At 47.9% G+C, this 57,671-nt stretch carries 52 protein-coding genes and 1 riboswitch (2 of these 53 cut by a window edge); of the genes, 26 read left to right on the top strand and 26 right to left on the bottom strand.

Going from position 1 to position 57,671, the window contains the following annotated elements; all coding sequences use genetic code 11:
- On the bottom strand, positions 1–170 hold the 5' portion of the coding sequence (locus tag OL444_RS19990; protein ID WP_264730296.1) for a hypothetical protein. Its footprint begins 94 nt before the window's first position; the window shows 170 of its 264 coding nt (coding positions 1–170); the start codon lies at positions 168–170; its stop codon lies beyond the left edge, outside the window.
- 622 nt (positions 171–792) lie between these two features.
- On the bottom strand, positions 793–1,329 hold the full coding sequence (locus tag OL444_RS19985; RefSeq protein ID WP_264730297.1) for a hypothetical protein: 537 nt from the start codon (positions 1,327–1,329) through the stop codon (positions 793–795).
- Between the two features lie 101 nt (positions 1,330–1,430).
- Here OL444_RS19985 and OL444_RS19980 point away from each other — a divergent pair, with 101 nt between their 5' ends.
- Positions 1,431–1,937, top strand: a complete 507-nt coding sequence (locus tag OL444_RS19980) for a 3'-5' exonuclease family protein (RefSeq protein WP_264730299.1) — start codon at positions 1,431–1,433, stop codon at positions 1,935–1,937.
- Positions 1,938–2,041: 104 nt separating this feature from the next.
- On the opposite strand, the gene OL444_RS19975 is transcribed toward OL444_RS19980, so the two are convergent.
- The 3 genes from OL444_RS19975 to OL444_RS19965 all read right to left on the bottom strand — a co-directional run bounded on the left by OL444_RS19975 (position 2,042) and on the right by OL444_RS19965 (position 5,344).
- A complete protein-coding gene (locus OL444_RS19975; RefSeq protein ID WP_264730300.1) occupies positions 2,042–3,019 on the bottom strand; it encodes a hypothetical protein in 978 nt (325 codons plus the stop codon).
- Positions 3,020–3,248: 229 nt separating this feature from the next.
- Positions 3,249–4,202: a hypothetical protein gene (locus tag OL444_RS19970; RefSeq protein WP_264730301.1), complete on the bottom strand. Its 954-nt coding sequence runs from the start codon at positions 4,200–4,202 to the stop codon at positions 3,249–3,251.
- Between the two features lie 209 nt (positions 4,203–4,411).
- On the bottom strand, positions 4,412–5,344 hold the full coding sequence (locus OL444_RS19965; RefSeq protein ID WP_264730303.1) for a hypothetical protein: 933 nt from the start codon (positions 5,342–5,344) through the stop codon (positions 4,412–4,414).
- A gap of 215 nt (positions 5,345–5,559) precedes the next feature.
- Here OL444_RS19965 and OL444_RS19960 point away from each other — a divergent pair, with 215 nt between their 5' ends.
- Positions 5,560–6,123 carry a methyltransferase family protein gene (locus OL444_RS19960; RefSeq protein WP_264730305.1) on the top strand — a complete coding sequence of 188 codons (564 nt, stop codon included), beginning with the start codon at positions 5,560–5,562 and terminating at the stop codon, positions 6,121–6,123.
- Between the two features lie 620 nt (positions 6,124–6,743).
- Here the strand turns inward: OL444_RS19960 and OL444_RS19955 are convergent.
- Positions 6,744–7,256: a hypothetical protein gene (locus OL444_RS19955; protein WP_264730307.1), complete on the bottom strand. Its 513-nt coding sequence runs from the start codon at positions 7,254–7,256 to the stop codon at positions 6,744–6,746.
- Positions 7,257–7,379: 123 nt separating this feature from the next.
- On the opposite strand from OL444_RS19955, the gene OL444_RS19950 reads away from it, so the two are divergent.
- On the top strand, positions 7,380–7,760 hold the full coding sequence (locus OL444_RS19950) for a hypothetical protein (protein WP_264730309.1): 381 nt from the start codon (positions 7,380–7,382) through the stop codon (positions 7,758–7,760).
- Positions 7,761–7,832: 72 nt separating this feature from the next.
- On the opposite strand, the gene OL444_RS19945 is transcribed toward OL444_RS19950, so the two are convergent.
- From OL444_RS19945 to OL444_RS19935, 3 genes are all read right to left on the bottom strand, one after another.
- Positions 7,833–8,474: a VIT1/CCC1 transporter family protein gene (locus OL444_RS19945; protein WP_264730311.1), complete on the bottom strand. Its 642-nt coding sequence runs from the start codon at positions 8,472–8,474 to the stop codon at positions 7,833–7,835.
- A 7-nt stretch (positions 8,475–8,481) separates the two neighbouring features.
- Positions 8,482–9,720: an ornithine--oxo-acid transaminase gene (gene rocD, locus OL444_RS19940; RefSeq protein ID WP_264730313.1), complete on the bottom strand. Its 1,239-nt coding sequence runs from the start codon at positions 9,718–9,720 to the stop codon at positions 8,482–8,484.
- Positions 9,721–9,867: 147 nt separating this feature from the next.
- The gene (locus OL444_RS19935) at positions 9,868–10,125 is read right to left on the bottom strand and encodes an acyl-CoA-binding protein (protein WP_264730315.1); all 258 of its coding nucleotides are present in this window, start codon (positions 10,123–10,125) and stop codon (positions 9,868–9,870) included.
- 258 nt (positions 10,126–10,383) lie between these two features.
- Here OL444_RS19935 and lepA point away from each other — a divergent pair, with 258 nt between their 5' ends.
- Positions 10,384–12,177, top strand: coding sequence for a translation elongation factor 4 (lepA, locus tag OL444_RS19930; RefSeq protein ID WP_264730317.1), 1,794 nt, complete (start codon positions 10,384–10,386; stop codon positions 12,175–12,177).
- Between the two features lie 75 nt (positions 12,178–12,252).
- Here the strand turns inward: lepA and OL444_RS19925 are convergent, their stop codons facing one another.
- Positions 12,253–14,547: a multicopper oxidase domain-containing protein gene (locus OL444_RS19925; protein WP_264730319.1), complete on the bottom strand. Its 2,295-nt coding sequence runs from the start codon at positions 14,545–14,547 to the stop codon at positions 12,253–12,255.
- A gap of 218 nt (positions 14,548–14,765) precedes the next feature.
- Between OL444_RS19925 and OL444_RS19920 the strand changes: the two genes are divergently transcribed.
- Positions 14,766–17,204 (top strand): AsmA family protein, encoded by a 2,439-nt coding sequence (locus OL444_RS19920; RefSeq protein WP_264730320.1) that lies wholly within the window; start codon positions 14,766–14,768, stop codon positions 17,202–17,204.
- Positions 17,205–17,267: 63 nt separating this feature from the next.
- Here OL444_RS19920 and OL444_RS19915 read toward each other — a convergent pair whose 3' ends face one another.
- Positions 17,268–18,572 carry an O-acetylhomoserine aminocarboxypropyltransferase/cysteine synthase family protein gene (locus OL444_RS19915; RefSeq protein ID WP_264730322.1) on the bottom strand — a complete coding sequence of 435 codons (1,305 nt, stop codon included), beginning with the start codon at positions 18,570–18,572 and terminating at the stop codon, positions 17,268–17,270.
- Positions 18,573–18,724: 152 nt separating this feature from the next.
- Between OL444_RS19915 and OL444_RS19910 the strand changes: the two genes are divergently transcribed.
- The 6 genes from OL444_RS19910 (at position 18,725) to OL444_RS19885 (ending at position 23,825) form a co-directional block, all read left to right on the top strand.
- Positions 18,725–18,928 carry a hypothetical protein gene (locus tag OL444_RS19910; protein WP_264730324.1) on the top strand — a complete coding sequence of 68 codons (204 nt, stop codon included), beginning with the start codon at positions 18,725–18,727 and terminating at the stop codon, positions 18,926–18,928.
- Between the two features lie 14 nt (positions 18,929–18,942).
- A complete protein-coding gene (locus OL444_RS19905; protein ID WP_264730326.1) occupies positions 18,943–19,704 on the top strand; it encodes a nucleotidyltransferase domain-containing protein in 762 nt (253 codons plus the stop codon).
- Positions 19,694–20,770, top strand: a complete 1,077-nt coding sequence (locus OL444_RS19900) for a DNA polymerase beta superfamily protein (protein WP_264730328.1) — start codon at positions 19,694–19,696, stop codon at positions 20,768–20,770. The genes OL444_RS19905 and OL444_RS19900 overlap by 11 nt, the downstream gene beginning before the upstream one ends.
- On the top strand, positions 20,754–22,112 hold the full coding sequence (locus OL444_RS19895) for an AAA family ATPase (RefSeq protein WP_264730330.1): 1,359 nt from the start codon (positions 20,754–20,756) through the stop codon (positions 22,110–22,112). Before OL444_RS19900 ends, OL444_RS19895 begins: the two co-directional genes overlap by 17 nt.
- Positions 22,113–22,259: 147 nt before the next feature.
- Entirely contained in the window at positions 22,260–22,817 is a 558-nt protein-coding gene (locus OL444_RS19890) for a GNAT family N-acetyltransferase (protein ID WP_264730333.1), read from the top strand.
- A gap of 54 nt (positions 22,818–22,871) precedes the next feature.
- Positions 22,872–23,825, top strand: coding sequence for an NADP-dependent oxidoreductase (locus OL444_RS19885; RefSeq protein WP_264730336.1), 954 nt, complete (start codon positions 22,872–22,874; stop codon positions 23,823–23,825).
- 84 nt (positions 23,826–23,909) lie between these two features.
- Here OL444_RS19885 and manA read toward each other — a convergent pair whose 3' ends face one another.
- Positions 23,910–25,112 carry a mannose-6-phosphate isomerase, class I gene (gene manA, locus OL444_RS19880; protein WP_264730338.1) on the bottom strand — a complete coding sequence of 401 codons (1,203 nt, stop codon included), beginning with the start codon at positions 25,110–25,112 and terminating at the stop codon, positions 23,910–23,912.
- Between the two features lie 153 nt (positions 25,113–25,265).
- On the opposite strand from manA, the gene OL444_RS19875 reads away from it, so the two are divergent.
- Positions 25,266–25,616 carry a YraN family protein gene (locus tag OL444_RS19875; RefSeq protein WP_264730340.1) on the top strand — a complete coding sequence of 117 codons (351 nt, stop codon included), beginning with the start codon at positions 25,266–25,268 and terminating at the stop codon, positions 25,614–25,616.
- Positions 25,617–26,093: 477 nt separating this feature from the next.
- Here OL444_RS19875 and purB read toward each other — a convergent pair whose 3' ends face one another.
- Complete coding sequence (gene purB / locus OL444_RS19870) at positions 26,094–27,437, bottom strand: adenylosuccinate lyase (protein WP_264730341.1); 1,344 nt, start codon at positions 27,435–27,437, stop codon at positions 26,094–26,096.
- Positions 27,438–27,578: 141 nt separating this feature from the next.
- Between purB and OL444_RS19865 the strand changes: the two genes are divergently transcribed.
- Both OL444_RS19865 and OL444_RS19860 read left to right on the top strand, forming a co-directional pair.
- Entirely contained in the window at positions 27,579–28,343 is a 765-nt protein-coding gene (locus OL444_RS19865; RefSeq protein ID WP_264730343.1) for a menaquinone biosynthetic enzyme MqnA/MqnD family protein, read from the top strand.
- 325 nt (positions 28,344–28,668) lie between these two features.
- On the top strand, positions 28,669–29,328 hold the full coding sequence (locus OL444_RS19860; protein WP_264730345.1) for an NADPH-dependent F420 reductase: 660 nt from the start codon (positions 28,669–28,671) through the stop codon (positions 29,326–29,328).
- A 159-nt stretch (positions 29,329–29,487) separates the two neighbouring features.
- On the opposite strand, the gene OL444_RS19855 is transcribed toward OL444_RS19860, so the two are convergent.
- Positions 29,488–29,673, bottom strand: coding sequence for a hypothetical protein (locus OL444_RS19855; protein WP_264730347.1), 186 nt, complete (start codon positions 29,671–29,673; stop codon positions 29,488–29,490).
- Between the two features lie 74 nt (positions 29,674–29,747).
- The gene (locus OL444_RS19850) at positions 29,748–31,382 is read right to left on the bottom strand and encodes a M1 family metallopeptidase (RefSeq protein WP_264730348.1); all 1,635 of its coding nucleotides are present in this window, start codon (positions 31,380–31,382) and stop codon (positions 29,748–29,750) included.
- Between the two features lie 45 nt (positions 31,383–31,427).
- Between OL444_RS19850 and OL444_RS19845 the strand changes: the two genes are divergently transcribed.
- Positions 31,428–33,068 (top strand): ABC transporter substrate-binding protein, encoded by a 1,641-nt coding sequence (locus OL444_RS19845; protein ID WP_264730351.1) that lies wholly within the window; start codon positions 31,428–31,430, stop codon positions 33,066–33,068.
- Between the two features lie 117 nt (positions 33,069–33,185).
- On the top strand, positions 33,186–33,965 hold the full coding sequence (locus tag OL444_RS19840) for an acyl-CoA desaturase (protein ID WP_264730353.1): 780 nt from the start codon (positions 33,186–33,188) through the stop codon (positions 33,963–33,965).
- Between the two features lie 369 nt (positions 33,966–34,334).
- On the opposite strand, the gene OL444_RS19835 is transcribed toward OL444_RS19840, so the two are convergent.
- The 4 genes from OL444_RS19835 to OL444_RS19820 are packed head-to-tail and all read right to left on the bottom strand — an operon-like array spanning position 34,335 to position 37,892.
- Positions 34,335–34,919, bottom strand: coding sequence for an HAD-IB family hydrolase (locus OL444_RS19835; protein ID WP_264730354.1), 585 nt, complete (start codon positions 34,917–34,919; stop codon positions 34,335–34,337).
- Positions 34,916–35,647: an SDR family oxidoreductase gene (locus tag OL444_RS19830; RefSeq protein ID WP_264730356.1), complete on the bottom strand. Its 732-nt coding sequence runs from the start codon at positions 35,645–35,647 to the stop codon at positions 34,916–34,918. Before OL444_RS19830 ends, OL444_RS19835 begins: the two co-directional genes overlap by 4 nt.
- A gap of 26 nt (positions 35,648–35,673) precedes the next feature.
- Positions 35,674–37,005 (bottom strand): FAD-binding oxidoreductase, encoded by a 1,332-nt coding sequence (locus OL444_RS19825; RefSeq protein ID WP_264730358.1) that lies wholly within the window; start codon positions 37,003–37,005, stop codon positions 35,674–35,676.
- Entirely contained in the window at positions 37,005–37,892 is an 888-nt protein-coding gene (locus tag OL444_RS19820) for a decaprenyl-phosphate phosphoribosyltransferase (RefSeq protein WP_264730359.1), read from the bottom strand. Before OL444_RS19820 ends, OL444_RS19825 begins: the two co-directional genes overlap by 1 nt.
- 204 nt (positions 37,893–38,096) lie before the next feature.
- On the opposite strand from OL444_RS19820, the gene OL444_RS19815 reads away from it, so the two are divergent.
- The 5 genes from OL444_RS19815 (at position 38,097) to OL444_RS19795 (ending at position 45,076) form a co-directional block, all read left to right on the top strand.
- Positions 38,097–39,725 (top strand): hypothetical protein, encoded by a 1,629-nt coding sequence (locus OL444_RS19815; protein WP_264730361.1) that lies wholly within the window; start codon positions 38,097–38,099, stop codon positions 39,723–39,725.
- 361 nt (positions 39,726–40,086) lie between these two features.
- Complete coding sequence (locus tag OL444_RS19810; protein WP_264730363.1) at positions 40,087–40,719, top strand: CGNR zinc finger domain-containing protein; 633 nt, start codon at positions 40,087–40,089, stop codon at positions 40,717–40,719.
- A 25-nt stretch (positions 40,720–40,744) separates the two neighbouring features.
- A complete protein-coding gene (locus OL444_RS19805; protein WP_264730365.1) occupies positions 40,745–41,653 on the top strand; it encodes an EamA family transporter in 909 nt (302 codons plus the stop codon).
- Between the two features lie 33 nt (positions 41,654–41,686).
- The gene (locus OL444_RS19800; protein ID WP_264730367.1) at positions 41,687–42,652 is read left to right on the top strand and encodes a Gfo/Idh/MocA family protein; all 966 of its coding nucleotides are present in this window, start codon (positions 41,687–41,689) and stop codon (positions 42,650–42,652) included.
- A 249-nt stretch (positions 42,653–42,901) separates the two neighbouring features.
- Complete coding sequence (locus OL444_RS19795; RefSeq protein ID WP_264730368.1) at positions 42,902–45,076, top strand: bifunctional alpha,alpha-trehalose-phosphate synthase (UDP-forming)/trehalose-phosphatase; 2,175 nt, start codon at positions 42,902–42,904, stop codon at positions 45,074–45,076.
- A 75-nt stretch (positions 45,077–45,151) separates the two neighbouring features.
- Here the strand turns inward: OL444_RS19795 and OL444_RS19790 are convergent, their stop codons facing one another.
- Positions 45,152–46,933: a glycoside hydrolase family 15 protein gene (locus OL444_RS19790; RefSeq protein WP_264730370.1), complete on the bottom strand. Its 1,782-nt coding sequence runs from the start codon at positions 46,931–46,933 to the stop codon at positions 45,152–45,154.
- Positions 46,934–47,106: 173 nt separating this feature from the next.
- Here OL444_RS19790 and glk point away from each other — a divergent pair, with 173 nt between their 5' ends.
- Together glk and OL444_RS19780 are read left to right on the top strand one after the other, a co-directional pair.
- Positions 47,107–48,162, top strand: coding sequence for a glucokinase (gene glk / locus OL444_RS19785; protein WP_264730371.1), 1,056 nt, complete (start codon positions 47,107–47,109; stop codon positions 48,160–48,162).
- A 15-nt stretch (positions 48,163–48,177) separates the two neighbouring features.
- A riboswitch (Fluoride riboswitch) is annotated at positions 48,178–48,249 on the top strand.
- A gap of 44 nt (positions 48,250–48,293) precedes the next feature.
- Positions 48,294–49,589, top strand: a complete 1,296-nt coding sequence (locus OL444_RS19780; protein ID WP_264730373.1) for a voltage-gated chloride channel family protein — start codon at positions 48,294–48,296, stop codon at positions 49,587–49,589.
- 21 nt (positions 49,590–49,610) lie between these two features.
- Here the strand turns inward: OL444_RS19780 and OL444_RS19775 are convergent, their stop codons facing one another.
- The 6 genes from OL444_RS19775 to OL444_RS19750 all read right to left on the bottom strand — a co-directional run bounded on the left by OL444_RS19775 (position 49,611) and on the right by OL444_RS19750 (position 54,919).
- Complete coding sequence (locus OL444_RS19775) at positions 49,611–50,396, bottom strand: MBL fold metallo-hydrolase (protein ID WP_264730375.1); 786 nt, start codon at positions 50,394–50,396, stop codon at positions 49,611–49,613.
- A 71-nt stretch (positions 50,397–50,467) separates the two neighbouring features.
- Positions 50,468–51,265: a helix-turn-helix domain-containing protein gene (locus OL444_RS19770; protein WP_264730377.1), complete on the bottom strand. Its 798-nt coding sequence runs from the start codon at positions 51,263–51,265 to the stop codon at positions 50,468–50,470.
- 172 nt (positions 51,266–51,437) lie between these two features.
- Positions 51,438–52,556, bottom strand: a complete 1,119-nt coding sequence (locus tag OL444_RS19765) for an agmatine deiminase family protein (protein ID WP_264730379.1) — start codon at positions 52,554–52,556, stop codon at positions 51,438–51,440.
- A gap of 89 nt (positions 52,557–52,645) precedes the next feature.
- A complete protein-coding gene (locus OL444_RS19760) occupies positions 52,646–53,506 on the bottom strand; it encodes an AraC family transcriptional regulator (RefSeq protein WP_264730381.1) in 861 nt (286 codons plus the stop codon).
- Positions 53,507–53,583: 77 nt separating this feature from the next.
- Positions 53,584–54,444, bottom strand: a complete 861-nt coding sequence (locus OL444_RS19755) for a nucleotidyltransferase domain-containing protein (RefSeq protein WP_264730384.1) — start codon at positions 54,442–54,444, stop codon at positions 53,584–53,586.
- Between the two features lie 34 nt (positions 54,445–54,478).
- Positions 54,479–54,919, bottom strand: a complete 441-nt coding sequence (locus tag OL444_RS19750) for an Lrp/AsnC family transcriptional regulator (RefSeq protein ID WP_264730386.1) — start codon at positions 54,917–54,919, stop codon at positions 54,479–54,481.
- A gap of 142 nt (positions 54,920–55,061) precedes the next feature.
- On the opposite strand from OL444_RS19750, the gene OL444_RS19745 reads away from it, so the two are divergent.
- The 3 genes from OL444_RS19745 to OL444_RS19735 form a co-directional block, all read left to right on the top strand.
- Complete coding sequence (locus OL444_RS19745; RefSeq protein WP_264730388.1) at positions 55,062–55,949, top strand: alpha/beta fold hydrolase; 888 nt, start codon at positions 55,062–55,064, stop codon at positions 55,947–55,949.
- A gap of 612 nt (positions 55,950–56,561) precedes the next feature.
- Positions 56,562–57,152 (top strand): hypothetical protein, encoded by a 591-nt coding sequence (locus OL444_RS19740; protein ID WP_264730390.1) that lies wholly within the window; start codon positions 56,562–56,564, stop codon positions 57,150–57,152.
- 336 nt (positions 57,153–57,488) lie between these two features.
- A protein-coding gene (locus OL444_RS19735) for a hypothetical protein (protein WP_264730391.1) crosses the window boundary here: on the top strand, positions 57,489–57,671 show its 5' portion. 21 nt of this gene lie beyond the right edge of the window; 183 of the gene's 204 nt are visible here — the first part of the coding sequence; the start codon lies at positions 57,489–57,491; its stop codon lies beyond the right edge, outside the window.

The following is a 57,671-nucleotide window of genomic DNA, read 5'->3' as shown; positions in this document are numbered from 1 at the left end:
TTTTTCTGAGACTCTGTCAGGTCGCAATGGGTGGTGGTGGAAGATGCTCCCATATCAATACCATTGGTTTTGGAAGTCAGTGTACACTCGTAACAGCCGGTTTCTTCTTTGTCTTTTTTGCAGGAGAATGCCAGGGTTGCCAGTGCTGCTAAAACAATAATTCTTTTCATCTTTGATCGTTTATTTTTAAGTAATAATGGATACATAAGGGCAAACGAGGGCCTGCACCAGCATGTGGCGAAAATTGTTTCATTGTATAGCATCCGGTGCGGCAGGGCAGCAGCAAACAGCTACCTATGCAGGTAAATCAGGAACATTCATGACTGCGGGACTCAGCTTCCGGTATAGAATGATAACAGTATGGCTACAGTTGTAGTACGACAAATCCTTTTATATGGGTGTTGAACAGGATGTAGGTATACTATCTGGTGTTACAGGTTTGTGCTCATTTATGCGTTGGTTAAAGTGTTCTGACAGCACAAAGATATAGTAGGATATATATTAGGTAAAATAATATTCAACCATGGTAATTTAAAAGGAGTGAGCTGGAATACTTCACCAGTACGTATCTCCGATGAATAAAGGAGATGCGGTGTTTGTTAATTTTATGTGGGGGAATGAATAACCAGATAATTTTTGTAACTTAATTGCTCATCAAAGAAAAGGAGGTATTCATGCTATCTACAGAAAGTACATGGACACCATCGGTTAATATCGCTTAACCGGGTCGCTCCGTTAAAAATATCTGTTGACGTTTCAAACGTCTGAACCACCGGTATACCGGTGGTTTTTTTATGGCTTCCGCCAGTGGCTCTTCAGCAGTTGCTGATATTTATAGGCTTCTTCCGAGAGAATTTTTTCGGGGTCCAGTGCATCGTCTTCAAAGCGGTTGTGTCCTGTCGTGATATAATCAATCAACTGGTTGTGGCGGAAGTAATACCGGCCCTGAAAGGTTTGTTCTGTTTTGTAATAATCAGGCGCTTTCTTTTTTTCGTCGTACCGGTAAGTATTAAATTCTTCATACACAAAGATGAGTACATCATCTTTGAAATAATATTCCAGGATACTGATACCCGTGGAGATGCCCATGTACCGGGCTATTTTTTGCAGACTATTATTTTTAAACCAACCCGTAAGACTCGCGCCACCATCTGTTATTTCAGTGGTGAATTTTTCTGCATCCAGGGTAATATGCCGGAGCGCAGTATCGGTATTGATTTGCTGGAAGATCTTTCTGATCCGGATAATCTCCTGTTGTTTGGCCTGGCTGCTGGCAAAGCCGCTACACCCCAGTAAGACGGCAACAATAAAAAAAGTAGGCAGTTTCATTATATTGCAACGGTAAAATCAGATAGTAAAGTAAGCAAATTATTTCAATGCTTATCTTGCCCTTCCTTACGTTAATACCTGCATAACAAATGGCTTACATAATGGTGGACGTCGAGAGTGATGGCCCTATACCTGGCGATTATTCTATGATTTCTTTTGGCGCAATACTGGTAAATGAACAGTTAGACCAAACCTTTTACGGACAACTCAAACCAATATCAGATCGCTTTATTCCGGAAGCACTGGCCGTTTCCCGCCATTCCCGCGAGGCCACCCTGGCCTTTGAGGATCCTGCCGTGGTGATGACCCGTTTCCAGCACTGGATTGCGGCCACCTGCCACGACCGGCCCATTTTTATCAGCGACAACAATGGTTTCGACTGGATGTTTATCTGCTGGTACTTTCATCACTTTATTGGGAGCAACCCATTCGGTCATAGTTCCCAGAACCTCGGCAGCCTTTACAAAGGATTAACGAAAGATACGTTTCGGTCTTTCAAACACCTGCGTAAAACGGCACATACGCATCATCCCGTGGATGATGCGCGAGGCAATGCAGAGGCCTTGCTGACCATGAAAAAAAACGACGGACTGAAAATAAAACTGTAATATAAAAGCCTTGACTAGCAAGGCTTTTAGCGCATCAGTTCCAATAAAGGTAATGCCTGTACCACAGCATGCTGGCGGTTAGGCATTATGACGGGGGCGCGTGTTTAGTAAAAAACATCTACCACACCGTTGGGCGTACCATTGGTCACCACAGTGGAATGCTGGCCGCAATCCGTAATAGGATTGGCTACAGTCCAGGAGAGTGGCGCCTGGGTGCTGCCGGTTCTGATTTCGATGTTGGTCAGCCGCGTTTTGGGAGTAGCCGGATAATTGGAGCAGGAGGAAACGGAATAGGCTTCCAGGGATTCTGCTGCCCAATTAAGCTGCTGAATGTTATTCACGGCTAATGTGATACTGGGATACCCCGTAAAGGAAGACGTATAACTGTAATTGCTGCCGCTGGAACCTGTGAGGGCCATGATGCCCTGCAGGTTGGTACCGGGGTTGACCCGTATCAGGTTACTGTACTGGGCAGGGCCGGAAGCGCCATCTACATACCAGTTGGCAATCGCCCAGTAGTTACCGCCGCCGGCGGCAGAAGGGCCCCATTGCAGAACCGGTTGCAGGATGTAATTGGAGTTCTGCAATCCGTTAAAGAGAAAAATGGTTTGTCCGGCAGGCACACTGGGGGCAGGCGGCACCACCCAGCTGGTACTGAAATAAGAAATCGGCTTACCGGAAGTGTTGGTCCAGTGCGTGTAGGTAATCCATCCGGAGCCCAGCGGCAGCACATGGCGTGCCGGTACATTTACGTTACGCGGATAATCAGGCTCGGTGCCTTTGGTTTGTTCTATCGGGCCATAATCGGCCAATACCTGTTTGCTATGGCGGTCCAGCTTACGTAGCCGGCCATCCTGGGCATCCAGGTATTGATCTGTGTCTACCAGCCCGACTTTTGCTTTGGGCCGCCATCCACCGGGGGTTAATACTTCATCGCTGTGCGATAACCGGGAATTGGCTTCATTGGAAGTGGTTTGCTCCGTTAAAGCGCCGTCAGGTGTGTTTTTGGAAGGTTCTTTCTGACAGGCACCAAAGAGCAGGGCGTTTATCAGCAACAAGGCTGATAGATAATGGTTGCTCATACATCAGGGTTTTGCAGGGTAAAGAAAAGGGTAACGAAAAGGATAATGGAAAAGCTATTGGATACTGATGCGTGGTCCTAAATTAGTACAAACGATTGCAGCGGTATTGCATGTACCACCTTACGGATGATGGTAGCTTCCTTAATTATAAAAGCCTTGACAGGCAAGGCTTTTATAACATCTGTATCTTAAGTGAATGGTGGTTGCAATAACACCGGATCCGGTAAGATTACTTTTTATAGAAGAGATCGACGATCCCATTGGAGCTTCCATCGGTCACCACTTTGGAGTGTTGTCCGCAATCCGTTATGTAGTCCACTATTTCCCAGGAAAGCGGCGCCTGGATGCTGCCTGTTTTAACGTCAATGTTACTCATCCTGGTTTTAGTGGTGGCCGGATAGGTCGCGCAGGTGTAGGTGGAGTAGGCTTCCAGGGCCTCTGTAGCCCATTTGAGCTGCTCTATGTGATGGGTGTCAAATATAGTCTTGGAATAACCGGGAAAGGAAGCCCTGTAGCTATAACTCCCCGAGAGCGAATCTGCAATAGTGATAAGCCCCTGAAGAGTCGTACCAGGCTTCACCCGTACCAGATCACTGTACCATGCCAGACCGGATGCCCCCACATACCAGGTGGCAATGGCCCAGTAGTCGCCACCACCGGCGGCAGAAACACCCCATTGCAAGACGGGTTGCAGGATAGCGCTGGAATTCACCATGCCATTGAAGATGAAAACAGTTTGTCCGTTGACGTCCTTTGGCGCCGGTGGTACCACCCATTTGGTGCTGAAATAAGAAATCGGACTACCGGTTCTATTGCCCCAACGGGTGCAGGTAACCCAGCCACCATCCCCACTGGAGGATGCTTTGGCTTGTAGCGGAAAAAAAGGCGCGTGGCCGCTGGCTTTTTCAACCGGGCCGTAATCGCTGATAACCTGCCTGCTGGCATGGTCCCGCGTACGTAGCCGGCCATCGGAAGCATCGAGATATTGTCCCTGCGCCAACAGGTGAACATCAGACCGGGACCGCCAGCCACCGGGCGTTAATACTTTATCTTGGTGCGCTGACCGGGCAGTGGAAGCAGTCTGGGTGGCAGCCGCAGACTGGTTATCAGCCTGTTCTTTCTGACAGGCGCCGAAGAGCAGTACGTTTATCAGCAACAGGGCTGATCGGAAATGATACCTCATATAAGTGTTTTGTAGGTTGATAAAAAAAATGACGAAAAAGCGTATGGAAAAGCTATCGGATACTGATTACAGGTGCTCATGTGCGCAAACGGTTACAGTGGCATGGCATAAGGCACCGGAGTATGAAAACCTTGACAGAAAAGGCTTTTATGATATCAGTAGCTTAATTGAATGGTGATTGAAATCAGCATGGATCGGGTAAGACCGCATTAATAAAAGATGTCGACGACGCCTTTGGGGGTTCCATTGGTCACTACTTTGGAGTATTGCCCGCAATCCCTCACCTGGTCAAGTACATTCCAGGAAAGCGGCGCCTGTTTATTATCTGTTTTTAGTTCAATACTGTGCATCCTGGTTTTGGTAGTGGCCGGGTAGTCAGAGCAGACGGTAACATTATAGGCTTCCAGGGCCTCTGTAGCCAGGGTAAGTTCTTCTATGATTTGCGCGTCAAAAGCAGTAGCAGGATAGCCGGAAAAGGAAGCTGTGTAGCAATAATCAGTACCAACAGAATCTGTAAGGGTGATAACGCCATGCAGATTGGTGCCGGGTTTGACGCGTACCGGATCAGTGTACCATGCGAGGCCGGTTCTTGTCACATACCAGGAGGCAATAGTCCAGTATTCGCCGCCACCTCCTGCAGAAGGCCCCCATTGCAAAACGGGTTGCAGGATGGCGTCTGAATTCACGATGCCATTGAAGATGAAAATAGTTTGTCCGTTGGACGACTTGGGAACTGGTGGTACTGTCCATTTGGTACTGAAATAGGAAATCGGGCTGCCGGTTTTGTTGGTCCAGCGGGTGCTGGTAATCCAGCCCTCTTCCAGCCGCTGTGTCTGACGTGATGGTACACTGTTTTGTTCAATGAGACCGTAGTCGCTGACAACCTGCCGGGTGGCGCGGTCCCGCGTACGCAGCCGGCCATTGGAAGCATCCAGGTATTGACCTGGCGCCAGCCGGTGGACGTTGGATTTTGGTCGCCATCCACCAGGTGTTAATGCTTCATCGGGGTGCGATGATCGGGCAGTGGCAGTGTAGGTAGCCTGGGTGGCAGCCGCAGGCTGGTTGTAGACCTGTTCTTTCTGACAGGCGCCGAAGAGCAGCGCGTTTATCAGCAACAGGGCTGATCGGAAATGATACCTCATTATTAGGGTTTTGTAGGTTGAAAAAGAAAGCTGGTAGATACAGATGCGTACTTCGAAATTAATGCAAACGATTGCAATTTAATCACAGGTTTCCTACTATATCAGTAGACTATGATGGCTGCGCCGGCAGATGCTATTATTCCTTATCTTTAACTGCGGTCCTGTCACCGTATCCGGGAACCGAAACCATTACCTCAGAAAATCATTCCTTATTTATGAATACCTGCATGTGGATTTCTTTTGTTGGCTGGGCCCTGTTTATTGTTTGTTGGGGGCTACTCCGGAATGCGACCAAAGAAAATGTACAACATAGAACCAGGCAGCAGCAAGTCATGGCCTTTATGGGCTACGTACTGGCGTTTGTGTTATTATATCTTCCGGTGTTTATCAATAACAGGGTACGCATATTACCCGCTACGGCTGGCTGGCAGCTAACCGGCGCGGTGTTATGTATAGTGGGCATTGGTTTGTGTATCTGGTCGCGGCTGATGTTGGGCGTGAACTGGAGTGGCGGCGTGGCGGCGAAGAAAGCGCATGAGCTGATTGTGAGCGGCCCATACCATTGGGTCAGACATCCCATCTATACCGGATTTATCATGGCTTTGGCCGGCACCTGTCTGGTTACCGGCAGCTGGCCCGGTATGTTCATAACGGTACTGTATACACTGGGTTTATGTGTGAAGATAGGGGCAGAAGAAAAATTACTATGCGATCTCTTCCCGGATGCCTACAGTCACTATCAGCAGCGCACACACCGACTGATCCCTTTTTTATGGTGACTTCGGTTGCATGGCCGCTGCCGCTATGCTATCCACAAAAAAGTACAACGACAAGATATGACACCTGATTTCGCAGGGCATCATATCCTATGAGTTATCCGACATGCAGAAAGTAAAAAACAGCACGTTCCCGGGAAAAAATGATGCGTTCACCAGATTAATATGGCCGGCATAACGGATACGGCTATCTTTGGTGCAGGTTTTTCATAGGATATGGTTAAATTATTGGAAGCGGTATTCTTACCGCTTCTTTTTTTATCATCTTACCTCCACTTTTCCATCTTAGCATAAACGGTCTGTCTGCAGTGCTGTCATCTTACAGCAGTGCAAAATAAGATACTTGATGCCTGCTTCGCGCAAGAGGCCGTTGATAGCTGTCTGGCGGCTGCAGCAACTAATTAGACCAATGTGGTTTATATGGCATAACTATGACGGATATACGCTGTAGTAATACTTCTGTTTTATCTGTTGAGATAGGTGGTATGTTACCTGTTTTTTTAGATAGATGACTGGCATCTTTACAAAAGAAAAACAGCTAAAAATAAACCGTGTATAGCAGGATTTTATATAGTTAGTAATAACTGGGAACTAACGGTAATTAATATACGCTATCAGGGTATTTAAATGGTTTCCTTCCGGAGTAATAAAGCAATACTGTAATGGGGCGTTACTTCCAGCGTAACCATATCTCCTGGTTGTAGTTCCGCAATACGGTTGATCTGTTGTAAAGCGCCTCTCACGTAATTGATCTGCCAGGAAAAACCCGGCAGCTCCAGCAAACTGAAGGCGCTGGTACGTACCGCACCCTGGGGGAGCTGCAGCCGGAGAATCTTTTGCTGTATCCATATTTTATGGCCTTCCTGCAGGTCTTTACGCAGCAGCTGTATTTTGCAGTATTGGCCGTGGGCGGTAAAACTACCCATCCCGGTAATAAAGGCACAGAATGCCAGGATAAGATATCCATCTGCCGTAAAATGGGGGGTAAACAACTCCGCCAGTACGCGGATAAAAAAAGCGGCAAAGGCAAGGGTTACCATCAGCAGTAAAACAAATCCGCGAAACATTTCCCGCTTTAGTTGTTGCAAGGCCTGTATTTCCTGAGTAGTGAGTGGTAAAAGCGTGCTTCCGGTCATGAATAGGGTTGTTTACACAAAGATGCAGTTAGTAAAATTGCTTTCAAAGAAAATCCGGCCGGGAAGGAGGTGATATATTCGTGCTGCTTTATTACTACCTTTGCTCCCCTAAAAAAGAAATATATGTCCAGGACGGCTATAATTGGTATACTGGCAGCATTGCTGGTAATGGTGTGTGCCTTTTTTCCCTGGTCTGCGATTGAAAGCAGACAGCTTGTTTTTACAGGTCTTAATACTACGGGGTCCAGCTATGGGGAGCCTGGCCGGCTGAATATTATACTGAGTATAATGGCCATTATATTGTTCCTGATCCGTAATAAGTGGATTGGCCGGATCAATCTCTTTGTATCCGGATTTTTGCTGGCATGGACTTTCCGTAATATGGTGCTGTTTGCCCGTTGTGAGATGGGAGAGTGCCCGCAAACAGGTATCGCCTTGTATTTATCACTGGCCGGTGCGCTGGTAGCGTTTGGATGTGTGCTGTTTACCCGTACCACCAAATAAGCTGGCTACAGGTAATAAAAAAAGATCCGGGTATTATGCTGCATAATACCCGGATCCAACAAAAAAATTACTTTATATCAGGCGGTGCAATACCCAGGCAACCAGGAAGATCCCCAGTCCGGTGAGCCAGTAACGTAAGATAACAGGTACCGGCCGTTGCGCCGTGATTTTAGCTTTGATAAAACTAAAAGTTGTGAGCCCCAGAAATACCAGCATCATACTCGTTTGTGATGCCGCCGGAAAATTTTCATTAGACAGATAAGGCCCTAAAGAGAGGGCGCCGCCCAACAGGAAAAAAAAGCCGGTAAACAACGCGCTTTGTATGGCACGGGAACGGTTAAACGTTATTTCTGTTACCTGCTCTGTTTCCAGTGTTTGTTCCCACAGCCGGGCATCCTTTTCCATTTCCTGCTCAATGTGTGTAATGGTATGGTCGTTGATATCCAGCCGTTGCAGTTTTATGCGTTCCTCCTCAGTCATCAGGGAGCTATCATGCTGTGTATCCCCTTTATTGGCCTGAAAGGCACTGAACATCACCAGTATGCTGCCGGCAACCCAGATACACAGCTGGAGCGTATAAAAGGATTGTACTTCCATCGGAAATACCTGGATTACCTGTGTGGCAAAGAACAAAAGAAAGAGACCATCCGGAAAGCCAATGATGAAATCTGTTTTCCATCCGGAACTACGGATGGCTTTGTGTGTTGTTGTCATAGCGTTATTAGCTCAAAGCCTCATCGAGACTCTTTTTGATGATCTGCACACACTCCGCAATCTGTGCTGCGGTAATGGTGAGGGGTGGTGCAAATCTTATTTTATCGCCGTGCGTAGGCTTTGCCAGCAGGCCGTTTTCCTTGAGCGTCAGGCATAAATCCCACGCCGCTTCCGGATCTTTATGTTTGATAACAATAGCATTCAGCAAGCCTTTACCGCGTACCAGGGAAATATAGGGCGATTGCAGATCCAGTAATCCCTGCCGTAGCAGTTGTCCCATGGCTGCCGCATTTTCCGCCAGCTTTTCGTCCTTTAGTACCTGTAATGCCGTGATCGCCACTTTACAGGCCAACGGGTTGCCACCATAGGTAGAACCGTGTTCACCTGGTTTAATGGTCAGCATAATTTCGTCGTCGGCTAATACGGCACTCACCGGTAAGGTTCCACCAGATAAAGCTTTTCCAAGGATAAGGATATCCGGCCGCACATTTTCATGGTCGCAGGCCAGCATCTTACCGGTACGGGCAAGTCCTGTCTGGATTTCATCTGCAATGAACAATACATTGGCATCGCGGCAATACTGAAAGGCTTTGGATAAATACCCTTCATCCGGTACCATTACACCGGCTTCACCCTGTATAGGTTCTACCAGGAACCCGGCTACATTTTTATCCTGTAAGGCCTTTGCCAGTGCGGGCAGGTCATTATAGGGAATGACCTCGTAACCACTGATGAAAGGTCCGAAGTTATTACGTGCTGTGGGATCTGTACTGAATGAAATGACATTTAACGTACGGCCGTGGAAGTTATTGGCGCATACAATGATTTTAGCCGCATTTTCAGGAACACCTTTGACGATGTATGCCCAGTGACGGCAAAGTTTCAGGGCCGTTTCAACGGCTTCCACGCCGGTGTTCATCGGTAATACTTTGTCATACCCGAAGTATTGGGTAATGAACCGGGAGTATTCGCCCAACAGGTCATTATAAAAGGCCCGGGAAGTAAGGGTGAGCTTTTGCGCCTGTGCTATCAGGGTCGCAATAATTTTGGGGTGACAGTGTCCCTGGTTAACTGCAGAATAACCAGATAAAAAATCGTAGTAACGTTTGCCATCAACATCCCATAAATGAACACCTTCTCCGCGCTCAAGTACTACCGGTAACGGATGGTAATTGTGCGCGCCATACTGTTCTTCCAGTGCCAGAAAATGCTGTGTCTTTTCGCTTATTGTATATGCTGGTATCATAGGCCCAAAAGTAAGGCTTTTTGGGCTGTTTAAGTGCAAGCGGGGGATTTTGATAAGATAGTTATAATACATAACCGGCAGCAGCGCAGCGTTGTACAGCTGCACTGCTGCCGGTCAGACGTATTATTTGTCAGATAGCAATAACTATTATTGTTTCAGCCGGTTCACCAGGTCAATGTATTCCTGCATGGCCGCCTCTTGGGTTTTTCCTTTCAGGCCAGACCAGGCTTCGTGTTTGGCTTTCTCCACAAAATCAAACGGATTGGATGGCGGATCTGTATCCACATCTCCGGTAGAACCTTGTTTATAGAGAGAATATAACTGTAACAGGATCTCATTGGATGGCTTCGTGGGCAAGCTTTTACTTAATTCCTTGGCTGCTTCAAATTGTTGCTTCAGGTCCATGGTGCTATTGATTTATAATGAACAAATGTTTTCAGGGATATTAACGCTTTTTTCTGAGAAAACAGGTAAAAATATCTCTCTTCTTAATTTTTCTTAAAATAGGCACTGTTATCTGCACATCAATCTGTTAAAGTACCTTTGAATTAGGAATTCTCTTGCATTATCGTATTAACTAATGAACTAATTTCAATACCTTTGCCGGCTGAAACGGTTTATGGCATAATTGTACCGTATACCGATGGAACCGCAAATCATCATATGAAGAATATTCGCAATTTTTGTATCATTGCCCATATTGACCACGGTAAAAGTACCCTGGCTGACCGATTACTGGAACACACCAAAACCATTTCTGACCGCGACATGCAGGCCCAGGTACTGGACGACATGGACCTGGAGAGAGAGAAAGGGATCACCATTAAGAGTCATGCCATCCAGATGAATTACACCGCCAAAAGCGGCGAACAATATGTGTTTAACCTGATTGATACGCCCGGTCACGTAGACTTCTCCTACGAAGTTTCCCGCGCACTGGCCGCCTGTGAAGGCGCCCTGCTGCTGGTAGACGCTGCCCAGGGTATCCAGGCACAAACCATCTCCAACCTGTATCTTGCTTTGGAAAACGACCTCGAAATCATTCCGGTAATCAATAAAATTGATATGCCCGGCGCGATGATTGAAGAAGTGAAAGACCAGATCATAGAACTGATTGGCGTAAAAGACGAAGATATCCTCCTGGCATCCGGTAAAACAGGTATTGGTATTGAAGAAATCCTGGAATCCATTGTGAGCCGCATTCCGGCGCCCAAAGGTAGCAACGATGAACCATTACAGGCACTGATCTTCGATAGCGTATTTAACTCTTTCCGCGGTATCATCGCTTATTTCCGCATCTTCAACGGTACCATCAAAAAAGGAGATAAAATCAAGTTTGTAAATACTGGTGATGAATATGAAGCGGATGAAGTAGGTATCCTCAAACTCGGACTGGAAGCCAGAAAAGAAGTATTTACCGGCGACGTAGGTTATATCATCACAGGTATCAAAAATGCCCGTGAAGTAAAAGTAGGGGATACCATCACCCTGGCTAACAAACCGTGTACAGAAGGCATCAAGGGATTCCAGGAAGTAAAACCCATGGTATTTGCCGGTATCTTCCCGGTAGTTACCGAAGACTTCGAGGAGCTGCGCGACTGCATGGATAAACTGCAGCTGAACGACGCTTCCCTGACCTACGAACTGGAAACCTCCCAGGCATTGGGCTTTGGCTTCCGTTGCGGATTCCTGGGTATGCTCCACATGGAAATCATACAGGAACGCCTGGAAAGGGAGTTTAACCAGACGGTAATTACTACCGTACCCAACGTAGGTTTTATTGCCCACACCACCAACGAAGGCACAGTCATCGTAAATAACCCCAGTGAAATGCCCGACCCTACCAAACTGGACAGGATCGAAGAGCCTTTCATCCGGGCGCAGATCATCACCAAACCGGAATACATCGGTAACATCATGACCCTGTGTCTCGGTAAACGTGGTATTCTGCTGAACCAGAGCTACCTGACCACTACCCGGGTAGAGCTGATGTTTGAACTGCCGCTGACAGAGATCGTATTTGACTTTTATGATAAACTGAAGAGTCAGACCCGTGGCTATGCTTCATTTGACTATACACCTATCGGTTTCCGTGACAGTGATATCGTGAAAATGGACATCCTGCTGAACGGTGATAAAGTGGATGCATTGAGCGCCCTGATTCACCGCAGCCGTGCTCAGGACTTCGGTCGTAAACTGTGTGAGAAGCTGAAAGAGCTGTTGCCACGTCAGCAGTTCCTCATCGCTATCCAGGCTGCTATCGGTGCGAAAATCGTAGCGCGTGAAAACATCAGTGCGATGCGTAAAGACGTTACCGCTAAATGTTATGGTGGTGATATCTCCCGTAAACGTAAACTCCTGGAGAAACAGAAAGAAGGTAAAAAGCGTATGCGCCAGATCGGTAACGTAGAAGTACCGCAGGAAGCATTCCTGGCAGTACTGAAATTAGACGATTAAGGCTGCAATGCAGATCATATTTATACAACGGCCCGGAGAATGCTCTCCGGGCCGTTTTTTATTGATCTATATTGTTTAAAACCGCCACAGTAAACCACCGCCCCATCTGTACCGCGAATCATAGCCACCGGAAAGCGACCATTTTTTACCCAGCATATACTGGAGATCCAGGTGATATTCCCAGTCGGTATTGGCCTGCCAGTTAAAGAATAAACGCGGCAGCAACCACTGTTCGCCTTCCAGCGCCAGCCGCACCCGCCCCTGACTGTTGATGCGCAGATCCGACTCAATAAAAAACGGCAGGGTATACCGTACCCCGATGACCGGCAACAACTCCGCTTCCTGCTCAAAGACCTCCTTGCCGCTGAACAGCTGGTAATAGGTTTGCCGCAGACTGGTTACCCCGATGTAAGGCCGGAACCAATCATTGACATAACGTTCGTAACTGACATCCGCTTCGTACTGCCCCGAATAATTGGCATCCGCTTCCAACCGGAAGGCATTGGCTGCATTGAGGTAGTTGGCCTTTAGTTCGGCCATATGACTTTTAGCGGCAAGGCTGCCATAAAACAGCCATTCCCGGTCTTCTTTCAGCATGGTCTTCAACGGAAAATCCCGTAAGGCGGTATCCCTGACGCTGCCTTCATACGAAACGATACGCGCCATACCGGTCATCATATGATATAAGACATGGCAGTGAAAGAACCAGTCTTTGTCTTCACTGGCTTCAAACTGAATCTTTACAGTGCTCATCGGCGGTACGTCTACGGTATGTTTCAGCGGTGAAAAATCACCCTGTTTGTTCAACACCCGGAAATAGTGCCCGTGCAGGTGCATCGGGTGGTTCATCATGGTTTCATTCACCAGGTCGAACTGTACAATCTCTCCCTTTTTTATCAATAGCTTATCAGCAGCAGACAGGGTTTTATTATTGATCCGCCATACATAGCGGTACATGTTACCGTTTAACCGCAGCGTTTCCCGGCGTACCGGTTGATGGGTCGGAAATGCAGTAGGGTGAAGCGCTTTCAGCAGGTGGTAATTAAATACCGGCGCCTCCGTGGCGGATGATGGCTCCCTGTTCACAGGCGCCATTGCCATTTTATCGGATTGACCATGATGCATGGCGGCATGATTCATTTTCGTATGGTCCATGGCGTTAGTATCCTGCTGTGCCGGTTGCTTATCAGGAGGATGGTTCATTTTCGTATGGTCCATAACGTTAGTGTCCATATTCATATCCATATCCATCAGGGAATGGTCCATACCATTGCCATGATCCATTTGCATGGCGTCGGGCATGTTAACGGCGGTAAGGGCCATCATGCCACTCATCCGCCACACATCGGGAGCAGGTATATCCGGCGCACGGATAGTGTCGCCGCGTCCCAGCCAGGCAGCAGCATAGCCGGTCACATCCTGTGCAGTAGCCCTTAACTCGCTGGTGCCGGTAGCCGGCACCGTTAGCAGGAAATCATAGGTTTCCGCAATCCCGATCAGGATACGCCCGACTTTCACCGGCTGCACATCCACGCCATCGGCGGCGATCAGCTCCAGGGGGCCACCGGCATATTGCAGGTGCATATACGTAGAAGAAGAACCGTTGACGACCCGCAACCTGATTTTGCTGCCAGGTGCATAACCGGCGAGAGACAGGGAGCGCGCGCCGTTTAAGAGGAAGGCATGATAATACACATCACTGAGGTCCATGGGGGGCATCTTTTGCCACGCATAACGCACCCGCTCTCCCCAGGCTTTATGTTGCAGCAGTTTGTCCAGGCTTTGCGGATACTTTTTTTTAATGGCATACCATTCATTGGCTTCGTCTTTACGGCGGAGGGTATGCATCACTTCATGCGGCGATTCGTTGGTCCAGTCGGAAAACAGCAGTACGGCATCGCCATCGGTTTTATACCGCGGTTGCCGGGGCTGTATCACAATGGAACCATATACACCGCTTTGTTCCTGCAGCATGGTATGAGAATGGTACCAATAGGTACCGGATTGCCGCAGCGGAATCGTATAGGTATAGGTAGTATGGGAACGTATAGCCGGTGTCGTGAGATAGGGGACGCCATCCATCAGATTGGGGAGTAATAGCCCGTGCCAGTGGAGGGAAGTCTCATGCATCATTTCGTTGTGCACCCGGATCACGGCCGTATCTCCCTCCGTGAAATACAATACAGGACCAGGTATCCGGCCATTGATGCCCATGGCGTGTACCTTTTTGCCGGTATAGTTAACAATCGTGTCATGAATATACAGATCATATGCCACGGTCTTAGCCGCCGGTATTGTATTTGCAGGATGTACATGTTGTGCAGCAAGTAGCTGCGGTGTCAGGAGAAGTAACAACAAAATCCTTTTCATGATGTTATTGTGTTTGGGAGAAACATAAATGGGGTGATGCAGGATGTACCGGATAACGGGTTTATAGTCCATATATCTTTTATCTGTGCATCATTGCTGCATTGAAATTCGTAAATTTTATTGATGAATGGTATTGTCGGCAGATATACGGGTAAAATTATCTACCTGTAACTGTATGACAGGCTGTCCTGCTTAACTTTTCATTTAAACTTGGTTGCATGCGCAAATGGCTCAGGATTATCTTAATTGGCGGAGGGATCATAATCGGGCTGGTATTGTTATTGGTGCTGGGACTAACCTGGTACATACATGCCAATAAAGCCACGTTCCTGAAACAAATCACCAGTCAGCTCAACGGAGAAATCAATGGTACCCTGACGATTGCAGACATGGATGCTTCCCTGTGGCGGAGTTTCCCGCATGTGTCGCTTGGTTTGCAGAAAGTAGTGCTGCAGGATAGCGGCTGGCAGCAACACCATCATGCGCTGGTGGATGTCAACTATATTTTCGTACGGGTGAATACGTTATCCCTGTTGCGGAAGCACGTAGAAGTGAGTGATATCTCCCTGAACGACGGTACCATCTATCTGTTTACGGATAGTACAGGGTATTCCAATACCTATGTATTCCAGGGTAAGTCCTCCGGAAAATCCGGGGGTACTTCCAAAGACGCCAATATTCAGCACCTGTCGCTGGAGAAGATTCATTTTTTTATTGAGAACCACCAGAAACAAAAGCTGTTTCACCTGGATATTAACCACCTGGCCGGCCATATGCAGGCAACCGATACTGCCCTGCATTTTACCATGTTATCAGATATGCTGGCGAAGGACTTTGCTTTTAATACAACGAAAGGCAGTTATCTGAAAGATAAAACCCTGCAACTGAATCTGTCACTGTCTTTTGATAAACGTACCAAAGTGATGACGGTTCCCCAACAGGAGATCCGGATCAACGACCGGCCTGTGTTAATCGGCGGACAATTTTCATTCGACCGTAAGCCACCGGCCTTCCACCTGAAGATCACCGCGCAGCAGGTACTGTTGAAAGAAGCGGCTTCCTGGCTGTCGCCTAATATCACAGCCAAATTAAATAACATTACCTTATCTAAGCCATTGGATGCGGAAGCGGATTTACAGGGGCATTTGAAATACCGGGATACGCCACGGGTGGTGGTTACCTGGAAAACAAATGACAACGTACTGCAAACCACCATGGGCGAATGGACCCATTGCGATTTTACCGGTCGCTTTAATAATGAGGTGATCCCCGACAGGGGACATAATGACGAGAATTCAGCCGTGAATATTTTTGGTCTGCGGGCGGATGTCGCCGGCGTCACGCTGAAAGCAGATACCATCCGGGTGGTCAACCTTAAGCAACCCTTGCTGCACGGGCATTTCCAATCGCAGTTTATGCTCGCCGACCTGAATGACCCGGGAGGAGATATACCGCTTACCTTTAAAGGAGGCAGCGCGGATGCGGATTTGTATTACACCGGCCCGCTCCTGAAAGACGACAATACGCCTTCTTCCCTGGAAGGCCTGGTACATATACAGAAAGGCGCCTTTACCTACCTGCCGCGTAACCTCTCTTTCCAGGACTGTAGCGCCACCCTGCGCTTTACCGGAAAAGACCTGCTGCTGCAAAACATCCGGATTCAATCGGGTAAAAGTACCTTGCTGATGGATGGTAAGATTGCCAACCTGCTGAACTTATATTTTACGGCGCCCGAAAAGATTGACCTGGATTGGAATATCCGTAGTCCGCTGGTAGACCTGAATGAATTCAAGAGTTTCCTGGGACTCCGTAAAAAAGGAAAGCGGCCGGCTACTGCACAGCAGGCTAAAATGAGCCGGGTATCCAAACAACTGGATGCCGTGCTGGAGGCGAGCAATGCCCGGATGGAGGTGAAGCTGGATAAGGTAGTCTTTAATCATTTCACCGCACAGCAGGTGAAGGCTTCCCTGGCACTCACGCAAACGGATATACTGCTGAAACAGATTGCCTTGCAGCATGCCGGCGGCAATATTACACTAACCGGTAAGGTGCAGCAACAGGGAAAAAACAATACCTTCCAGATTAACACCAATATCAATAATGTACATATCGGGCAGCTGTTTTATGCCTTTGATAATTTCGGTATGCAAGCCCTGCAATCCACGAATCTGCGGGGCATCATTGCCGCGAAAGCCAATATCCGCGGTAATATCCTGGATGATGGCACCTTGGCGAAACGATCGTTGTTCGGTACGATCAACTTTAACCTGAAACAGGGTGCGCTGGTGAATTTCGGCCCGCTGGAAGATATCGGGAATTTTGTATTCCGGCGGCGGCGGCTGGACAGTATCACGTTTGAAAACCTCAGCAATACTTTCCGGGTAGAAGGCAATAAAATTCTGATTCCGGCGATGCGTATTGCATCGAGCGCCGTGAATATAGATGTAGATGGCGTGTATGGCATAGATGGGGGTACCAATATCAACCTGGCGATTCCGTTGCGGAACCCGGCAAGGGATTCGGCCATTACAGATCCGGAAGAAAAACGCCGGCGCAGCAAAAAGGGTATTGTCATACGCCTGCATGCGGCCGAGGGCAAAGACGGGAAGGTGAAAATTAAGCTGGGTAAAGGCAGTAAGGAAGGACAGGAAGAATAATGCATTACGGTATAAGGAGCCAGACTTCCTGCCCCTCATACCGTAATGGCTATACGAAAGTGATTAATCAATCTGTTCAAATGCCTGTGCAATATCTCCCTTGATATCATCAATATGTTCTATACCCAGTGAAATACGCAGCAGTCCTGGCTCTACGCCGGCGGCTTTTTGCTCTTCCTCACTTAATTGCTGGTGCGTAGTTGTAGCCGGATGGATGATCAGGGTTTTGGCATCTCCTACATTGGCCAGGTGATAAATTAACTGTAATGCCTGTACGAATTTATCGGCTGCCTCTTTGCCCCCTTTAATTTTGAAGCTGAGTACGCCGCCGAAACCGTTGCGGAGGTATTTTTTAGCCAGGGCATGGTATGGATTGCCGGGTAATCCGGGATAATTGACAGACAGTACCTGCGGTTGCTGCTCCAGCCATTCGGCCAGTGCGAGGGCATTGTCTACAGTACGTTGTACCCGCAGGGAAAGTGTTTCCAGTCCCTGGAGGAAGAGGAAAGAGTTTTGCGGCGCCAGTGCGGGACCCCAGGAGCGAAGACCCGTCACCCGGGCACGTATTATATAGGCGATGTTGCCAAAAGGACTGTCGGCGCCGAAGACTTCCCAGAACTTCAGGCCGTGGTAGGCTTCATCCGCTTCACTGAACTGTTTGAACTTGCCGTTGCCCCAGTTGTAGTTGCCCCCATCCACAATGATACCACCGATACTGTTACCGTGGCCGCCGATCCACTTGGTGGCTGCCTGTACGACCACATTGGCGCCCAGTTCCAGCGGGCGGCTGAGATAACCGGCCGCCCCGAAAGTATTGTCTACCACCAGCGGCAGGTCGTGCCTCCGGGCTATGGCACTTATTTTCTCGAAATCCGGAATGGAAAACCCGGGATTACCAATGGTTTCCACATACAAGGCCTTGGTGTTTTCATCGATCAGGGCTTCAAAGGTTTCCGGTTTGTCCAGGTCGGCAAAGCGGGCTTCCACGCCAATCCTTTTAAAGCTGACCTTAAACTGGTTGTAGGTACCGCCATAGAGGTAGGAGGAGGTCACGAAGTTATCGCCCGGCAGCAGGATGTTGTGCAGGGCAATAAACTGCGCAGCCTGGCCGGAAGCTACCGCCAGTGCTGCCACGCCACCTTCCAGTGCAGCCACTCTTTTCTCAAATACATCCGTGGTGGGATTCATGATACGGGTGTAGATGTTGCCGAATTGCTTCAGCTGGAAGAGGTCGGCCGCATGCTCCGCACTGTCAAAAGTGTAGGAAGTAGTCTGATAAATAGGCACAGCAGCAGATCGGGTGGTTTCGTCTGGTTGATAACCGGCATGTACCTGCAGGGTGTCGAAGTGGAGGGGCTTGTTTGACATAACGATATCTGTTTTTATTAGTCTACAAATATAATAGAGTAAACATAGAATAGCAAATACGACGGGAAGAATTAATCAACGCGCAGAGGGTATGCACTTTATCCGATAAAACTGCCAACGGAGGTAGTATTCTTAGCCTGTAATTCGTAATTTTGGAAAGTGTTATTAACTACTACGACTACACGTTGCCCGGCTGCGAATCTTGCAGTCATTCTCCTGCGGCGATTCATCGCATCAGACAACCGGTAAAAAGAGCGGCCATCCGGGAGAAGGGACCGGTACCGTATGGAGCATATACCACCGGCTGTTACCACAGCCAGCATGCCGGACAGGAAGATTCTGCCGGGAACCATTAAAAACAAGAATCATTATGGAAGACATCATCTTAGAAAAGATAAAAGCCATAGAAGCCGAACACCAGGTGAAAATACTGTATGCCTGCGAATCGGGGAGCCGTGCCTGGGGCTTTGCTTCGCCAGACAGTGACTATGACGTTCGTTTTATTTATACGCGCCATATCAACGACTACCTGAGTATTACGGACTTACGGGATGTGATTGAACTGCCGGTGAATGAAGTACTGGACGTCAGCGGCTGGGACCTCAAGAAAGGGCTGCAGCTATTCCTGAAATCCAATGCGCCGTTATACGAGTGGCTGCAGTCACCCATCGTGTACCAGGAAACCAGCGATTTCAGACAGCTACTCAATACACTGCGGGAAAAGTACTATTCTCCCCGGGCTGCCTGTCATCACTACCTGTCGATGGCCTGGAATACCTTCAGCAGCCAGCTGCAGGGACCGGAAGTAAAACTGAAAAAATATTTCTATGTGTTACGGCCCATGCTGGCCTGTCAGTGGATTCTGGCTGGTAAAGGTGTGCCGCCGATGGAGTTCAGCCGGTTACGTACCCTGATTACCGACGACGCGTTGCAACAGGAAGTGGAAGCGCTGCTCCGTTTAAAGGCGGACGCTGACGAAAGTACCTACATCGCGCCCATAGCGGCATTGCATAACTGGATCGCCTACACGCTGGATGAATGTAAAATAGCGTCTGCAGAGCTGCCTGTGCTTAGAAATGATACCGTGGAACTGAACAGCATTTTCAGAAAATACATCAGCAATGACAATTGAGCGTTTACAGCAACAGCGGGAATACCTGCTCCTGGAATGTATCAGCGGCAGCCGGGCCTATAACCTGCACCTGCCAACGTCCGATACAGATCTCAAGGGCATCTATATATTACCGCAACCTGAGCTGTATGGCATGACCTACACCGATCAGGTAGCTAACGCGACCAACGATGAAGTGTATTTTGAAATCAAACGTTTCCTGGAATTGCTGGAGAAAAACAATCCCAATATCCTGGAACTGCTGAGTACCACCGAGGGTAACCAATTATACCGGCATCCGCTGATGGACCTGATCCGGCCGGAAGATTTCCTCTCGAGGTTATGTCTGGATACGTTTGCCGGCTATGCCAAAACACAGATCAAAAAGTCCCGTGGCCTGCATAAAAAAATGAACCAGACCTTTCCGGAAACCCGCAAAACGGTACCGGAGTTCTGTTACGTGGTAGCTGGCAGCCGTAGTATGCCATTACTGGAATGGCTACACGAAAACAAGCTGGCAGCGGCCGACTGCGGACTCAGTAAAATAGACCATTTCCGGGATGCCTATGCCTTGTATCATCCGCAGCAGTTTGCAGGAGAGGTGCCCTTTAAGGGCATTTGTTCCGGTGATGCCGCCAATGATGTACAGTTAAGTACCATTCCTGCAGGTGTGGAACCGTTGACCGTATTGTATTTTAATAAAGATGCCTATACGGTTTATTGTAAGGATTTTGCGGCATGGTGGGAGTGGGTAGCCTTACGCAACGACGAACGTTACCGGCATAATCAGGCGCTGGGCGCCGGCTACGACACCAAACACATGATGCATACCTTCCGGTTGCTGACGATGGCCGAAGAAATTGCAAAGTACCGGGAAGTACGGGTATACCGCCACGACCGGGACTTCCTGCTGCGTATCCGTCAGGGTGCTTTTACCTACGATGAATTATTGGAAATGGCTGCTGCAAAAATTGAGCAGATGGAACAGCTGTATGCCGTAGCAGACCTGCCGGAACATCCTGATCCGCAGCTGGCCGGGAAATTGTTGGTAAGTATAAGAGAGAAATTTTATGGCCAGAAGAAATAGCCTGTCACATATTGCTATACCGGAGCGGTCACTGGTGGTGTTAATCGGTCCTTCCGGGGCCGGTAAATCCACTTTTGCCCGCCGGTTTTTTAAGCCCACGGCCATCATCTCCTCTGATGCCTGCCGGGCGATGCTCAGTGACAATGAAAATGATCAGACCGTGTCGGCCGCCGCTTTTGAACTGGCCCGTTATATTGCGGCCAAAAGACTGGAGAAAGGGCTGCTGACAGTCATCGATGCCACCAATGTACAACCTGCGTATCGCAGCGACTGGATCCGGCTGGCCCGCGAACACCACCTGCTGCCGGTAGCAGTAGTCCTGAATATGCCGGAACAACTGTGTCAGGAGCGAAATGTACAACGTGCCGACCGGCAGTTGGATGCCTCCGTTATTACCCAGCAATGCCTGCAACTTCGCCGGCATATCCGGGACCTGAGAAAGGAAGGGTTCCGGCACGTCTTTGAACTTCATTCCGAAGCCGCTGTTGCCCAGCTGGAAACCATTTCACTGAACCCGCTGCATAACAACCGGCAGGACGACCATGGCCCCTTTGATATCATCGGCGATATACATGGTTGTTATGATGAACTGTGTATCCTGCTGGAACAGCTGGGATATGTCATTGACCGGGAGCAATGTCGCTTTATCAGCGCACCTGTGGCTACTACCGCCAACGGATATACGACATTCAGAAAACCGGTGTTCCTGGGCGACCTGGTAGACCGGGGGCCTCAATCACCGCAGGTGTTGCGGCTGGTGATGCACCTGGTGGAAAATGGATATGCCTTGTGCGTGCCAGGTAATCACGATGCCAAATTGTTACGTTACCTGGAGGGTAAAAATGTACACCTGCGCTATGGCCTGGAAATCACCGTAGCACAGCTGGCGGGTGAAACGCCGGAATTCCTGGAGGAAGTAAAGACTTTCCTGGACCGGCTTTGCAGCCACTATGTACTCGACGATGGAAAACTGGTAGTAGCCCACGCAGGCCTGCAGGAAAACATGCAGGGGCGTGCTTCCGCAGCGGTCCGGGATTTTTGTTTGTACGGGGAAACCACCGGCGAAACAGATGAATACGGATTACCGGTCAGGTACAACTGGGCTTTGGCGTATACAGGTACCGCCATGGTAGTATACGGCCATACGCCGGTGCCTGTACCACAATGGCTGAACCGGACCATCGACATTGACACGGGATGTGTATTCGGCGGGAGCCTTACCGCATTGCGGTATCCGGAGAAAACAATGGTGTCGGTGCCTGCCCTCCGGCAATATGCCGTACCAGTCCGGCCGGTAGGATATCCGGATAACGGCAGTGCGCCGCAAACCGCTACGGTGTAACAAATACACGTTGTCGTGGCGGAAAGATTTATAAATAATGCGCTTTGATAGCTGAAACATCCGGGGGTAATTGCTATTTTAGCACCCGAAAGTGAACCCTTAACCCCTGGATCTAACCAGTTATTATCATCAAACCCACAATTTAATATGAACCACCCGACGACACTGGAATCAACAGAGATCAATGCCCTGCTGGCACTTCAACACAGTAATCTCGTACAACACCTGGAAGCTGCCGCCGCTGCTTCCCAGGGATTTCTTACCTTTCAGTACAGCGAAACGGATATCTTACGTATGATGAAAGATATGCCGCAGCCGATTACCAAAGCCGGAGACGATATTACTGGCTATGCCCTGGCCACATCACCAGCCGCCAGTAATGACATCGAGATCATGAACACGATGGTAAAACTTACTGCCGGCTTATCGTTGAACGGTACGTCGTTATCAGACCTGCGCTATTATTTTATGGGACAGGTATGTGTAAAGGAAGGCCATCGTGGTCAAGGTATATTTGATAAACTGTATGAACACCATCGGGAACTCTTCGCCGATACCTACGATTGTTTGGTGACAGAAATCAGTGCTGCCAATCTGCGTTCACAGGCAGCCCACGCTCGTGTGGGATTTCAAACCATTCATAGCTATGCCGATGAACAAGGCATAGACTGGCTGGTGGTTGCCTGGGACTGGCGGGTGATTTAAGTAATCCGATTTTTCATTTCCGATTTTTTCATTTTCTACAAAAAATCATGCATTATGAAAGCCGTAGCAGTAGCTGCATTTAAAGAACATCCTGTTGTGATGGATCTGCCCAAACCGGCCGTCAGGCCAGGTACCGTATTGGTAAAGGTAATAGCCGCCGGTATTAATCCGTTTGACTGGAAAATGACCGATGGCATTATGAATGACGGAAAAATACCGCATCAGTTTCCGCTGATCATGGGGGTAGATGGCGCGGGTATTGTGGAGGAAGTGGGCGCCGGTGTTACCCGTTTTAAAACAGGTGATCAGATCTACGGACAGTTTATTCATATGCCCATTGGAGAAGGTTCCTATGCTGAATATGCCATTGTACCGGAAACGGCATCGGTTACACAGACGCCGGCCAGTATCAGCGCGATTGCAGCAGCAGCGGTACCTACCGCCGGTATGACTGCCCAGCAGCTCCTGGAAACACTGGCCCTTCCTGCCGGCGCTACATTGCTGGTCAATGGGGCTACCGGAGGGGTAGGTTCTTTTGTTACCCAGCTGGCGGCAGCGCAGCAATTGCAGGTAATTGCCACGGTGGGCGATGAGGCTGCTGCTGCCCGTATGAAAGGACTGGGTGCCGCCTATACCATTAATTACCAGCAGGCGCCTTTGCTGCAACAGGTCCAGGACCTTTTTCCGCAGGGCATCGATGGTTTGATTGATCTGGTGAGTGATGCCGCCGGCTTTAATAGCTATGTGGCATTGGTGAAACCCGGTGGCGCTGCGGCGACTACGGTTTTTGTTGCGGATGAAGCTGTGTTGGCTGCTAAAAATATCCGGGGGGGGAACTTCGAAACAAAAGGTTCTGCCGCCTCGTTGGAGCAGCTTTCTCAGGCTATAGACAAAGGCAGTCTGAAAGTACCGGTAGAAAATGAAATCCGGCTGGAAGAAGCACCGGAGGCTATTGCACACAGCCGGGAAGGAAAAGGAAGGGGGAAAACTGTGATTGTCATTAATTAAACAGACTACTATTTTATTTTTCAGGAAGATGAACACGGGTTCCGGTGATCATCTTCCTGAAAAAAATATCAGCTAAACAAAGACTTAGTTGTTGGCAGTAGCCTTAAACAGCATAACGCCATTGTTTGTTTTGATCTGGTAGGTAGCGTCGTAGGCAGCAAATACGCATTGTCCTTTATGCAGGGCCAGCGCTTCAGTGCCAATGATGTCGGCATCGCCTTCCATGACAATGAGGATTTCAGCCGCTGTAGTGGTATGCGTATAAACCTGACCTGGTTGCAGGGTTATATTACTAACTGCAAAATCCGGCGCCGGAGAAGGATATTTTCTTTCCAGTCCGTCTGCATGCAGCTCTCCTTTAATAATATGCGGATGTACACCTTCAAAGCGGGTGTGTTGTAATAATTCCGGTACATCAATGTGCTTGGGGGTCAGACCGCCACGGAGAACATTGTCTGAATTAGCCATCAGCTCTACGTTCTGGCCTTCCAGATACGCATGCGGGATGCCTGCATCCTGGAATACGGCATCTCCCGGTTGCGCCTGTACGATGTTGAAGAAATAGATAGAGAAGATACCCCGGTCTATTTTTTCTGCGCTATCCGGATCATTCAGTACCGCGCGGGCTGCCCAGAATCCAGGATCTGATTTGGGAAGTTTACCTGCCTTATAAGCCGGTATCATGCGGTCGGTGAGCGGACGCAGGAGAATGTTCACCAGCGCCTGCGGCATTTCCATCACATTTTTATACAGTCCGTAATAACCTTCCTGTTCGTATATGCTTGCCAGTGATACAAACTCCGGAACGGTCTGTAATACCTGTTGCAGTTGTTCGTGTGGCAGAAAACCATGCAAGAGCCAGAATTCACTGAGAGCCACCATGATTTCCGGTTTATGGTTAGCATCTTTATAATTACGGTGTGGTGCATTTAAGGGAATACCTGCTTCATTCTCTCTCGTAAATCCTTTCTCTGCTTCGGCTTTGGTCGGATGTACCTGAATAGACAGCATGTCTTTTACATCCAGTATTTTGAAGAGGTAGGGCAGCTGCCGGAACTGTTCCCATACCTGGGGACCTACCAGGTTAGCCGGGTCCTGTGCGATCAGTTGGTCCAGTGTTACCGGGCCGTTGCCGGTTGTAATAACAGCTGGTGCGCTGGTATGAGCGCCCATCCAATACTCTGCGCTGGGTTTATCTGTGGCTGCAATGCCCAGCAATGCCGGAATATATTGATATCCGCCCCAGGCATAATGTTGTACTTTCCCGTCCAGTCTGAATAATTTCATATATCGTGAATCTGTTTTACAGTGTAATTTTTATATGCCTGCAAAAATAACGGGAAACCGCAGATTAAATCATTATTTTACAAGGTAATTTCGCTGGTATACACTGAATTATTTGGGATACCTGTTTGATTAACCCGTTAATAACCACCTCATATGTCGGATCACCTGATCCTCGGAGAACGCGGAGAAGCCGTAGCACAGGCTTATGTACGGCAGTACTGTCAGATATTACATACCAACTGGAAATATGAACGGAAAGAACTGGATATCATCGCTTGCCGGGAAGGCCGGCTTTATTTTATTGAAGTGAAAACCCGGAGGGGAGCGCGGTATGGCTGGCCGGAAATGGCGGTGGATTTCCGGAAGCAGGAAAACATACAGACGGCGGCAGCTGCCTACCTGGAATATTTTGCCTTACACCCGGCTACTATCCGGTTCGATATCATTGCTATTACTTTCTATCAGGCTGAGTATCAGCTGATGCATTTCCGGGATGTTTTCTAATCGGGAAAACGTGTACGTTTTACACTGGTTATAATAAGGGGTAACTGCGCTGCCACAGCCATTTAGCTGGTTTTTTTCTTAACGTTCGGTTAACAAAATAAATGCTTGTAAAAATTCTATAATAATAAAGAAAATTATATCTTTGCGAAGCATTTTAAAAATTAACCCTGTGTTGTTATACACCCCGTTATTCCGGTAGATTTCAAGCAAATCATTCCTCTGGAAAGGCCAGTACAATGGTGCATTGTAGCCCATGTGATGTTTTTTCTGTGATCCTTTCAGGAGTGAGTAGCCGGCAATATCAGTAACAGTAGGACAGGGGATACGAAGGATAGAATCCGTTTGTTCATCTAAGCGGCCGGAAGGCCCACTGAAACGCATCGCCTCGTACAGTAATGTACAGTATTGCTTTCGGGAGTCAATTTAAAAATTATACATAGTTAAAAGCTCCGGGATATTTCCCGGAGCTTTGCTATTTTATAACGCCCACAAACCAGTGTAGTTGTGTGGTGTAATGGCTTTCAGTTCTTTTTTCAGGGCTGCGCTGATTTTCAGTCCGTCAATAAACTTATGCATGCTTTTCTGTGTGATCTGTTCACCGCCACGGGTCAACTCTTTCAGGGCTTCGTATGGCTGTGGGTAGTTTTCGCGGCGCAATACCGTTTGAATGGCTTCCGCTACTACTGCCCAGTTGTTTTCCAGGTCTTCGCGCAGTTTGGCTTCGTTCAGGATCAGCTTATCCAGGCCTTTCTGAATGGATTTGGTAGCCAGCAGGGTATGCCCGAATGGAACACCCAGGTTACGCAGCACTGTGGAATCGGTCAGATCGCGTTGCAGGCGGGATACCGGTAATTTGGCACTCAGGTGCTCAAACAGGGCATTCGCCAGACCGAGGTTACCTTCTGCGTTTTCAAAGTCAATCGGATTTACTTTATGCGGCATGGCAGAAGAACCTACTTCATTCTTTTTGATTTTCTGTTTGAAGTAGTCCATGGAAATGTATGTCCATATGTCGCGGCAGAAGTCCAGCAGAATAGTATTGATCCGTTTCAGGGCATCAAACTGTGCGGCGATATTGTCATAATGTTCGATCTGCGTGGTATACTTCATCCGTTGCAGGCCCAGGGTATTATTGACAAATTTTTCTCCGAATTTCTCCCAGTTGATTTTAGGGAAAGATACGTAGTGGGCATTGAAGTTACCGGTAGCGCCTCCGAATTTGGCGGCGAAAGGAATTTGTCCCAGCAGGTGTACCTGTCCTTCCAGTCTTTCTACAAACACCAGTATTTCCTTACCAAGGATGGTAGGAGAAGCCGGTTGTCCGTGCGTACGGGCCAGCATGGGTATTTTCATCCAGGATTGTCCCATTTTTTTCAGCACCAGGATCATGTTGGCCAGCGCCGGCATGTATACCTGTTCAATAGCATCTTTCCAGAACAGGGGCGTAGCGGTATTATTTACGTCCTGTGAGGTCAGACCAAAATGTACCCATTCCAGTTTGTCTTCCAGGCCCAGGTTCTTCAATTCATTCTTCAGAAAATATTCCACCGCTTTCACGTCGTGGTTGGTAATTTTTTCTGTTTCCTTGATCAGTTGCGCGTGTTCAATCGTAAATTCCTGGTAGATTTTACGCAGGGCCGGTACTTTGGCTTTCGGCAGTGTAAATAGTTTTTGCTCAGCAAGTGCAATAAAATATTCCACCTCTACCATCACACGGTAACGGATCAACGCAAATTCAGAAAAATAGTTGGCCAGCTCGTCCAGTTGCTTACGGTAGCGTCCATCCAGCGGAGAAATGGCAGTCAATGGTTGTAGTTGCATAATGTATGAAATTCCAGTAATTACAATTAACAGGTTTGTCGGAAACAAGTTCATTTTAACCTTCTTTTATAAGAAGACAATATTCATTTGGAACTTGTTAACCGGGATTTAGTTACTTTTGCAGCTTCAAAATTACTGAAATTGGAACGGAAAGTAAAAGTTGCGGCTGTAAGTTATTTGAATACGAAGCCTTTATTGTATGGATTCAGGAATCATCCGGTGATGGAGATGATGGAATTGTCAATGGACTATCCGGCTAAAATAGCCCAGCAGCTGATAGATGGAGAAGTAGATGTAGCGCTGGTACCGGTAGCTATTATCCCCAGATTGAAGGAATATCATATTATAGCAGATTATTGTATTGGTGCGGAAGGACCTGTGGCATCTGTTTGTTTATATAGTGATGTACCGCTGAACGAGATAAAGCGTATTTACCTGGATTATCAAAGCCGTACCTCTGTGGCCTTACTCAAAGTATTGGTACAGGAGTACTGGAAGCTGGATGTAGAGCTGGTAGCGACTACCGGCGATTACCAGGATAAGATCAAAGGAACGGATGCGGGCCTCATTATAGGCGACCGTGCCCTGGCACAGCGGAAGGTATCGCCATTTATATATGACCTGGCCGAAAGCTGGATGCGTTTTACCAGCCTGCCTTTTGTATTTGCTGCCTGGATCAGCAACAAACCGTTGCCGGCGGAGTTTACCAGTGCATTTAACGACGCTACCGGCGCCGGTACCCGGAACATTCCTGCGGTAGTAGCGGAGAATCCTTATGAGCTGTACGATCTCACGACGTATTACATCCATAACATCAGCTATCCGCTGACACCGGCCAAACGCCAGGGTATGCAGCGGTTCCTGAGCTACCTGTTCGAAAAAGAACCGGCAGCCGCCATCCGATAAGGAAAACAACGGGGACCTGGATACAACACCAGCGACCCTCTGATAAAATATAAAGATATAGGGAAGACACAGGCGAATGATATGATTCGCTTCGTTCTTCCCTATATTTATCTGCAGGATGATCATCTCCCGAAATTCCCCATAGGAATAGCTCACCTGCATCGCCTGTTGTTCTCCTGCAACCCGGAAATAACAGCTATCCCTACCCGTCAGGGTATCTCCACTGTTATTTTATGCCGATCTGCCCGGCAAGGCAATTCAGAATTCATAATTCGTGATTCTTTAAGTATCTTCATAGTTCACGCATCTAATAATATTAGTGGTCATGAAAATTGGCATCCTGGGTAGTGGTCCTGTAGGTCTTACACTTGGTAAGGGGCTTATTCAAGCAGGCCATCATGTTACTATCGGCACCCGTAATCCTGCAAAGGAATCCCTGCAGCAATGGCTGCGAAAACAAGGGGCACTTGCACTGGCAGGCACTTTCCGCCAGGCCGCTGAATTCGGAGAGCTGATCCTCATCTGTACCAGCTGGATGGGTACAAAAAAAGCCATTGAAGCTGCCGGTATCTGGAATTTCAAACGTAAAACAGTCGTGGATGTTACCAATCCGCTGGATGGTAAAGGCCCGGATGACAGCGGGCGGCTGAACTTTGTGGTAGGGCATAACAACTCCGCCGGAGAACAGATTCAGGCCTGGTTACCGCCGGATGCCAATGTGGTAAAGGCATTAAGCTGTATCGGACACGAAAGGATGTTGCATCCCGTATTTGAAGAAGGCGCGCCTACCATGTTTATTGCCGGTAATAATAATCCGGCCAAGGATACGGTGCGGGAACTGCTGCACCAGATTGGCTGGGACGATGTGGTAGATATGGGAAGTATAGAGATCTGCCGCAGTATTGAACCCCTTTCTATTTTATGGGCAGCTTACGGCTTTTTAAATGACAGCTCCGGCCATGCCTTTAAGTTATTGAAGAGATAATCATTACAACCAGCTGATAAAATAATAAGGAGAAGATATACACTATCTTCTCCTTATTATTTTATAGGTATCCTTTAGGGAATTTGTTCCACAGCCTGGTACCAACAGGCTTTTTCGACAGATAATCCACCCTTCCTGGTGTGACGTGCGCTATGACGCTTATGCAGTATGGTGTGACTCGTGGTGAGATTCATGATGTCCGCCATGATGAGATTCATGATGAGACTCATGGTGCTCTGGTTCAAGATAGATAGCAAAACCACCTACTACCTGAAATGCTTCCAGGGGGGTCAGTACTTTTACGCCCAGGAAATCGGTTGCTTTCTGGATGGATTCTTTTTTCATTTAATTGATTTTGAAGTTAATAAAACGAGTGAACTTTTTTAGACAGCGTTCATGTCTACCTTATCTGGTATTGATTATTTTACTTGTTTTACCTGGATGTAGAATTGCTTCTCTACCGCAAACTCCTTCATATCTGACAGGGTTACATTGGCTGACCGCCATAACGTACCCGGATATATTAATTTATAGCCATTGTCGCTGAGTTTGACTTTCACCGGCATATTAAAATCTTTCACTGCATCTACCCAGCGGTACTGTACCTGTTGGCCACTGAAGCGGTATTCCAGTGTTGGAATAGTCGTATGACGCAGGTATTGGTCAAAGACTTTGCTCAGGTCCATACCTACGGCTTCGCTCATATAACGTTCTATTTGCTGAGTTGTCACGGTCTGGTGGTAGAACGTTTTGTTGAGTCCCCGCAGCATGTTACGGAAAGCCTCGTCGTTGTTCATGATCAGCCGGATGTTGTGCAGCATGTTGGCGCCTTTATAATACATATCGCCGCTGCCTGCTTCATTCACGCCATAATGGCCAATGATCGGTTTATCATTCTTAATATTTTTCCGGATCCCCATTACATATTCGCTGGCGGCTTTCGGACCGTATTCGCATTCCGTGAAAAGCGTTTCGGAATAATTGGTAAAGGTTTCATGTATCCACATGTCTGCAATGTCTTTGCTGGTGATGCTGTTGCCAAACCATTCATGTCCGCTTTCGTGTATCACCAGGAAATCCCATTTCAATCCCCATCCGCTGCCGGAAAGATCTTTACCATTATAGCCCATCTGGTATTTGTTGCCATAGGCAACGGCGCTCTGGTGTTCCATACCCAGGAAAGGTGTTTCTACCAGTTTGTAGCTGTCTTTGTAGAAAGGATATTTCCCGAACCAGTATTCAAAGCAACGCAACATAGGTTTTACCACCTTGAATTGTTCCCGGGCTTTGTCTTCATTATAGTCCAGTACCCAATAGGCAAGATCCAGTTTACCGCCTTCGCCGGAATAGGTATCTTTTATTTCCGTATAGTGGCCGATATTCAGGGCTACATCATAATTGTTAATGGGATTGCTCACATACCAGATCCAGGTTATGGTTTCATCGCCGTTGTTGATTTGTTTTTTCAGACGGCCGTTGGAAACATTGATCAGGTCTTCCGGTACGGTCACGCTGATGGTCATGGCTGCCGGCTCATCACTCTGGTGATCTTTATTGGGCCACCATACGCTGGCGCCGAGTCCCTGACAGGCCGTTGCAATCCATGGCCGGCCTTTGGTATCTTTTGACCATACTACGCCGCCATCCCAGGGCGCATTTTTAGCCCGGTGTGGTTTCCCGCTATAATATACGGTCACCTGCTTTTGTTTGTCTTTTACCTGTGGGGCTGAAAGATGTACAAACCAGGCATTACCTTCCTGTACTACCGGCAATGACTTTTTATCCTGTATCACACTGTCAATCATCATCGGGGCCTGCAGATCTATCTGCATCGTGGAATCTGTTTTCAGTACCTTGTAGGTAATGGTATTAAAGCCGTGGAAAGTGCTGTCTGTCAGCTGTACCTGTACGTGGAGGTCATAGTGGATCACATCCCACCACGCGCGTTGGGGAGTGATAGTACCCCGCAGGGTATCTGCTTTCGTAAATTGTTGTTGGGCGCTGGCTGTAAGTGTTGCCAGCAGGGCCATACAAAGCATTGGTATGCTACGCATATTTATTTGTAAGTTTAAGCCTGAAAGATATTAATTTACCGTCAAATGAAATGTAGTTATTGGCAGACAGTTATCTTCAGGATAGGCCTGATCGGAATCATAGCATTGGGAGCAGGCGCCTGTGGCAACACACATAGCGGGCAACAACAGGTATTCCGCTATAACCAGACAGTAGGTCTCGCCAGTCTGGACCCGGCTTTTGCCAAAAGTCAGGAAGTAATATGGGCGGTAAAACATATATACAATACCCTGGTGGAGCCGGACAGTCAGCTACAGATCAGGCCTTCGCTGGCGCGTAGCTGGCAGGTATCTGCCGATCACCGTACCTATACTTTTGATCTCAGAACGGATGTATATTTTCAGGACCATGCTGCTTTTCCCGGTGGCAAAGGTCGCCGTATGACGGCACAGGATGTGGTATATAGTCTGCGCCGCATCATGGACCCGGCCACGGCTTCGCCGGGCGCCTGGATCTTCAACGGAAAACTGAGCGCCGATACGGGTTTTCGTGCCATCAATGATTCTACTTTTGCCATTACATTGTATCGGCCGTTTCATCCTATTCTGGGCATCCTCAGTATGCAGTATTGCTCCGTCGTACCACAGGAAGTGGTAGAGAAATATGGTAAGGATTTCCGGAACCATCCCTGTGGCACGGGCCCTTTTCGTTTTTTCTTCTGGGAAGAAGGCCAGGCGCTGGTATTACACCGGCATCCCCAATACTTTGAAAAAGACAGCACCGGCCGGCGGCTACCTTACCTGGATGCAGTACAGATCAGCTTTCTGGACAGCAAAGCGGCGGAGTTCCTGCTGTTCCGCCAGGGAAAACTGGACTTCATGAACGATATCGACGCTTCCTTTAAAGATGAAGTACTGACCAAACAGGGGAAGCTGAAAAAAGAATGGGAGGGTAGGCTCATACTGGATAAACATGCTTATCTCAATACAGAATACCTGGGTATCCTGACAGACAGCAACAATAAAATAGTACAGGCGTCACCGTTAAGGTTCAAAAAAGTACGACAGGCCATTAACTACGGGATAGACCGTACGAAAATGATGACATACCTCCGTAATGGGATTGGTATGGCTGCGCATGCGGGCTTTGTACCGGCCGGATTGCCTTCCTTTGATGCCACCTTGGTGAAAGGGTACCCCTATGCGCCGGAGAAAGCGCGGCAGCTGTTGCGGGAGGCAGGGTTCCCGGATGGAAAGGGCTTACCGGCCATCCGGCTGTTATCTATTCCGGTGTATGCCGACCTGGCCAATTATGTGGCCAACCAGTTACAGGAGGTGGGTATCCGGATACAGGTAGAGGTGTTGCAGAAAAGCGCGTTGATGGAGCAGACAGCCAAATCACAGGCGCTTTTCTTCCGCGGCAGCTGGATCGCAGACTATCCGGATGCAGAGAGCTATCTGGCCATGTTTTACAGTAAAAATCCGGCTCCGCCCAATTATACCCGTTACGCCAATCCTGCTTTTGATGTATTATATGAGCGGGCGTTGCAGGAAAACAACGATAGTATCCGGTATGACCTGTACCGGCAAATGGACCGGCTGCTAATGGCAGATGCGCCGGTAGTGCCGTTGTTCTATGACGAATCCATTCATCTGGTACAGCCCGGTATTACTGGCTTGGAAGGTAATGGATTGAATATCCTGGAGTTGCGTAGGGTAAAGAAATGATAAAGATTTGTTATTTTTTTAACATTTCCTTCACCATACAATAGACATTTTAATTTAATATCCGTGTAATTTCAATTATCTTTGGCGCTTATTTGTCACTATTACAAAGTTTAGAAAATGACGGCGATCCTGATATTCTTTTGTGTGCATTGGTTCTTCTCCCTGTTCTTTCACACATTCTATTTACACCGGTATGCTTCTCACCAGATGTATACCACCAGTAAATTCTGGGAGCGGTTCTTTTATTTCGCTACCTGGTTTTTCCAGGGGTCTTCTTACCTGATTCCAAGAGCTTATGGTGTGATGCACCGTATGCACCACGAATTCAGTGATACAGAACACGATCCGCATTCTCCGCACTTCTTTAAGGATGTATGGTCAATGATGGTGCAGACCCGTACTATATATAATGGTTTCGTTACCCGTACCAGCAAGGTAGATCCTAAATTCACTGCAGAGCCATTACCAGAATGGGATGCGATGGATAAATTCGGTGATAGCAACATCACCCGCTTTGCCTGGATGGCGGCTTATATAGGTTTTTATATAGCCTTCGTGCCTGCAGGTATGTGGTATCTGTACTTACTGTTACCCATTCACTTCCTGATGGGGCCTGTACAGGGTGCTATCGTAAACTGGTGCGGTCACAAATACGGTTACAGCAACTTCGATAACGGAGATAAATCTAAAAATACTTCTCCATGGGGTATTATCCTGATGGGTGAATTATTCCAGAACAACCACCACAAGTTTAAAGATAGTCCTAACTTTGCCAAGAAATGGTACGAGCTGGATCCTAGCTATCAGGTAATGAAGCTGTTGAATCTGGTGGGTATCATCAAACTGAAACCAGCGTTGATTACGCCGGCACAGTTGAAAAACGCCAAAGCGGCTTAATAGCATCGTACAATCAATCTGTTACAATAATAGAAAGTGTCTCACCCTCTTGGGTGGGACATTTTTTATTGGGGTAAGCGGTGGCAGGTTGCTCTTTCAGGTTAGACAGACGAGTGTACATCTTATATATATAATGGTGTGTCAGTATCCCGATGTGCCTTCTCTCCGTTTAATAGCCTGATGATGACTGCAGGGGAATGATGAAACAATACAGACAGATAACCTGTAGCAGATGTTTTTACAAGATAAATTTACGGATAGCCATTAACGTGAGTGATCCAATGGCGCCGGAGAGCAATAAAGAAGATCGGCGCTATACCCGGAGTGCGTGTATAGCGCCGATGCCACTGAATATCGTAAACCTATGGGTTAAAACAACCGGAAGTAAGCGTGTTGCGCAATGGCCAGCATAGGCTTGTCGCCGGAGCTATCACCATAGGCATATATTTCCCGGAAGTTATCCAGGTTAAACTGTTGCCGTATACGCCGTACTTTTTCGGCGCCATTACAATTCGCCCCGGCCAGTTTTCCGGTAATGCGTTGTTGTTGTACGTCCAGTGCGGAGCTGATGCAGTCGATGCCCAGCGCAGTACACCACGGCGCTACCCATTGCCGCACGGAAGCGGTTACGACTACTACCTGGTGGCCTTCCTGCTGGTGCTGGCGGATGGCTTTTAAAGCAGCAGGCCGTATTAACTGCGGGAGCCGTTGTGTGCAGAAGTCGGCGCAGCGGGCGGCAAAATCCGGTTCGGTCATCTCCCCGAAAAAATGCGCCAATACTTTTTCCTTCATTTGCTGCGCAGGAATCAGCTTACACTTATAGGCGATCAATGCAGGTAACAACCAGCAACCACCGGCATACATCCTTACGCTGCCTTTCTGAAAGCGGATGATCTCCCAGAGTGTATCGCGGGTAGTAATGGTACCATCGAAATCGAAAAATGCAATGGTCACAGCTTGAGTTTTTTGAAAATACCTTCTGGTATTAATTTGATAATGAGCATGATATACTTCCAATGCCATTTAACATATAGCACGTTCTTTTTCCGCTGTACGCCTTTGTAAACGGCGGTCGCTACTGCCTCCGGCTGCGCTGTGAGCAGTGGTGGTAAGGTCAGGTGCTGGGTCATCCGGGTATTGACAAAGCCGGGTTGTACACTCATCACGTGAACGCCGCTACGAAAAAGCCGGTTGCGCAATCCACTGAGGTAGGCGGTAAAGCCGGCTTTGGCGCTGCCATAAATGTAGTTGCTTTGCCGGCCTCTTTCACCAGCGACAGAACTGATACCTACAATGCTGCCTTTTTGTTGGGCGGCATAATGGTTGGCCACTACATTGAGGATGGAAACTGCACCGGTATAATTGGTATGGATAATGGTGTGCGCTTCCTGCCAGCTGTTTTGTGCCTGTTCCTGGTCGCCCAGATAACCGAATACACAGATGGTCAGATCCGGTTTCACCGAGAGGGCATCAAAGAAGGCCGCATGGCTGTCGGATGCAAGGGCATCAAAAGCATGTGTGGTAGCGGTAATACCATAACGTACCTGCAGATCCTGTTGTAAAGGACTGATGGCCGCTGCATTACGCGCTGCCAGTTGAATATTATATTTTTCGGCGGCAAATTTCCGGGCAATGGCAATAGCCATGTCGGAACCTGCGCCCAGTAGTAAAAGGGTAGGCATGATTGTGTTTGGTGATTCTGGGTAAGTTATTTAGTCAGTAATAATCTTTCAGATTGTATGGAAGCAAACTTGCTATCGGCATTATACTGCTGTACAATATCCGCAAAGCGCTGCGCGTTCGGATAGCTTTTCCAGAAGACTTCCTGCTTCATGCGGGCATCTTTGGACAGGTACAGGCGACCGCCATATTGCAATACGATTTCATCCAGTTCGTCGAGGAAAGGCAGCAGGCCTTTGCGTACGGGAAAGTCGAGGGCCAGCGTATAGCCTTCCATCGGGAAAGATATAAGGTCATCCTGGTTGCCGAATACTTTCAGTACGGCGAGGAAGGACCCCCAGCCTTTTTCACTGATCTTTTGCAGGATAGCTACCAGGCCATCTTTCTTTTCCAGCGGCAGCACAAACTGGTATTGTACAAATCCTGCTTTGCCGTAACCCCGGTTCCAGTGCAGGATAGCGTCCAGCGGATAAAAGAAAGGTTCATAGGGAATGACCTTGTGCATTTCCCGCTTGTAGTTTTTATGATAGTAAAGCCAGTTGAAGGCTTTCACAGTGAACGTGTTGAGTACGAAAGAAGGCAGGTTAAACGGTACCACCAGTTTTCGTTTAGCCGGTAACGTCAGGGGGGCCTGTTGTTGCCGGGGGCTTAACTCTTCCGGTGTGGCATGTTCGCCTACGATCAGGATACTCCGGCCAAAAGTGTCGCCTTGCTGGAGGCAATCGATCCAGGCCATGGAATAGGTGTAGTGTTTATATTCATCAAAGAGGCGGATGACTTCTTCGAGGTTCCGGGCTTTTAGTTGTGTTTGCCGGATATAGGCAGTAGCAATTTTTTTCAGGCGGAATTTCACCCGGGTGATGATACCAGTCAGGCCCATACCACCGCAGGTAGCCCAGAAGAGATCGGCGTGTTCAGTCTGAGAGCAGCACAGGGTGTTGTCTTCTCCTGTAATCACATCCATCTCGATAATATGTCTGGAAAAGGCGCCATCTACGTGGTGGTTCTTACCATGTACATCGGAGGCAACGGCGCCGCCAATGGTGATGTACTTGGTGCCGGGTGTTACCGGCAGAAACCAGCCCTGTGGCACAATGATGTCCAGCAGCTGATCCAGGGTAACGCCGGCCTGTACTTCCAGGATACCGTTGGTGGTATCGAAAGCCAGTACCTTATCATATTTCAGCATGGAAATACTCTGTGCGCTGAGGGAGGCATCGCCATAACAACGGCCATTGCCCCGGGCAATGATGCGGTGATGGCTGCCTACAAAGTTCCGCAGCTGATCTTCCTGCGTAAATGCACTTTCTTCACTGGCAATAGCGGGGTAGTTCCCCCAGTTAGCTAACCGTTTCTGCATTATTCAAAAAAACTTTTGTTAGTGGGTAAATAAATAATCACATAAAAACTCAGGACCCACAGGAGTATGGTTAATTGAATAAAACGGTCTTTGTAAAGGATACGTGTAGGAGAACCGGTATCGTTCTCTACATAAGTTATTTGCAAATATCGTAATAATCCGCCAATTACAAAGAGACAGGTATAGTAAAGCCGGTAGGTATTAAACCGTTGTTCGGTTTCTGGCGACAAGGTATACATGAGGTAGGCAACAATAATAACGGCAGCTACGAGTGACAGCATCACGTTCATGAAATCGAGGTTATACCCTTTGGCGGCTTTCCGCATTTCTTCGCCGGACTTTAATTTGATGAGTACATCATCGCGTCGTTTGGCAATCCCCATGAACAGTGCCAGCAGAAACACCATGATCACCAGCCACTCCGATACGGCGATGTGAGAGGCTACGCTTCCTGCTTTGATACGCAGTACAAATCCGGTGGCCAGGATAATGATATCCAGGATAGACACATCTTTCAGGCCATATGTATACAACAGGTTGAGTACAAAGTAAATGCTGACGACGAATGCAAATTTCTGTTTGATGCTCAGGGCCAGCGCCATCCCGGCAACAATGCAAAGCACAAACATGACCAGCGCGGCTGTTTTGGAAACGGCGCCGGAAGCCAGTGGTCTTTTACATTTTTTGGGATGCTTTCTATCGGCTTCAATATCCCGGTAGTCATTAATGATATAAATACTGCTGGCGATCAGACAAAAAGACACAAAAGCGACCATCACGTGTTGCACTTTGGTCCAGTTGAATATTTCACCTGCAAAAAACAAAGGGATGAATAAAAAAGCATTTTTAGCCCAGTGTTTAGGTCGGAGTAAATATAAATATTGCATGGGGAACCCTGAAAGTTGATGCGCCAAGTTACAATTTATTCAACTACTTTTGGAGCCTGAAAAAAGAATTAAAGATTTAGCATTACTAATTACACATTGGTTAACAGAGATATAGCGCATTCAACTGCCATATAACTGCCACCCCTGTATGATTATTATGCCCTACAAACGATTCAGCCTTCAATCCCAAAGCATTCTATGCCCATGTCATTTACAACTGCCCGCAAATGGGCTATGCTGGAAGTCATTATTATTGTAGCACTTGCGCTGGTGCCTTTATTTGTAACATTTCCCTACCGGGTCAATATCTTTCTGTCGTGGGAAGGTGCCTACCGGTTATCATCCGGACAAATTCCCTACAAGGATTTTGGTTTGCCGCTGGGATATGGTTACTGGATCATCCCGGCTTTGTTTTTTAAGATCTTCGGGCCGCAGATGATTACGCTGGTGAAGGCACAGGTGTTCATTAATATCATGGCGGGTCTGGCTTTTCGTTCCATATTGAAAAGCCTGGGTGCAACCAGTGGCGTAAGGTTGTTATCGGTGCTGGTATTTGCCTTGTCTTATTCTTTCTCCAATTTCTGGCCCTGGTATAACCATACGGTTATTGTATATGAACTGGTAGGATTGAGCTTTCTGCTGCGCGCTATTTTTGCAGAACAGGTGCGGTCGCGCTTTCTGTGGCTGGCAGTAGCGGCGTTATTTGTGTTCCTGTCGCTGTTTACCAAACAAGATGGAGGTGGCATGGCCTTTATGTTGTGTCTTGGCCTGCTGACGTATAACAGCGCCGTTACCCGTCGCTGGTGGGATGTACCGGTGTTTGCAGCCATGTATATCGCCATAGCCCTGCTCTTTATATTACCATTGATGCCTTCCTTTGGTTACTGGTTTAACCACGGGCAGCCACCGCATAGCTCCCGGTTGGCCATGAACGATTTTACGGATGAAATCATGGGCAACTCCAACTGGATTAAAGGATATGTAGTGCTTGCGGCTTTATGTGTGGCCGCCCGGGTAAAACAATGGAGCACCTGGATACTGCAGCGGCAGGAGGTACTGTTTGTGCTGGTTACCGTGGGCATCCTGGGAGAAGCGGCTATTTTCCAGGTTACCAGTTATACGCCGCCGGATAACAATATCTTCTTCCATAGTTTCGCATTTGCATTCATTGCCACCTACCTGTGCGAGCTGCTGCAGGTAAATATCAACCAGGGAAAGGCTTTACTGGGCGCTGCCTTTTTAGTGCTGTTCTGGTGGTCGGGTACCTGGTGGAAGTATGTAGGCCGTTTTACCGACCGGTTGTTTCCTGCCCAGGAGTTATTGGGCATCAGCGACCCTACGAAAGAGAATGTGGTATCGCGGCGTAATTACATCCTGAACTACGACAGCACCGATGTACCGGTAGCCAAATGGGTGTATACCGACCTGCCGGTGTTCCGGAAGATCTATATGCCGGCATCTACGGTAAAAGGTATGGAACGCGTACTGGCGTTACCGGTAGTCCGGGAAAAGAAAGAGGGTATCAAGGTATTGAACATGACGGAGCTGACACCGCTGGCGGTAGTGATGCCATATAAGCTGGAAACGGGATCGGATTATCCGTTGTGGTATCACCTCGGGGTAGGCATGTTTAACAAACAGCTGACCGCCTTTACCCAAAAAGTGCAACAACATCATTATGACCTGGTACTGTATGAATATGCGCCTACCTTGAACAATTTTTACCCTTTTGCCCTGCGGGAGGAACTGCGGCAAAATTATCAACTGGTGGATTCTTTTCTGGCTCCCCGGCGTCCGACAAATGCTGTGATTGAGGTATATGTGAAGCCGTGATATAACAAATAAGAATTATGGGTTAGTACATAAAAGGGGGAGACCGGTAACCTGGTTTCCCCCTTTGCATGGGTAGTAATGACCAGCGTAAAACACAGTGCCGGAATGCACAACAAGAGAGCAGCCCCCCTGCTTAAAATACTATTATCCGGCTCTCGGAAAGGGCCTTTTGAGCGCTTATTTTGTCTATCTAATTATACTGATTTTTAATTGTTTAGATTGTTTTTGCTGGGGAGTAGGTTTAGGTAGATGAATACCTGGTTTTTACCTCATTTTTTATTAACCGGTAAAATTAATTTTACCGGTTAATATTAAGGATTACATTTGTCATGAGCGCCTTATAAAAACAGGATGGACAGGTATGGAAAAACCGATTACTGACCTCCGGCTGTATGGCGGAGTACTGTGCCTTGATTTTGTGAATACCGTCAGCAACCGAAAAAAAGAGGGGGCATATGACTACCTCGCCGGATTCAAAATATTACTACAATGGTATGCCCATACGGGGGCATTATCTCCCAAAATTATTCATACCCTCGAACGCCTCGCCAAAGGATATCCGCAAAAGGCCGCCGTTATTTTTGAAAAAAACATCCAGCTCCGGGAATTACTACACCGCATCTTTATAGCAGCCATCCATCGGAAACCACCTTTACCGCCAGACCTGGTACAGTTGAATGCTTTTATTGCAGATACCTACGCCAATATAGAAATGAGCTGGCTGCCGGCCGGCAAAACGGGGCAGCTGCAGTTTAATGCGCCCGCCCTGGAACAGGTGAACTGGTGGCTGGTGAAATCTGCCGTAGAGCTGTATACGGGTAACAAGCTGCAACAGGTGCGGGAGTGCCCGTCGTGTGGCTGGCTGTTTCTCGACAACAGCCGCAACGGATCGCGGAAATGGTGCAGTATGAGCACCTGCGGCGATGTCAGCAAAGTAACCCGCTGCTATGAACGCAATAAGAAATCGAAGCACACCACCGATAAACCCAAATGAATAAGTCGATTAAATCTATGCAACTATGAATCTTCTGGAAAAAAGAACGGGAACCATTTCTTCGAAAACCATCCTTTGCCTGCTGGCCGTCTATATTATATGGGGCTCTACTTATCTGGGCATGAAGATCGCCACTAAAACAGTTCCGCCTTTTCTGTTGTCGGGGTTACGCTTTTTACTGGCAGGGAGCCTGCTGCTGGGCGTTGGGCTATGGCGCGAAAAGATATGGCCTACACGCCGCCAGTTCCTGTCGGCCTGCCTGGTAGGCGTGTTGCTGATTGGTGTAGGTAATACCTGTGTAGCTGTTGCCGTTCACTATATGCCTTCCGGATTGGTAGCGCTGCTGATAGCGGCCATGCCAGCCTGGTTTATGGGGCTGGACTGGGCCTTTTTCAGCCGTAAGCGTCCTTCCGCGCTAACCATGGTGGGGATAGGGCTGGGATTTCTGGGCCTGTTCCTGTTGTTCAATCCCTTTGGCGCGCATGACGTACGTACCTTCCCGTTATGGCCGGTAGGCGTAGTGCTAATCGGCAGTATCAGCTGGGCCGTCGGGTCGTTGAGTGTACCAAGACTGCAGATGCCTACCCAGATTATCAGCACGGCCATCCAGATGCTGGCGGGCTGTGTATTATGTTTCCTGATCAGCACCGTGCTGGAACCTGGCGCGTGGCAAACGTTGCCGGCCATGAACCTGGAAGGGTGGACTGCTTATCTTTACCTGGTACTGTTTGGCTCCCTGGTAGGTTATACATCCTACAGCTGGCTGGCCCGGAATGCGCCGCCCCGGCTCACGGCTACCTACGCCTATATCAATCCGATCGTAGCGTTGGTGTTGGGATGGGCCATCGGTAATGAAAGTATTACGCCCATGTTAGGCGTAGCTGCCGCTATCGTTATTGCCGGCGTGGTATTAATGACAATGGGCAAGAAATAATCATCGTTCTCGTTTATTAGATTAACTTAAGTTATGGACACTATCAGATGGGGTATTATAGGTTGCGGCAACGTAACCGAAATAAAAAGCGGCCCGGCTTTCCGGCTGGCTGCCAACAGCGACGTGGTAGCCGTGATGCGCAGAAATGGCGCACTGGCAGCAGATTATGCCGCCCGGCATCAGGTCAGCCGGTATTATGACAATGCGGAAGCTTTGCTGGATGATCCGGCCGTAAACGCCATTTATATTGCCACACCGCCAGACTCTCACGAAGCATATGCACTGGCCGCCATTGAAAGGGGCTATCCGGTATATATCGAAAAGCCGGTAGGCCTGAATGCCGCCGCCGCTCATCGTATAGCCGATGCCGTGACAGCTGCTGGCGCGGTGGCCAGCGTGGCGCATTACCGGCGCAGGCTACCTGCATTTACCTGCGTACAGCAACTGCTCCGGGAGAAACGTATCGGACAGGTAACGGGCATAGACCTACGTTTATGGCATACCCCTCTGGCCGGCGACGGTGGCTGGCGGATGGATGGCCCTATCAGTGCGGGAGGCGCCGGAGGGCATTTCCACGACCTGGCGCCACATCAGATAGACATCCTGTTGTACTATTTCGGGCAACCGGTTCATTGCACGGGTATCAGCAGCGGCGGCGGGAAGCAGATCCCGCATACCATCAGCGGACAAATCCTCTTTGAAAACGACATCCTGTTCAACGGCAGCTGGAATTTCCGGGTGGCTGAAACGGAAACAAAGGATGAATGTATTATCAATGGTACCAAAGGGAGCATCCGGTTCCATTTCTTTCAGCACTTCGACCGTGTGACCCTGCATACCGGTCACCATACACAGGAGTTCCGCTTTGAAACACCTGCGCATATACAGCAGTACCTCATTGCCGACGTGGTAAAATATTTCAGGGGAGAACAACCTAATCCCAGCAGCGTTACTGAAGCTGCATTGGGTATGGATATCCTGGAAAAACTATTGGGCTGAACAACAGCCCGATAGTTTGCCGGATCGGATTTTTGCTTCTTTTTCCCTGCAGGAATGCTTATATTGCTATCTCACACTATACAGGAAGGCCCTTTATCCTACTCCGGATAAGCCCTGTTGATGAACCTCAGCCGCTTTAGCAGCCGTATTATTTTACATTATTTGGGTTCCGCTCTTTTGGGTGCATTTTTTGTTTTGTTGGTGCGTTCCCGACTGAAAGTAATTTGATAATAGATATATAAACTGACTATGCGAAAAACCATTATTGTATCGAACAGGCTTCCGGTTAAGATTACAGAGAACGACGGCGAATTTACCCTGCAGCCCAGTGAAGGCGGACTGGCAACTGGTCTGGGCGCTATTTACAGAGAAGGCAACAATATCTGGATTGGCTGGCCAGGCCAGGAGATTACCGATCCGGCTACACAGGAAAAGATAGCGAAGCAATTCAAACAGCTCAACTTAATGCCGGTTTATCTTACCCAGGATGAAATCAACAACTTCTACGAAGGATTTTCGAATGAAACACTGTGGCCGGTTTTCCACTATATGTCCGTTTATGCCCGCTATGAACAAACCTACTGGGATGCCTACTATCAGGTGAACCAGAAATTCAGGGATATTATTTTAAAAGTAGCGGAGCCGGATGATATCATCTGGGTACATGACTACCAGCTGTTATTATTACCAGGCATGTTGCGGGCAGCCTTACCGGAAATTTCCATCGGCTTTTTCCAACACATCCCGTTTCCGTCGTATGAACTGTTTCGCCTCATTCCATGGCGGGCCGAAATCCTGGAAGGCATGCTGGGATCTGACCTCATGGGCTTTCATACCTTTGATGATACCCGTCATTTTCTGAATGCCGTCAGCCGTGTACTGCCTGTGAACACCACCGCCAATGTGGTATCCTATAATGACCGCGCAGTTGTCGTGGAAACTTTTCCCATGGGAATTGACTACGGCAAATTCTCTTCCCTCGGCAACGACCCGGAAGTACTGGAACAGGTACAAAGCCTGAAAGAGAACTTTAAGGAAGACCGGTTAATCCTTTCCATCGACCGGCTGGATTACAGTAAAGGGATCCGGCAACGGTTGCAGGCATTTGAGCTCCTGCTGCAACTACATCCTGAATATATCGGTAAGATTGTATTGTATATGATTGTAGTGCCTTCCCGTGACACGGTACCGCAGTATAAAGAGCTGCGTGATGAAATAGACAAACAGGTAGGCAATATCAACGCCCGGTTCCGTACCCTCAGCTGGCATCCGATCCAGTATTTTTATCGTTCATTCCCTGTGAGTACTTTATCGGCCCTGTATAATTTTTCCGACATCTGCCTGGTAACACCTATGCGTGACGGCATGAACCTCGTGAGTAAAGAATATGTTGCCAGCCGGAATAATAATGATGGGGTATTGATCCTGAGTGAGATGGCAGGTGCATCTAAAGAATTAAGTGATGCCCTGATTGTGAACCCCAATAACCTCGGGGCTATCATCCGGGCTATTGTGGACGCGCTGAATATGCCGTTGCCGGAGCAACAACGCCGGATGAAACCAATGCGGCAGGTGGTCTCCAAATTCAATGTGCACCACTGGGTAAAATTATTTATGACCCGCCTGAAAGAAGTGAACGAGATGCAACAGAATATGCTGGCCCGCCTCGTGAGCCAGGAAACGGCTTCCATGATACGACAACAATACCGGGAAGCGAAGCAACGGATTATCTTCCTGGACTACGATGGTACCCTGGTAGGCTTTCAATCCAATATTGATGCAGCATCGCCCGATCCGGACCTGTACCAGCTGCTGCGGGAGCTGGCCGCCGTTCCCGGTAATCACATTGTGATGATCAGCGGCCGTAAACATGAAACCCTGGGCGAATGGTTCGGGCATCTACCCCTGGACCTGATAGCAGAACATGGTGCGTGGCAGAAAACCAAAGACGGCGAATGGTTCGAATTACCCGGACTCACGGATACCTGGAAGCAGGAAATACAACCTATGATGGAACAGGCTACCGACCGTACTCCCGGTTCTTTCATAGAAGAGAAAACCTATTCCCTGGTATGGCATTACCGGAAAGTGGAATCCGGCCTGGGAGAGTTACGCGCCAATGAGCTGATGAACACCCTGCGGTATTATACCATGGAAAAAGGCTTACAGGTATTGCCCGGCGATAAGGTCATAGAAGTAAAGAATATAGAGATCAACAAAGGAAAGGCTGCCCTCAGCTGGCTCAATCACAAACAGTATGATTTCATCATGGCTATGGGAGATGATGTGACAGACGAAGATATTTTTAAGGCATTGCCCCCCAAGGCATTTAGCATTAAAGTAGGTGGGCAGGTATCAGCCGCGCAGTATTACCTGCGGAGTTATCATGAGGTGAGACATTTGTTGCGGACGCTCAAGAAGTAGGACAATATTTTATTATAAAAGATAAAGGAGAAGATGCCCACATCTTCTCCTTTATCTTTTATGTATTCATCAACCTTACAGAAATATAGGCACATCCAGTTTCATCGATATTCTATACGCTGCATTCATCAAGCCCACATGGCTATAGGCCTGCGGGAAATTGCCCCACTGGCTGCCGGTAGCAGCTTCCACATCTTCACTGAACAGCAGCAGGTGATTGGAATATTGCAGGAGCTTTTCAAATTCACGTTGGGCATCTTCCAGGCGCCCTACACAGGCCAGTGCTTCCACATACCAGAAGGCGCAAACAAGGAAAGTAGTTTTGGGTTTCCCGAAATCATCTGCATGCAGATAACGATAGAAAAGCCCTTCCGGTGTTTTCAGTTCTTTCTCCAACGCAGCCAGGTGATCGCGGGCTTTTTCAGAAGCAGGGTCCAGGTAGTTCATCATGATGAGCTGTAAAGTGCTGGCATCCAGGTGCTGACTGCCAGCTGCATTGGTATATACTTTACGCACAGGATCATAGCAGCTTTCTATATGTGCGGCTGCCCGTTCTTTCAGGGCCACGGCTCTGTTGATCAGCGTTTCATTGCCAATGGTACGCGCCATCTTTTCTGCCGCACAGCATCCGGCCCATTGGAAAAGATTGGTGTAACAATGTATGTTGGCCATATTCCTGAATTCCCAGATGCCGGCGTCTTTCTCATCGATGGTTTTTTCTATCTTCTTTAATAAGAGATCTATCCATCTGTCTGAATCTTTCCGCTCCGTAAAAATAAACCGGTGATCTGTATACAGGGGCAACATGGATATCAGTACCTGGCCGTATATATCATTCTGTATGTGTTCATAAGCCTGGTTGCCGATACGTACGGGCTGATTTCCCATATAGCCGTTCAGGTGAGGCAGAATGGTTTCCGATAAGGTCTTTTGTCCGGTAATACCATACAGCGGCTGATACCGGAAATCGCCGGAGAAAGAAATATCGGTGATATACCCGAAGTACCGTTCCATTTCCTCAAAATGACCAATATGGTTTAAGGCCGTAATCACGTAATAGGTATCCCGCATCCAGCAAAAGCGATAATCCCAGTTACGGCTGCTGTCCGGATATTCGGGCAGGCTGGTCGTACTGGCGGCAATGATTGCACCGGTATCTTCATACTGATGAATTTTGAGCGCCAGCGCAGAGCGGATCACATAAGGCTGAAAGTAATTGGCGATAGAGGAATGTTTGATCCAGGTGCGCCAGTAGGTAACCGTTTCCCGCAGGAAGCGTTCCGCTGTACTGACCAGTGGGGCTTCCAGCGGCTGGCCATAGGTGAGAATCAGATAGCGGGTATCATTCAGTACAAAATATTCTTCATCCATCAGATAGCTGACCGCAATGTTGGTGGTCAGCCGTACATTTTCTTCACAGCCCGTAAATTCAATGTGGCTGCTGCCCCGCATGGCATGCAAAGGTGCGGACCCATACTCACAGACTGGCGCACATTTTACCCGGATGCGGGGAGATCCTTCCAGGGGCTCTATCTTACGCACCAGCATCAGCGGTTTGAAGAAACGTTCATACTGCAGAAAGCGGGGCGAAAAGTCGGTAACCCGGTAGCTGCCTTCTGTAGTCGTGATTTCTGTACATAATATATTGGTGTTCTCCAGGTAATACTGGTGGCTGTCATAATCAGCTTCGGGCAATATCGAAAATTCACCGCCTTTCTTTTTGTCGAGCAGGCCGCCAAATATAAAAGAGCTATCCATGCGGGGCCAGCAAAGCCAATCTACGTTCGTATTCTTGTTGATGTGCGCCAGGAATGCACAGTTGCCAATAAGTCCTGTCTGATAAGTATGTCTTTCCATGAATTCGCTATTGATGTGATTGAACTACACTTTGGTCAGAAAATTGTTCATGCCGACACAAATGCTGTTCCAATAATCATGAGATAGCTATCCGGCATTATTAATTAACAAAACATAATCATCATAAAAGATTTGCCTGAAAATATTATTTTTAGCACATAAGCTATAGCAAGATGGAGACACTGAAAAAGCAACACTATCTTCCCCGGTTTATCGCACCGCCGGAAGAAGCCGTCAATAATTCTTATTTACTGGCAGGTGATTTAGGTGGTACGAAAACCAATCTGGCCTTGTTTAAAGCCAGCAATGGCGCCCTGGAACTGATCCGGGAGCATAAATATGCTTCCCGCGAGTACGCCAGCTTTTCAGCAATTATTCATCACTTTATCGGGGAGTGCGGTCAAACACCGCCACAGCGTATATGCATTGGCGTAGCCGGTCCGGTCGTGAATGGTAAGGTAGAGCTGACCAATCTTTCCAGGGAACTGAGTGAAGCGGAAATCCGCCAGCATACCGGTATTAATAAGGTAGCGCTCATTAACGACCTGGAAGCCACGGCTTATGGCCTGGCTACTTTAACGGATGCGCAGCTGACTACTTTACACAGGGGAAGTGGCAATGCCAACGGCAATATGGCCATCATTGCACCTGGCACTGGTTTGGGGATGGCCGGATTGTACTGGGATGGTACCTGGCATCATCCTTTTCCGACAGAAGGCGGACATACCGACTTCGCGCCCAGAACAGACCTGGATATTTTATTGTTGCGTTACTTACAGGAGAAATATGAAATTGTGAGCTGTGAACGCCTGGTAAGCGGCCCTGGTATATCAGATATCTTTCAGTTTCTCCGGGATGTCAAAGGCATGGAAGTACCGCATTCCCTTCAGACGGCTATGCAGGAAGGAGATCCGGCTGCAGCTTTGAGTCAGTCGGCCATCAGTGGCAATACGGCTATTGCCGTTAAAACCATGGAACTGTTTGTACGTTACCTGGCCCGGGAAGCCTGTAACCTGGTATTGAAAATGAAAGCGACGGGCGGCTTGTTCCTGGGGGGCGGTATTCCTCCTAAGATTGCCGCGCTGCTGGAAACCGGCGATTTTTACCATCACTATATGCAGGGCGATCGGATGGCGGAACTGCTGGCCAGTGTGCCCATTCATATTGTGAATAATGATAAAACGGCTTTGTGGGGCGCTGCCTATTATGCAGAAATATTGAAAGATTAAATTTACATTTGTATTCATAATACAGGAAATGGTGTCTTCCTGATCCAAACCGTCAACCAACCGTTGACTGATGGCGCCTACAAATATGGAACTGCCTGACCGGCTGTTTTTCACACTGCTATTTGTAGGATATGAATAAATACAACACTTCTCCGGAACAATTGACGGTAGCCCGACAGCTGCTACGCTGGACTTTATTGGTATTACCCGTAGCCCTGGCGGCAGGCTCGCTGGTAGCTTTATTTTTGTGGTTATTGGAATGGGCTACGCAATTCCGTTGGGCACATAGCTGGTTGTTATACGGATTGCCTTTTGCGGGTATCGGTATTTACTGGTTATACCGTTTAGCCGGCCGCAACGCAGAGAAAGGGAATAACCTGATCATGGAGGAAATCCATCAGCCGGGTGGCGGCGTGCCGGCCCGTATGGCGCCCTTAGTATTGCTAACCACTATTATCACCCATCTCTTTGGTGGCTCCGCCGGCCGGGAAGGCACTGCGGTTCAGATTGGCGGCAGCATTGCCGGTTGGATCGCCAGAAAACTGGGACTAACCCCTAAGGATACACGTATCTTACTGATGACAGGTATCGCCGCCGGTTTCGGCGCGGTGTTTGGAACGCCCGTCACCGGTGCTGTTTTTGCCCTGGAAGTACTGGCCATTGGGGTGATGCGCTACGACGCCCTGGTACCTTGCCTGATAGCCGCCGTGCTGGCAGATTGGGTGTGCAGCGCCTGGGGCATTACCCACACCCATTATAGCATCCATTATACCGGTAAGGCTGTCATGGAGTATTGGCCGTTTGTACACCTGGATCTGTGGCTGCTGGTGAAAGTGATTCTCGGTGGCGTTGCTTTTGGGCTTAGCAGTTTCCTCTTTTCCACCCTGATGCACCGGATTAAGCATCACGCCAACGCCTATATTAAAATCCCCTGGCTGGTACCTTTTGCCGGCGGTTTACTCATTATCGGATTAACTTTTGTAGCCGGTACTACAGATTACCTGGGCCTGGGCGTACATAGTGCTTCGCCAGACGGGATCAGTATTGTAGCGGCCTTTGATGCCGGGCATGCCATCAACCCCTGGAGCTGGCTGTGGAAGCTGGTTTTCACGGCTATCACTTTAGGAATGGGATTTAAAGGAGGAGAGGTGACCCCCCTCTTTTTTATTGGCGCTACTTTGGGTCATACCCTGGCTGTGCTGCTGGGCGCACCGGTGGATCTTTTTGCCGGGCTGGGATTTGTCGCTGTTTTTGCCGGCGCCACCAATACCCCCATCGCCTGTACCCTCATGGGCATTGAGCTGTTTGGCGCCGATCATACCTTATACCTTGCAGTAGCCTGTTTCACGGCTTATTATTTCAGCGGACATACCGGTATCTATGGTGCACAGCGGTTAGGGGTACCGAAGTACACCCGCCCGGAATAGTGCATCGCAGCAATCGTAGTATCAGACCGGGCTTTCGTTTTCCCTTGTTACAGCCGGTAACGGAAATTCTGTGATATCATGGTATCCGAAAACAACCACCTCCGGATGTGCGTGCATAAATGTGCGGATGCGATGAAGCGTTGCCATATGCAGGGCAGCGTCATCCGCCTTCATTTTTGACAGCGCGGCCACAGGATGATCCGGATCTGTTAGTTCGGCCCGGAGGTAATAGGCGTCTCCGATATAAAACAGCCAGGTAGCCTCCTGTCTGATAGCCACGCCGCAATGCCCACGGCTATGGCCAAAGAGCGGAATCAGGTAGATGTCTGTATCGATGGCTACCCTCGTTTTTCTGGCTTCAAAGCTAAACCAGGTATCGTTGCCTGCCGGATAGGTGATGATTTCCGGACGATGGTCTAACTGGTGCGAGAGGTATCTGTCGTGGTCACGCGTGAATTGTTCATATTCTTCGGCGCCGACATGCACCGTAGCATGGGGGAAGTCTGCCAGCCCACCGATATGATCCAGGTCTAAATGAGAGATGAGGCAATCTGTTACCTTTTTGGGATCCAGTCCTAAGGCAGTTATTTGTTGGATAGCGGTCAATGCTTCGTCGAATTGCAGGCCGATAGCGTCAATCAGTTGCTGCCCAAGCCGTTCAGCAGGTTGCCGTGTCTCTTGTAAGCCGATGCCGGTATCTATCAGCACCAGCCGGTCTGGTGTTTCCAGTAATAAACAATGTCCGATAGCGGAGGCTCCCATAGGAGATTGAATGTCCACACAGTTCAGGTGATGTATTTGCAGCATAGTGATCAGCTTTATAATGGCTGCAAAGTAGTAGTATGGCATGTCTCAAAATAGAACCGTAGCGACATTTATCAGTCGTACCTTATCATGCGCGACAGTTCTGCAGGATAGTTCCCGTGTAGCCGTTCCTGTAATGCCTTCGGCGTGAAGCCGGAAAACAATTTAAACTCCCTGTTAAAATGAGATTGGTCGGCATAATCAAGGTGGTAGCTGATATCACTCAGTTTGTTGTATTGCTGGTGACGCAGTAGCCGGAGTGCCTGTTGAAACTTCATAATCCGCTGGTAGGTTTCGGTACATACGCCTACATAGGCTTTAAATCTACGTTGAAACTGCCGTTGGGAAATATGAATGCGGCTGGCTAACAGTGCGGAGTCGATCCGGGTGGTAGCTTGTTGCAGTATACGGACGCTTTCATCGATAGCAGCATCCTGTGGATATTTTAGCAGCTGCTGTGCCAGGCGTTGACTGAACAACCGGATAATCTGTCTGGGATCAGCGGTATGGAGGAGCTGTTCGATAAATGACGGGGTAAACAGCTGGGCTGCATCCAGCAGGGTATTGGTCAGGTCAGATGCGTCTATGGAAAATAGTTTTTTAAATGCAGTAGGATAGAAGCTGATACCCAACAGTAACGGATTACCGGTAACCTGATTCGTACAGGGGCGGGTACTTTGTCCATACGCAAACGATAGGGGGAAGGGAGTCCCTGCTGTATTCAGGATAGCCGAATGTCCCTGGTGATGCTGAAAAATGATACCGGGTGCGCCATCTGCCCAAACGCCATAAGTACCAGAAGTACCAGCGCTTTCACCGGGTTGCTGTGAAGTAGTATACCAAAAATGTTTCACCACCTGTTTAAGTGCCATGGGGGGTGCTATTATCTCTATCTTCATACACGGCTTATGTTGGCCCACGATAAAGATAAAGTATCTGTGCTGTAATCGTTTTGCTGGTTTTGTCTTTATGGCCCGGGCTATTCCAACGCAATAAAGGTGCGAGTGTTCGCACCTTTAAAATCAGCTATGGATGGCAATCACGTTACCGCGGTTGTTGCTGGGTGACACAATGCACCATACCCCCATTGGCGAATAAGTTACGGCAGTCAATACCGATGACTTGTCTGCCAGGATACAGTCCCTGAATGATGCTATTGGCCACCGCATCATTCGGATCATTGTAATTAGGCACCAGAACACGGTTGTTAGCAATGTAATAATTGATATATGAAGCTCTCCCTACATTTTTACCGTAAGTGGTTACCACTTCATTTTGGGTGAGCGGAATCTTTACGAACCGATAGGCATTCCCATTTTTATTGGTAGCCTCCAGTAAGGTATTGATATCCTTTTCCGGGACTTGCCAGTAAAGCAGGTCATCATCAGACATGGTGACAATCGTAGTGGGATTGGCAAATCTGGCAAATCCGTCGATATGCATATCTGTGATCTCCAGCCCGGCTTTTCCATCGAGCCAGATGAATTTGGTCACCCCCAGATATTTGGTGAATATCGCTTCTGCCTGGGCTTGTGTCATGCCTGGATTCCGGTTTTCATTTAAAACGGAGCTCTTGCAGGCCATTAAAACACCTTTCCCATCAATTTCAACACTACCACCTTCATTAATCATTTTATTGTTGAGATCTATGCGTTGTAATTGCTGATCGCTGGCTATTCGTGCCGGTATCTGATTACAATTATCATAGGCCGCTTTACGGCCCCAGGCGTTAAAGCCCCAGTCTTCGATCAGCAGTTTGCCTTGTTTGTCTCTTACATAGATAGGACCATTATCCCGTACCCAGACATCATCTGTTTGGCTGATGGTAAAGTCTACATTCGCCATAGGCGTTTGCACGGCTGTCAGCATTTCGGTAATTCTTTCTTTTTCTTCCTGGTCATAGGCCACGATATGTACCTTTTCATGAGGCGCCAATGCTTTGGTCATCGCTATCCAGGTGGCATCCAGGCGGTTCCGGAAGCTTTTACCATATTGATATTCATGCGGCCATTGCAGCCAGGTACCTTCATGCGGACTGGATTCTTCCGGCATGGTATATAATATAGCCGTATCGGCCGTCGCTGCGGTCGTGTTGGTGAGTGATGATTCCTCTTTCCCGCAGGATAATAAAAGTGCAGATAATATGGTTCCTGTGATTCCCATTTTGTACATGATTTATATTTTTAAGACACTGAATAAAGTGTCAAAACTAGATAGATCCATGGGGGCAATGTTGTCCAAAATTGACAATCTTATTTAAGCGGCAGCCATATGTAGGTCAGCAACTCTTCGGTATCTGTTGTATTGTCCGGGTGCTTTACATATTTTTCGATAATGGGAGTATGCGCAAACTCCAGTTCTGTATCCAGTATCCAGCCTGCATATATTTTTCCGTAAGTATCTTCAATGGTTTCATATGCGCCGTGATGTGCAAACTGGGCATACCTGCCACCCGGAATTTTTTTTGACGGCAGTTGAGAATTAATTGTCTGGCTGACATAACAGGTGTCATACCTGCAGGTCAGCTGCTCCCGTATCAAAGGTTCATCGGCGATGATGCCATAAAATTCGGTGCCGGCAGGAGGGATGTCGTGCTGCAGGAATTGTTCCCACGCAGTTTCCACTTCCTCATGCGTATAATTAATAAAGGCACTTTGATAATAAACTGTGATAGGGGAGAGATAGATAATATCCGGTTTTAATTGCTGATCAGGCGCAATAGCAGTAATCTTTGCCTGCGCGAACAACGGTTCTTTCTGGTATTTGGCTTCTCTGGGAGAAATACCAAATTGTTGTTTGAAGGCTTTTGAAAAAGAAGCCTGGTTGGCAAATCCCACATCCAGTGCAATAGATATCAGATTGTCTTTTGTATAAAGGATCTTTTTAAAAGCATTCTCCAATCTAAGCCGTTTCTGATAGGCGCCTATGGTTTCGTGGCACGCGTACTTGAAGATGCGCTGAATATTTCTGTAGGAATAATGCGAGATGCGTTCCAGCTCTTTCACTGAAATAGCCTGGTCATAGTTTTCTTCAATATAGCTAAGCATTTTATGTACCCGACTGAGATCTATTGCATCTTCCATATTCACCAGGATGATTATTGACTGTAACAAATTTACCTGAATTAAACTAACATTCCTGCAGGGCATGAACTTTTCTTCATCGTTGATGAACCTGGTTACTGACAGTATTATTTACTAAAGTTATACAACGCTTTGTAGGCGCCATCTGTGAGGTCAATGACTTCCTGCAATAAGGCTTTCAGCCGTACCGTACTTTGAACCATGTCTGTAATCACTAAAATCTGTTCCACTTTTACCGGCAGCAGTTCCGGGCTGTACTTACACTGTGCGATAATCTCCACGGCTTTTTTATCTCCGATGGGATAGATTTCATTGATGGCAAACAATGCACTGATGATGTTCTTCACCGCCCTGGTCAGGCAACCGGAAAGGTTGTAGATGTCTTTTTGAATGGCAAAAGCTTCCGCATGCGCCACGGTGAACTCGGCGGCCCAAAGCGATTGCTGTATGATGGTTTGCCGCAATGCAGGAGGGTAGGTGCTGACCGATTTTTTTAAGGCAGTGATGAGGTGTTGCGGATCATAAAGAGGTATACAAGCTTTCGTTTCTGCCAGATAGATCACCGAAGAAAAGCCATAGGGCGGCTGTTGTTCATAATGATTTTCCCATTCGCCTTGCCCTGCTTTTGCGATGGTAGCCTTTACCTGATCGATGTTTCTGTAGAGAAAATCCACTTTGCCTGCTGCTGTTTCCAGCCAGGCACCTCCATTTACCCAGGGGCCCCATTGATAGAAATCTGTCACCGTCGGGTCGCTGCCTGTGTGGTATTTTGTTGCCAGACTTTTTATAGCTGGAATATTGAAAGGTTGCGCTTCGTAATAATAGATACCAATGTCCAGGTCTGAACGTTCCGTTGCCATGCCGGTGGCATGAGAGCCACCGAGTACAATCGCAGCAACGCCGTCAATCGTTTTTAGTTCTTCTGTCAACTGTTGCAGCATTTGTTGTTGAGGTGCTGATAATGCCATGCTATTGTATTTGAATATTTATGTTGATAGCTTTTCACGACAGCTCAATGGCTTTCGTATCCACTGGCGTTGATAAAACGGAGAAGGTAGTTGTCTGACCAAATCTGCCCAGCTCATTTAGTTTCCCGTTAAGTTCATGGGCTGATCTCACCACCAGGCTGATAAAGAAGCAATATTCTCCGGTCGTATGTTCTATATGGGTGACACCCGTCATTTTCTTTACTTCCTGCAGGAATGAGGGAATACTACCGTGCGGCAGTTGTACAGCTACCACCACTTTTTGTTGATAATCCAGTCGCATGAAGTCGATGGTAGTTGTAAAACCTTTGATGATGCCTTCCTCGCGCATCTGCCTGATACGCGCAGCTACAGCAGGGGCTGTGAGGCCCACTTTCCTGCCGATTTCCGCATTGCTCATTCTGGCGTCCAATTGTAACTCATTCAGTATGGCATAGTGCAGTGTATCTGTTTTCATACCTGAAAAAATTTCGAATCGAAAGTTTTTAGCTTTTATTCTGTTGAAACGAAAGCTAATCTAAATAATTATAGCGGGACCTTTATAATGAAATAAATCAGCGATTTCTCAATTGTTCTATTACTATTAAAATCATTCAAGTATGTCTGAAAAAGAAAATCTGAGCAGTATAACATTCACACATGGTATGGCGGTGATTGACCCTGCTTTGCGGATTCATTATGTGGAAGCTGGCAGTGGCGATCGGGTAATTGTATTGTTGCATGGCTTTCCGCAAACGTGGTGGGAATGGCGATTACTGATCCCTGGCTTAGTCGGCGCCGGGTATCGGGTTATTGTGCCGGATTACCGCGGTGCGGGTGCTTCCTGGCGTCCACTTACCGGATACGATAAGCGTACTATGGCCGGCGATATTCATAAAGTGATAAAAGAGCAGCTGCAGATCGAAAGCCCCGTAATTTTAATCGGCCATGATATAGGGCTGATGGTAGCATACGCATATGCGCAGGAATACCGGGAAGATGTTTCGCATTTGATTGTAATAGATGCAATCATTCCAGGTACAGCTGTTTTTGATCGCATCCGCTCTGATCACCGGGTGTGGCACTTTTCATTTCATGCTGTTCGGGATGTACCGGAATTATTGATCGCCGGTCGTGAACGGAAATATTTGCAGGCATTTTTTAATGCCCGGATATTTAATGTAGGCGCCATCACGGAGGAAGATATCGATTTGTTTGCCGCCATCTATGCCGCGCCAGGCGCACTTCGGGCTGGTTTAGAATTGTATCGTGCCTTTGATCAGGATATCCTCGACAACCGGGCAACGCTGCAGAAAAAAGGCAAACTCACCATTCCGGTGCTGGCAGTTGGCGGCGATATCAGTACCAGCGGCCCAATCATGAAGGAAATGGCCGAAGAAGTTGCCACACAGGTGATTGGCGTGCGTATACCGAATACAGGGCATTGGATCGTGGAAGAGAATCCTGCTGCATTACTGGACGCCGTACTGGATTTTTTAGCCCGATAAAGACTTTATAGCCTATGTAACAAAGGCGCGATTATTCGCGCCTTTAAATATCCCGGAATTGATTCTTTTTCTTTGGTTAAGATGATGGCGGAATATTCCTGCGGGTGTTTAAATTCCGGAACCAAATTATAGGGGATATGCTTATCCAAAAAACGGGGCCACATCCGGACAACTCACCAACTCATTCCGGGAACAATTTTGCCGTTTCAGACAGGCTTTGAGCTTGTAATATTCCCACCATAGGTAGGGCCAGCTCGCAAATATGCGATTCTCAGCGCCTTCATTTTCAGCTATTTAGATGCAAAAACTGGAAAGCGCCCAGACTTTTGTAGAAACTTTCTATGACCTTTTAAATGATTCAGATTATTCCTATAATTTATATTATGTTAAATAGAAAAAACACCATAAGATTAATATAGATTCATTAACCTCCTATTAAGATTTAAATACTATGGTTCCGTAAAGACGACTGACCGTTTCTTTAGGAACTACCATATTCATACTGCCCCATTCAATCTCTCAATATTTCCGGGTTTACAACAAAACAATTATAACGGGTATCTCCCCGATCCAACGGATGCGTTCATGAATTTTTCATCTTAACAAGAACATATGAAAACCATCACTCCAAACACCGCTTTGACCAGCGGCGCAACAACTGCTGTCTTCACCAGCCAGAACGCCTGGCAGATGGATGAAACACTTACGCTATCTCAGGCATATCAACGTTTCCAGACTTTGTATCAGGTAGACAACTACACTAAACTCCCCTGGATTTTGCAGTTCATGGAAAATCCCAGATGGTGTCTTGAATTCTCCGGAGCCATTAGTCTGTATCAGCATGACCTTGTACATTGTCTGATTGGACGTGGTATTAAACCGGCGGATGAGGCCTTTACAATTGGATTTACGATGGGAAGTGTAAAAACACTTAATGTGGTGGAAATATGGCTATATAAATTTGTCAGCAAGTATTTATATCCCGCCGACTATAGATTTTCGGATGCAGATCTCATCACTTTCCAACAAGGTGTTACGCTGGCTAAACAGATGCCGGCCTTGCAACAGTTAAACAGATTTAATCCGGATGATTTTCTCCCGCTTCCCCTGAAAGATGTACGGGCAGCACTGGGTATAACAACTACTCAGCTGATCTACACCCTGACAGATGCTGCTCCAATAACCCCGGCCACCAATATATAGCCGGCTGATAGTTATATTTTCTCTGCTATTCCCACTTACAGCGCTCCATCCCACCTACCTTTCCCATTAGTGATGACTGTATTGATACTTGGTAAAACAGACATCTTGAAAAGTATAATTTCTACGTATACATTCAAAAACTGCGATAATACAGCCCTCAGGGTACAGTGCAGTATTATCGCACTGTAAAGAAATAGATTAGAGTAACGTCACTGCTTTCCATTAACAGTGACTCATCTATGCCGGGCGCTTTGTAATAACAGTATGATCACTGTACCTATTATATACCTGTAATCAATTTTTAATTCTTTCCTTAACCTTTAAACGTAATGTAACATGGAGAAATGCTTAAGAGGCGCTAAAAGCCTGAGCCGGCAGGAATTAAGTAAAGTAAATGGAGGTGTTAACAGCAATCATCCGCTGTGTCCTCAAAACAGATGTAATCCGAATAAGTCCGAATGCGCAGATCTGACAGGTACCATCATTTGTTACTGTTCGTTTACGGGTGTCCGCGACGTA

The organism is Chitinophaga nivalis, assembly GCF_025989125.1.
GTDB classification, from domain to species: domain Bacteria; phylum Bacteroidota; class Bacteroidia; order Chitinophagales; family Chitinophagaceae; genus Chitinophaga; species Chitinophaga nivalis.
This window is presented reverse-complemented; position numbering and strand designations above follow the sequence as displayed.

Bases quoted from the DNA above. Each gene is read 5' to 3' on its own strand.
- OL444_RS19765 (WP_264730379.1), bottom strand. From the start codon at position 52,556: ATGGGAATCACAGGAACCATATTATCTGCACTTTTATTATCCTGCGGG.
- OL444_RS19945 (WP_264730311.1), bottom strand. From the start codon at position 8,474: ATGACAACAACACACAAAGCCATCCGTAGTTCCGGATGGAAAACAGAT.
- OL444_RS19905 (WP_264730326.1), top strand. From the start codon at position 18,943: ATGGAAGACATCATCTTAGAAAAGATAAAAGCCATAGAAGCCGAACAC.
- manA (WP_264730338.1), bottom strand. From the start codon at position 25,112: ATGAAATTATTCAGACTGGACGGGAAAGTACAACATTATGCCTGGGGC.
- OL444_RS19925 (WP_264730319.1), bottom strand. From the start codon at position 14,547: ATGAAAAGGATTTTGTTGTTACTTCTCCTGACACCGCAGCTACTTGCT.
- OL444_RS19830 (WP_264730356.1), bottom strand. From the start codon at position 35,647: ATGCCTACCCTTTTACTACTGGGCGCAGGTTCCGACATGGCTATTGCC.
- OL444_RS19900 (WP_264730328.1), top strand. From the start codon at position 19,694: ATGACAATTGAGCGTTTACAGCAACAGCGGGAATACCTGCTCCTGGAA.
- OL444_RS19825 (WP_264730358.1), bottom strand. From the start codon at position 37,005: ATGCAGAAACGGTTAGCTAACTGGGGGAACTACCCCGCTATTGCCAGT.
- OL444_RS19750 (WP_264730386.1), bottom strand. From the start codon at position 54,919: ATGAAAACAGATACACTGCACTATGCCATACTGAATGAGTTACAATTG.
- OL444_RS19745 (WP_264730388.1), top strand. From the start codon at position 55,062: ATGTCTGAAAAAGAAAATCTGAGCAGTATAACATTCACACATGGTATG.
- glk (WP_264730371.1), top strand. From the start codon at position 47,107: ATGGAGACACTGAAAAAGCAACACTATCTTCCCCGGTTTATCGCACCG.
- OL444_RS19805 (WP_264730365.1), top strand. From the start codon at position 40,745: ATGAATCTTCTGGAAAAAAGAACGGGAACCATTTCTTCGAAAACCATC.
- OL444_RS19800 (WP_264730367.1), top strand. From the start codon at position 41,687: ATGGACACTATCAGATGGGGTATTATAGGTTGCGGCAACGTAACCGAA.
- OL444_RS19850 (WP_264730348.1), bottom strand. From the start codon at position 31,382: ATGCGTAGCATACCAATGCTTTGTATGGCCCTGCTGGCAACACTTACA.
- OL444_RS19795 (WP_264730368.1), top strand. From the start codon at position 42,902: ATGCGAAAAACCATTATTGTATCGAACAGGCTTCCGGTTAAGATTACA.
- OL444_RS19955 (WP_264730307.1), bottom strand. From the start codon at position 7,256: ATGACCGGAAGCACGCTTTTACCACTCACTACTCAGGAAATACAGGCC.
- OL444_RS19965 (WP_264730303.1), bottom strand. From the start codon at position 5,344: ATGAGGTATCATTTCCGATCAGCCCTGTTGCTGATAAACGCGCTGCTC.
- OL444_RS19975 (WP_264730300.1), bottom strand. From the start codon at position 3,019: ATGAGCAACCATTATCTATCAGCCTTGTTGCTGATAAACGCCCTGCTC.
- OL444_RS19780 (WP_264730373.1), top strand. From the start codon at position 48,294: ATGAATAAATACAACACTTCTCCGGAACAATTGACGGTAGCCCGACAG.
- OL444_RS19980 (WP_264730299.1), top strand. From the start codon at position 1,431: ATGGTGGACGTCGAGAGTGATGGCCCTATACCTGGCGATTATTCTATG.
- OL444_RS19840 (WP_264730353.1), top strand. From the start codon at position 33,186: ATGACGGCGATCCTGATATTCTTTTGTGTGCATTGGTTCTTCTCCCTG.
- OL444_RS19915 (WP_264730322.1), bottom strand. From the start codon at position 18,572: ATGTCAAACAAGCCCCTCCACTTCGACACCCTGCAGGTACATGCCGGT.
- OL444_RS19890 (WP_264730333.1), top strand. From the start codon at position 22,260: ATGAACCACCCGACGACACTGGAATCAACAGAGATCAATGCCCTGCTG.
- OL444_RS19775 (WP_264730375.1), bottom strand. From the start codon at position 50,396: ATGCTGCAAATACATCACCTGAACTGTGTGGACATTCAATCTCCTATG.
- OL444_RS19845 (WP_264730351.1), top strand. From the start codon at position 31,428: ATGAAATGTAGTTATTGGCAGACAGTTATCTTCAGGATAGGCCTGATC.
- OL444_RS19895 (WP_264730330.1), top strand. From the start codon at position 20,754: ATGGCCAGAAGAAATAGCCTGTCACATATTGCTATACCGGAGCGGTCA.
- OL444_RS19950 (WP_264730309.1), top strand. From the start codon at position 7,380: ATGTCCAGGACGGCTATAATTGGTATACTGGCAGCATTGCTGGTAATG.
- OL444_RS19810 (WP_264730363.1), top strand. From the start codon at position 40,087: ATGGAAAAACCGATTACTGACCTCCGGCTGTATGGCGGAGTACTGTGC.
- OL444_RS19820 (WP_264730359.1), bottom strand. From the start codon at position 37,892: ATGCAATATTTATATTTACTCCGACCTAAACACTGGGCTAAAAATGCT.
- OL444_RS19960 (WP_264730305.1), top strand. From the start codon at position 5,560: ATGAATACCTGCATGTGGATTTCTTTTGTTGGCTGGGCCCTGTTTATT.
- OL444_RS19855 (WP_264730347.1), bottom strand. From the start codon at position 29,673: ATGAAAAAAGAATCCATCCAGAAAGCAACCGATTTCCTGGGCGTAAAA.
- purB (WP_264730341.1), bottom strand. From the start codon at position 27,437: ATGCAACTACAACCATTGACTGCCATTTCTCCGCTGGATGGACGCTAC.
- OL444_RS19790 (WP_264730370.1), bottom strand. From the start codon at position 46,933: ATGGAAAGACATACTTATCAGACAGGACTTATTGGCAACTGTGCATTC.
- OL444_RS19860 (WP_264730345.1), top strand. From the start codon at position 28,669: ATGAAAATTGGCATCCTGGGTAGTGGTCCTGTAGGTCTTACACTTGGT.
- OL444_RS19935 (WP_264730315.1), bottom strand. From the start codon at position 10,125: ATGGACCTGAAGCAACAATTTGAAGCAGCCAAGGAATTAAGTAAAAGC.
- rocD (WP_264730313.1), bottom strand. From the start codon at position 9,720: ATGATACCAGCATATACAATAAGCGAAAAGACACAGCATTTTCTGGCA.
- OL444_RS19985 (WP_264730297.1), bottom strand. From the start codon at position 1,329: ATGAAACTGCCTACTTTTTTTATTGTTGCCGTCTTACTGGGGTGTAGC.
- lepA (WP_264730317.1), top strand. From the start codon at position 10,384: ATGAAGAATATTCGCAATTTTTGTATCATTGCCCATATTGACCACGGT.
- OL444_RS19770 (WP_264730377.1), bottom strand. From the start codon at position 51,265: ATGGCACTTAAACAGGTGGTGAAACATTTTTGGTATACTACTTCACAG.
- OL444_RS19815 (WP_264730361.1), top strand. From the start codon at position 38,097: ATGTCATTTACAACTGCCCGCAAATGGGCTATGCTGGAAGTCATTATT.
- OL444_RS19755 (WP_264730384.1), bottom strand. From the start codon at position 54,444: ATGGCATTATCAGCACCTCAACAACAAATGCTGCAACAGTTGACAGAA.
- OL444_RS19970 (WP_264730301.1), bottom strand. From the start codon at position 4,202: ATGAGGTATCATTTCCGATCAGCCCTGTTGCTGATAAACGTACTGCTC.
- OL444_RS19885 (WP_264730336.1), top strand. From the start codon at position 22,872: ATGAAAGCCGTAGCAGTAGCTGCATTTAAAGAACATCCTGTTGTGATG.
- OL444_RS19740 (WP_264730390.1), top strand. From the start codon at position 56,562: ATGAAAACCATCACTCCAAACACCGCTTTGACCAGCGGCGCAACAACT.
- OL444_RS19920 (WP_264730320.1), top strand. From the start codon at position 14,766: ATGCGCAAATGGCTCAGGATTATCTTAATTGGCGGAGGGATCATAATC.
- OL444_RS19875 (WP_264730340.1), top strand. From the start codon at position 25,266: ATGTCGGATCACCTGATCCTCGGAGAACGCGGAGAAGCCGTAGCACAG.